This is a genomic window from Pseudomonas sp. NFPP25 (assembly GCF_900116505.1).
Lineage (GTDB): Bacteria > Pseudomonadota > Gammaproteobacteria > Pseudomonadales > Pseudomonadaceae > Aquipseudomonas > Aquipseudomonas protegens.
Genome location: NZ_FPBG01000002.1, coordinates 921217 through 976863, shown reverse-complemented (window position 1 = coordinate 976863; position 55647 = coordinate 921217). Strand labels below are relative to the sequence as shown.

Sequence of the window (55647 nt, the reverse complement as noted above, 5' to 3'; positions counted from 1 at the left end):
ACAATTGCGGCACAAAACGCGCGCGCTCGGCGATGCCACCGGAGATAATCGCCGGGATCGCCGCGGCGAAGGTCAGCAGGAAGAAGAACTTCACCAGGCCGTAGCCGTGATCGGCACTGATCACCGCCGCCGGTTGCAGGAAGCTCACGCCGTAGGAGATCCAATAGCCTATAAAGAAATAGGCCAGGGTCGAGACGGCGAAGTCGCTGAGGATCTTCGACAGCGCATTGACCTGGTTCTTCTGCCGGACGGTGCCGACTTCGAGGAAGGCAAAGCCGGCGTGCATGGCCAGGACCATGACCGCCCCGATCAGGATGAACAGGGTGTTGGAACCGTGGACCAGGGTGTCCACAGCGCTTTGCAGATTTTCCATGGAGTAGGCAGATCCGAAATCGGCCAGCCGTTCCCTGGCAGGGCGCCCCGCTCCTTGCACCAAGTTGGCTCCCGGGCGCGCCATTGCACGCATTCGGTGAACCGTTTTGGCGCGCCGGGGGCGGCACGACAAACCACGGGGTGAGGACTGACCTGAGGTTATGGTTTTCTTGGCCAGGGTTTACGCGGGCTACAGCGCGACCCTCGCTCGTTTTCGGCGCAGGCCCGGGGCCTGGCGCACCAGGACAAAGCAAAAGCTGTACCAGACAATTGCAGTGAACCTTCGCCCAGGGCTCACACTCATAGCTCACACAAGCAACTAACGGAGATGGAACCATGGCCAGCAAAACGGCAAAGACGGCTCAAGAAGTACTGATGGCGGATTTTCAGGCACTGGTCAGTGACACGGAGCGTCTGCTGGAACACACCGCGACCCTGGCCGGCGACCAGGCCGACGAGTTGCGCGAGCAGATTCACGACAGCCTGCTCAAGGCCCGGGAGACCCTGCAACTGACCGAAGACTCCCTGCGCCAGCGGGGCCAGGCAGCGGTCACCGCCGCCGAGGACTATGTGCAGAGCAACCCTTGGCAATCGGTGGGCATCGCCGCCGGCGTGGGCTTCCTGATCGGCCTCCTGGCGACGCGGCGCTGATATGGCTATCGGCGAATCCACTTCGTCCGGCAGCGGCCCGAGCGCGTCTTCGCGGCGCCTGGGGGCGGCGGTCCTGGGGCTGCTGCACAGCCATGTCGAGCTGTTCGGCATCGAGTTGCAGGAGCAGAAAGCACGCACCGTGAGCCTGCTGCTATTCGCCGGGCTGGCCCTGGTGTTCGCCCTGCTGTTGCTGGTGGGGCTGTCGGCACTGGTGCTGATCCTGTTGTGGGACAGCTATCGCCTGGCTGGAATCATCGGCCTGTGCGTGTTCTACACCCTGGCGGCGATCTTCTGCGGATTGCGCCTCAAGGCAGCGATCTTCGATGAATCCTCACCTTTCCACGCCACCCTCGAAGAGTTGGCCAATGATCGGGAGCGCCTCCTGCCATGAAACTGCCTGAAGTCCCGCAGAACACTTCACGCCGGGAAATGCGCAAGGTACTGATCCGCCTGCGCATGGAAATGCACCGCCAGGAAATCCGCCACGAGTCCCAGCAACTGCTGCAACCCCTGCAACGGGTCCGCGGCCTGGGGCAGAGCTGGCAGGAAGGCTTGGGCATCAAGCACGCCCCGCTCTGGGGCGTGGCAGTGGTGACGCTCCTGGGCTTCATCACCGGCAAGGGTGCCAAGAGCGGCGGTGCCGGCGGCCTCACACGCCTGGTTCGCCTGGGTACCACGCTGGTGCCGCTGATCAAGCTGGTGATGCAAGGCTCCTCGCGCAAATCCTGAGCGGCGCTATCTGGCTGCATTCTTGCTAAGCAACCCGGATCGGCCCCTTTACCCAGGGGCCGGTTCGTGGCCGCCTCCCCGTCAGCCACGGCCCTACTCCACCCAGACTCTTGTAAGGAGGCCCTGTGATCGACGGGCAACCGCTCGCCTGCTTCCAGCCCTTCATCGACACCGCCACCGGGCGTATCGCCGGGGTCGAAGCCCTGGGCCGCCTGCGCCAGGACAATGGCCAACTGGCGTCCGTGGGGCCGCTGTTCGCCGATCCTCGAACCCCCTCCAGCGCCCTGCGCCGCCTTGACCGGCTGATCCGCGACGACGCCCTGCGGCGCCTGCACGAGGCACCCGCGGACTGGTTCCTGAGCCTGAACATTTCCCCCCGATGGATCAGCCGCCTGCGCCCCGGGCAGCCCTTGCCCAGCCTCAAGCAATTGCAGCAGAACCGCGTAGACCCGCGGCGCATCGTGTTCGAGATCACTGAACTGGGGGGCAACAGCCAACGCCTCAGCGAAGTGGTGGCGCGCTACCGCCAGGCCGGGGCACGGATCGCCATCGACGACTTCGGCGCCGGCTACTCGCAACTGGACCGGGTGCTGGCCCTGCAACCGGACATCCTCAAGCTCGACATGCGCCTGTTCCAGGCCGCGGCCCGGGGTGGCCCCAGCAGCGACGTGGTCAAGGCCCTGGCGCAGATGGCGGAGAAGACCGGCTGCTGGATCATCGCCGAAGGTGTGGAAACCGAAGCCGAACTGGATTTCGCCCTGGAGTGCGGCTCGCGCTATGTACAGGGCTTCCTGTTTGCCCAGGCCGAGCAACAGTTTTACCCCAGCGATGCCTTCGTCCAGCCCTTCGCCCGCCTGCGCGAGCGCTACGTGCGGCACAAGCTGGCCGAACGCAACCGGCTGATGCGCATGCGCCTGCAACTGGCCGAACTGATGAACCTGCTGCAGGCCTGGGCCCAGGCCCAGGCGCCCATCAGCCAACTGCCCCGGGTCGAGGCCTTTCCCTGGCTACTGCGCTTCTATCAGTGCGACCGCCATGGCACCCAACTGACCCCGAACCTGGAATGGCGCCACAACAGCTGGCAGGCCGACAGCAGCTACGTTGGCCACAACTGGTCCTGGCGCCCGTACTTCTATCACCTGCTGGCCGAAGGCTGGGAGGAGCGACGCCTGACCCTGTCCAACACCTACCGCGACGCCACCAGCAACCAGTATTGCCTGACCGCCGGGCAGTTTTTCGACAACGGCCAGCGCCTGCTGCTGATCGACATCGACGCGGCCGGCCTGTAACCCTGTCCCGTTTGCCGGCGAACGCAGCGCCACGATGGATGCACGAACTGCGGGCCCTTTCGCCGGCAAGCCGCTCCTACAGGTGGGCCGCAGGCCATGCCATTTCCGTGCAGGAGCTGGCTTGCCAGCGAAGGCGTCGACACAAGCGCAGACCATGCGCCTCTTGCGGCCACGCCCGAGAAACCGGAAGCTCTGCCCTTCAGTTTTTTTCGGAGAGACCCGCCTTGGATTGGCAGACCCTGCTCAACCGCGAACGCCTCGGAAAGCCAGTGCACAGCCCGGAAGAACTCGGCCGTAGCCCTTTCCACAAAGACCACGACCGCATCATCTTCTCCGGTGCCTTCCGCCGCCTAGGGCGCAAGACCCAGGTGCACCCGGTGTCCAGCAACGACCATATCCACACCCGCCTGACCCACTCCCTGGAAGTCAGCTGTGTCGGTCGTTCCCTGGGCATGCGCGTCGGCGAGACCCTGCGCAGCGCCCTGCCCGATTGGTGTGAGCCCAGCGACCTGGGGATGGTGGTGCAATCGGCCTGCCTGGCCCACGACATCGGCAACCCGCCCTTCGGCCACTCCGGGGAAGACGCCATCCGCCACTGGTTCCAGCAAGCCGCCGGGCGGGGCTGGCTGGATGCGATGAGCGAGGCCGAACGCCAGGACTTCCTCAACTTCGAAGGCAACGCCCAGGGCTTCCGGGTGCTCACCCAGCTCGAATACCACCAGTTCGATGGCGGCACCCGGCTCACCTACGCCACCCTCGGCACCTACCTCAAGTACCCCTGGACCGCGCGCCATGCCGACTCCCTGGGCTACAAGAAGCATAAGTTCGGCTGCTACCAGAGCGAGCTGCCGCTGCTGGAACAGATCGCCCACAAGCTGGGCCTGCCCCAGCTGGAAGACCAGCGCTGGGCCCGGCACCCGCTGGTGTACCTGATGGAAGCGGCGGACGACATCTGCTACGCCCTGATCGACCTTGAGGACGGCCTGGAGATGGACCTGCTGGAGTACGCCGAAGTCGAGGCGCTGCTACTCGGCCTGGTGGGCGACGACCTGCCGGAAACCTATCGCCAGCTGGGCCCCAGCGATTCGCGCCGGCGACGCCTGGCGATCCTGCGGGGCAAGGCCATCGAGCACCTGACCAACGCCGCCGCCCGGGCCTTTGTCGAACAGCAGGACGCCCTGCTGGCCGGCACCCTGCACGGCGACCTGGTGGAGCACATGCATGGTCCGGCCAAGCGTTGCGTACTCAATGCCAAGGATGTGGCGCGACGCAAGATCTTCCAGGACAAGCGCAAGACCCTGCACGAGATCGGCGCCTACACCACCCTGGAGATCCTGCTGAACTCCTTCTGCGGCGCGGCGCTGGAACAGCACGGCGGCAAGACCCCCTCGTTCAAGAACCGGCGGATCCTCGATCTGCTGGGCAATAACGCGCCGGACCCGAACTGGCCGTTGCATACCTCGTTCCTGCGCATGATCGATTTCATCGCCGGCATGACCGACAGCTATGCCAGTGAGATGGCCCGGGAAATGACCGGGCGCTCCAGCCCGCAATAACCGTCATTCATCAAGTGCCCGGCCACTGTGCCAGGCACTTGATATGACCTGCGACATCCAATCTGCAACTAAGGGAATCCCCTAGCCAGAGTATCGCTATATAGTTTTCTATACGTTGATAATTTCGCCGGCGATACCACCAGAAACTATGGGTGCAGTGCAGAATTCTCACCACCAAGACATCTAAGGATATCCCCTAGCAACAACAGCCCGATCAAACAAGAACAACAATAGAGCAACTACTCAAACAGAAAGAGCAAGTAGCCGAAACACTTGGCGCTCGCAAGTTGATATACGAACTGACGATTACAGAATTAAACATCCAGTTAGCCATTCAACCAAACATCCTACCTTTGAATAATTCACCCGAGCGCCACACCCCTTGCCAATCAGGGCTGACAAGCAAATTCCGTTAGCCCTCTATGTATTTACAATTTACGTACAAATAGCCTTTTGGGTTTCGGATAGTCTCGATTTCACAGGCTATCCCCCCCGCTGACCACCCCCGGAAAAATTAATTTTGCGCTGCGCTGTAACGTTTCCACTGCAACTCACTCAACCCTTTTGTCATACCTGAATTTGCACTAACCCATCCGGCACTTACTCAGGAACTGTCACTTCCGAGCACTTGAGCACTGAACCTCAGATATAGATATCGAAGGTATTTAGCGTTCACAGGGCAGAACTAAAAGCGACGCCACTAGTTGAGCCTCATACCCGGCTTTCCGAGTGTCTGTCACTTCGTCTTATTACAGTAAGGATGCCAAGTGCCCTATTCATTACGCACTGACCGCTCCCTTCTCCCCCACACCAGCACTTGGTGCCTGGGACTGCTGCTGGGCCTGACGTACCTGACGCCGGCCCTGGCCGATAACCTGCAACCGGGCCAGGAAGCCCTGCGCCTGCAGCAACAACAGCAACGGGACCTGCAACAACTGCAACTGGAACAGCGCCAGCGGCAGATGCAGCGCGGCAGTTTCAGCAGCACCCCGGCGGCCCCCAGCCAACCTGCGCAGACTGCCAGCGACGAGCGCTGCTGGCCCCTGAGCGGCACCCGCATCGGCGGCGTCAGCCTGTTCGACAAGGCCCGGCTCAATGACTACATCAAGCCGTATGTCGCGCCGTGCATGGGGGCCAACCAGATCAACCAGCTGCTGGCGGCCATCACTCGCCTCTATGTAGAGGCCGGCTACATCGCCAGCCGCCCTTACCTGGCCAGCACTCCGGCGGCCGGGCACAGCCTGGATATCCTGGTAGAGGAAGGCTACGTCGAAGCCATCGAACTGGCCGACCAGAGCCTGCCGGTGTCCCTGCGCGGCGCTTTCCCGGGCATGCTCGGCAAGCCCCTGTACCTGCGGGACCTGGAGCAGGGCCTGGATCAACTGAACCGCCTGCGCTCCCTGGACCTGACCGCCGACATCGCCCCCGGCAGCCAGCCCGGGGCCTCGCGGATCATCCTGCGCTCGCGCAGCAGCGCCGCACGCTGGGGCCTGGGCCTGGGGGTGGACAACCTGGGCAGCGCCGGCACCGGGCGTGACAGGCAGTCGATCAACCTCAACCTCGACAGCCCGTTGCAGATCAACGATGCGCTGAACCTGAACTACAGCGACACCCTCAACCACGGCCCGCGCTACAGCCGCAGCAGCAGCCTGTTCTACTCGGTGCCCTACGGCTACTGGACCTACAGCCTGTTCGCCAGCCATGCCGAATACCGCGCGCCGCTCAAGCTGCCCCGCACCACCTTGTACAACAGCGGGCGTACCGACATGGTCAGCGGCCGCGCCGACCGGGTGCTGTGGCGCGACCAGAGCCACCAGCTCAGCGCCAACCTGCAACTGGCCTACAAGGACGTGGACAGCTACCTGCAGAAGGCCCACCTGCAGATCCAGAGCCCGACCCTGACCGTGGCCGAAGCCGGGCTCAACCTGTTCTGGCTCGACAGCGCAGTGTGGAACCTGGATGTCAATTACGCCCAGGGCCTGACCTGGTTCGGCGCCGACCGCGACTCGCAGCAGGTACAGCGCAACCTGCCCCAGGCGCAGTTCCGCAAGTACCGCGCCGGCCTCAGCCAGTGGCGCAACGGCCAGTTGGGCACCCAGCGCTGGCAGTGGCAGAGCCAGCTCTCGGCGCAGTACAGCCCGGACCCGCTGCCGGCCATCGAACAACTGCTGGGCACCGACGATTCGGCGGTGCGCGGCTATCGCATCAACAGTGCTTCCGGCGCCATTGGCGCGGTATGGCGCAACACCCTGCGCCTGCCGCTCGACAGCGACCTGCCGGTCAAGATCACCCCGCGCCTGGGCCTGGACAACGGCTGGATCAAGGCCGAGCACGGCGCCCGGAGCCGGCAGCTGAGCGGTGCCAGCTTGGGGCTCAACCTGAGCTGGAAAAAACTCCAGGTCGACCTGGACTACCAACGCAGCCTCAACACCCCAGAAGGTTTCCGAACGGAGCCGGAAGTCTGGCTGGCCAGGTTCAGCCTGCAGATTTGACCCGACCGCCGATTAGCCTGAATCAACCGACGAACCTGAGCATCACGCGCCGTTGCCCCCTTAGAAAGCAACGCCCGGCTCACCCCACTCAGAACGAGGTTCTCATGCCTGACAACACTCACAGGTTCCACCTTTCGCCCCAGGGCACATTGCGCTGGACCATCGCCGGCCTGCTGCTGGTCTCCCATCTGCCCCTGGCCCTGGCCGGCGGGATCACCGTGGCCGAGGGGCCCGGCGGCATCCCCCAACTGCAAAACCAGGGTGGCGTACCCATCGTCAACATCGTCGCGCCCAATGCCGGCGGCCTGTCCCACAACCAGTTCCTGGACTACAACGTCGGGCAACAGGGCGTGGTACTGAACAACGCCTTGCAGGCCGGGCAGTCGCAACTGGCCGGGCAACTGGCGGCCAACCAGCAGTTCCACGGCCAGGCGGCCAGCGTGATCCTCAACGAGGTGATCAGCCGCAATGCCTCGCAACTCAATGGTGCCCAGGAGATCTTCGGCCGCGCCGCCGACTTCGTGCTGGCCAACCCCAATGGCATCTCGGTCAATGGCGGCAGCTTCATCAACACCCCCAATGCCAGCCTGGTGGTGGGCCGCCCGGAACTCCAGGACGGCAAGCTGCAAGGGCTCAACACCCAGGATGCCCACGGCCAGTTGGCTATCCAGGGCGGTGGCCTGCGCAACGCAGAGGGTTCGATCAATCTGATCGCCCCGCGCATCGACAGCCAGGGTGCCCTCAAGGCCCGGGACCAGTTGAATGTCACCGTCGGTCGCAACCAGCTGGACTACCCCAGCGGCCAGGTGCGTAACGTCGACCCGGCAAGCCGCACCCAGGAGCAGCGCATCGACGCCAGCCTGTTCGGTGCCATGCAGGCCGGGCGGATCAATATCGTCAGCACCGCCGAAGGTGCCGGGGTGCGTGTCGGCGCCGTCCAGGTGGACGGCCGCGACGGGGTCAAGCTGAGTTCCGCCGGTGACCTGGACATCCGTGGCCAGGCCGTGGACAACAGCCTCGACGCGATCCGTGCCGGGGTCAGCAGCCAGGGCGACATCGAGCTGCACGGAGCCAAGGACCTGACCCTGGCCGCCACCGATGTCAGTGGCCGCAACGTCAAGCTCGACGCCGGGCGCAACCTGACCCTGAGCAGCATCGAAAGCCGCAAGCTCCAGGAAAAACGCCAGCAATGGGAAAACAGCACCATCGGCATCACCTGGGAAACCTACGACAGTACCCACACCGACAGCGACAGCCGCCAGCACGGTAACAAGGTCGTCGCCCGGCAGGATGCCGAGCTGAATTCCGGCGCCAGCACCCAGATCCAGGGCAGCAGCGTCGAGGCCGGCAATCGCCTGAGCGCCCAAAGCGGCGGCGACCTGCGCCTGACCGCTGCCACCGAGACCCACACCCAGCGTGACCAGGGCCAGCATCGCAAGCACCTGTGGAAGGAAAACTGGGACAACGCCAGCAGCGAGCAGCGCACCGTCACCAGCCAGCTCAAGAGCGGCAAGCAGCTGGAACTGACCAGCCAGCAGACACTGCAACTGCAGGGCGCCGAGCTGCACAGCCAGGGCGACATCCTGCTGAGCGCCAAGGACGTCGACATCACCAGCGCCAGCCGCCAGCAGAGCCAGAGCAACCAGCGCTACTCCGGCGACCTGGTGGGCGGTGGCTTCTTCGGCAAGAACGCCGACGGCGACCAGGGCAAGACCCAGAACCAGGGCAGCAAGGTCAACGCCGACGGCAAGCTGATCGTGCGCGCCGACAGCGTACGCATCAGCGGCAGCCAGGCCCGCGGCGGCACCGAGGCCAGCGTCATCAGTGACAAGGGCGCGCTGACCATCGACGGCGTGCGGGACACGTCCCACAGCAACAACCACAGCAAGGACAGCAAGTTCTTCGGCATTGCCAAGGACGAGAGCCGCCAGCAGAACAAGGGCAGCACCACGGTCGGCAGCCAGTTGCGCTCGGACAGCAACCTCAAGTTGCAGAGCGCCGAGGACCTGACCGTCAGCGGCTCCCAGGTCGCCGCAGCAGGGGCACTGGACGCCAGCGCCAAGGGCACGATCAAGGTCGCGGCCGCCGAAGACACCCAGCACGACAGCAGCAGCACCCAGAAGCGCGGCTTCGACGCCTACGCCAAGGAAAATGCACCGGGCACCGGCCAATACCGGGCCGGGGTGCGCTACCAGGATCAGCAGCGCAACGACAGCAGCGACAGCACCCGGCAACAGGCCTCCAGCCTCACCGGCGGCACCCTGGCGGTCACTGCCGGCGAAGATCTCAAGGTGCAAGGCAGCGACCTTGCGGCCACGGCCGGCGATGCCAGCCTGAGCGGCAAGCATGTGCAGTTGCTGGCCGCGGACAACACAACCGAGAAGCACAGCGACAGCACCACCACCGGCGGCGGCTTCTATTACACCGGCGGCCTGGACCGGGCCGGCAACGGCGTGGAAGTGGCGCACAACAGCAGCCAGGACAGCAGCAGCAAGAGCACCGCGCAAACCAGCAACATCGGCGCCAGCGGCAACCTGACCATCAACGCCGGCAACCGCCTGACCACCGAAGGGGCCCAGGTCAAGGCTGGCGGTACCTTGCAGGTCAACGCCGGCGAGGTGGTGAACAAGGCCGCCCGCAACAGCGAAACCAGCCACCACCAGGACAACAACTGGGCAGTGGATGTCGGCGCCAACGTCGAATACAAGGGCATCACCCGGCCGATCGAGAAGGCCATCCAGGGCGTGGCCCAACGCAAGTTCCATCAACCGGGAGTACTCGATGCCCTGGAACAGCCCAACGTCGGGCTGGACGTGGACGTCAGCCACCAGAACCGCCAGCTGGACAGCAGCAGCGGCACCGCGATGGTCAGCCAGTTGAGCGGTGGCCAGGTCGAGGTCAAGGTCAAAGGCCAACTGCAGGACCAGGGCACCCAGTACCGTGCCACTGATGGCGCGGTGAAAATCAGCGCCGACAGCCTGCTGGCCAGCGCCGCCAGCAACAGCACCAGCAGCAGCGAACAGGCCCTGGATGCCAAGGCCGGCGTGCGGGTCTACACCAATACCGGCGAGGACCTGAACATCCGCGGCAGCGGCGCCGGTGGCAGCAGTACCGTCACCAGCAGCAAGGACCAGGCCCAGGTCGGCAGCTACAACGCCAGCCAGGGCGTGGACATCCAGCTGGCCGGCGACGGGCGCTTCGAAGGCAGCCAGTTCAACGGCGGCCAGGGTGGCGTGACGCTCAAGAGCGGCGGTGAACTGGCGCTGAACCAGGCCAATGACCGCCAGAGCAGCAGCAACTCCAGCCTGCGTGGCGACGCCTCGCTGACCCTGGGCACCACCCCGGGCAGCAACGGCAGCAACCTCAACCTGGGTGCAGGTGTCCAGCTGGACCACAAGAGCCTGGAGCAGCAGGACAGCCAGGCGCGGGTTGCCAGCATCCAGGGCCAGGGCCCGGTGCAGCTCGACAGCGGCGCCAACCTGACGCTGCAAGGCACGCAGATCGGCAACGCGGCACGGCCTACCGGCGATATCCGCCTGGGCGCTGGCGGCAAACTGGACCTGCAAGCCGCCGTGGACACCCACACCAGCCAGGGCAGCAACCTGGGTGGCGGGCTCACCGCCGGTGCCAGTAAAACCAGCAGCGAGCAAAGCAGCGGCAAGAGCGCCAACCTCAGCGCCAACTTCAACATTGGCCGGGTCTCTGAAAACGACCAGAGCCAGCGCGGCGCGCAACTCTACAGCCAGGGCCAGGTCCTGCTGGGCAGCGCCGCCACCGGCGACGACGCGATTCACTTGCAGGGCACCCGGATCGATGCCGGCAAGGTCGTCCTGGATGCGGCCCAGGGCGGCATCTTCCAGGAGTCGGCGCACTCTACCCAGGCCCATGACAACTGGGGCCTGACCCTGGGCGCCGGTGGCAGCATGGGCAAGACCACCCTGGCCGATGCCAGCGAGCACGACTCGCCGAAAATCGACCACGGGATCAACGCCCGGGCCAAGATCGACGTCGACCAGCGCCAGAGCACCACCCAGCACAACAGCCTGATCAAGGCCGACCAGGTGGTCCTCAACAGCGCCGGCAACGTGCATCTGGCCGGGGCCAACATCGACGCGCAACGGGTCGACGGAGCCATCGGTGGCCGCCTCGACATCGAAAGCCGCCAGGACCGCCTGCGCAGCACCCAGGTCAATATCGACGCCAAGCTGGAGGTGGCGAAGAACCAGCCCGGGCTGGTGGACAAGCTGGCCAAGCCGGCCGGCCCGCTCAAGGACGACCTGAAGGCCAAGGCCGAGAAAGGCTTCGACAAGCACCGCGAGAAACTGGAGAACGCCGTGGACAAGGGCGTCGACAAACTCGGCTCGGCCAAGGACAGCGTGGTCGCCCAGGCCAGCAACGCCAAGGAGCGCCTGGGCGAGAAGCTCAGCCGCAGCGGCAGCTACGACGTCAACCCCGAGCCCCGTGGCGCCTTTGGCAACGGTGTGGACAAGGCCAAGAGCTACCTGGCCGACAAGGCCGACGCCGTGGGCAATGGCTTCTCCAGCCTCAAGGAACGCTTCTGGCCGAAAACCAGCGACAGCTACTCGGTCAGCGAGAAGAACACCACCGGCAGCAAGGTGGCCAACACCGCTGAAGGCGTACTGTTCGGCGACAAGAGCGGCAACACCTCCTACACCCCGACCTTGAACCTGGGCTTGAGCCATGCTGGCAAGGACAGTGTGGAGCAGGCCTCGGGCATCCTTGGCCAGCAAGGGGTGAACCTGCGGGTCAGCGGTGAAACCACGCTCACCGGTGCACGCATCGGTGCCAGCGAGGGCCGGGTCGACCTGGGGGGCTCCAAGGTCACCAGCAACGCCCTGGCCGGCTCGGACTACCGTGTCGACGCCGGGCTCAACCTGTCCAAGTCACCGGTCAACCTGGCCCTGGGCGCCGGTAGCGAGCTGACCCGCAAACAGGACGAGGCCACCAGCAAGGACCAGGTGTTCAACCTCGGCCCGCTGCGTGTCGGCGGCCACAGCAACAGCCAGCTGCTGCAAGCCGGTATCGATCAGAAAACGCCATGAGGTCATGGCCGCCCTCCTTCCTGGGAGGGCGGCCTGGGTGCCCCACCCTGTTGAACTTCCATTAGATGCCACCCGCCTGTAATCCCTCCCCTTATTCTGTGTAAGGCGCTTCCGAGATTGCGTCTAACCGCACTTTCGCCACTTTTCCCCTCCACCAGCTGGGCTAACGTTCGGGCTTTCCATTGGTCGGCTGGAGGCCTGTATGGGCTCGGTACTAATCATTGATGATCATCCCGTGGTGCGCATGGCCATTCGTATCCTGCTGGAGCACGAGGGGTATTCGATCGTTGGTGAAACCGATAACGGCGTCGATGCACTGCAAATGGTCCGTGATTGCGAACCGGACCTGGTCATCCTCGATATCTGCATTCCCAAGCTGGACGGGCTGGAGCTGCTGGAGCGCCTCGGCAACATGCCGAGGCGCTCGCGGATCCTGGTCCTGACCGCCCAGTCCGCTGCCCTGTTCGCCAACCGCTGCATGCGCGCCGGGGCTTGCGGCTACGTCTGCAAACAGGAGGACATGAGCGAGCTGCTCAGCGCCATCAAGGCGATCTGCAGCGGCTACAACTACTTCCCCAGCCTGGCCCTGCAGGTTGACCGCAACACCCTTGGCTCGCCGCTGGAGTTGGCGCAGTTCAACTCACTCAATGACCGGGAATTGATGGTCCTGCAGCTGTTCGCCATGGGCCAGACCAACAAGGAAATTGCCGCCGGCATGTTTCTCAGCAACAAGACCGTCAGCACCTACAAGAAACGCATCATGCAGAAACTGGCGACCACTTCGATGAGTGAACTGGTGGACATGGCCAAGCGTAACGCATTGATATGAACCGCCAGCCAGCCTCTTCCCCGATGCGCCGGGTACCCTGGCCATGACCCCGGCCCTGCTGCCTATGGGCGTCGTTGCCCTGCTGTTGCTGTCGATGGCGGCCGGGCTGGGCCTGGCCTGCCTGTACCGGCAACTGCGCCAACACCGGCAACAGGTCCAGGCGCTGCAACAGACGGTGGCAACCCTGAGCACCAGCCTGCAGCAGGCCGAGCGGGCCAACCGCCTGAAAGGCCAGTTCCTCGGCCACCTTGGCCATGAGATCCGCACACCACTGAACGCCTTCATCGGCCTCCTGGAGCTGGTGCTGCAACGCACCGAGGACGGCTCAGCCAACCGTGGTTCCCTGGAGCTGGCCCTGGGTGCCGCCAGTGACCTGCGGGAGCTGCTCGGCGACCTGCTGGACATCAGCCGGATCGAGTCCGGGCAACTGCAACTGAACCCGGCCTGGACCTGCCTGAGCCACAGCGCCGAGGCAGTGCTGGGGGTGTTCCAGGCCCTGGCCCGGCAGAAGAACCTGGACCTGAGCCTGGAATTCCAGGCCCCGCCCCCCGAACCCCAGGTACTGGTAGATGGCCTGCGTTTCAAGCAGATCCTGACCAACCTGTTGAGCAATGCCCTCAAGTTCACCCGACAGGGCAAGGTGCAGGTCAAGCTGCAATTGCTGCCGGCGGCGCGCCCCGGGCACTTCGACCTGCTGCTGCGGGTGCTGGACACCGGCATCGGCATTCCCCCACAGGAGCGCCAGCGCCTGTTGCAGCCCTTCGCCCAGGTGGAACCGACCAGCCAGTCGCCACGGGACAGCAGTGGCCTCGGCCTGCCCATCAGCCATCAGCTTTGCCTGCAGATGGGGGGCAGCCTGAGCCTGCACGGCCGCACGGGCCCCGGATGCGAAGTGCAGGTCAGGCTGACCTTGCCCGGCCGCACGGCCGTCGCCCCCAGGCCCGTCGCCGCCACGCCGGCTGCTGCCCAACTGCCGCTGGATGTGCTGCTGGCAGACGATCACCCTGCCAGCCTGACCTTGCTGCAAGGGCAACTGGAGCACCTCGGGCACCGGGTCACCTGCGCCGGGAACGGGTTGCAGGCCTATCAGCTATGGCACGAGGGCGACTTCGACCTGCTGATCGTCGACTGCAACATGCCCTTGATGAATGGCTACCAACTGGCCGAGGCCATACGCCGCAGCGAAGGCTCCGGGCCGGCGGTCAACCTGATCGGCTGCAGCGCCAGCAACGACCCGCAGACGCATCAGCGTGGCCTGGATGCCGGCATGCACGATTGCCTGTGCAAGCCCTTGGGGCTGGAGTTGCTGGGCTCACGCCTGGCGACGCTGCACCCCCTGCCAAGGCCTGACAGTTTCAGCATCGAGGCCTTGTTCACCCTGACCCATGGCAAGCCGCAGCTTGTCCGGAGCATGCTGGAAAAACTGTCGCAGTGTTGCCGTGAGGATCGCCACCTGCTGGGGAGGATCCCGCCCGACGATTTCACCGCCCTGCTGGAGCTGGCCCACAAGATCAGGGGCTCGGCGCTGATGGTCCGGGCCACCCCCTTGCAGAACTGCTGTGAAAACCTGGAGCGGGCTTGCCTGGAACGGGCCGGGGCTACCGTCATCAGCACCGCTGTGCGCGCCCTGGACCTGGCCCTGATACGCCTTGCCCAATCCCTGCACCGACACCTCGAAGGCCAGGCTCAATCGCAACCTGCGCTGCCCCGCGAAGCAACCCGGCCTGCCTCTTGCCAGGAAAATAGCAAAAGGCCAGTATTGCCTCGCCGTCAGCCACACCCATGAAACCCGTAGCGACGGTTTCCTCGACACCCTCGGCCCCCGGTAAAGCCAAGGCAGGCAATGCCAGCCTTAACTATGCTTGGGTCCTGAGCCATGCCTCGTGTGCCTTTGGAGTGAATTGGAATGCTGAGCACCCCTGCCTTAGCACAACGCCGCTTTCCTCTGCATATCCATATCAGTGCAATGTTCACCTTGCTGTTGCTCCTGACGGGTGTAGTGCTGGGCCTCTACAACTACCAGCAGACCACGCGGCTGATCCTCGACAGCAGCGAAAAGCTTTTCCAGCGCATCGAGCTGGATGTACGCAGCGACGTCAAGGCCACCTACGATCCCATGCGCCATCTGCTCAGCCTGCTGGCGGGCTCGCCGGCGGCCCAGGCGGCGAACCTGGAAGACCGGCTGACCCTGCTGCGGCCTTTCAGCCAGGCCCTGCTGGACAACCCGGACCTGGCTTCGCTGTACCTGGGCTACGCCAATGGCGATTTCTTCATGGTGCGGCCACTGCGCATTCCGCAGATCCGCGAAAGGCGCCAGGCCCCGCAGAACAGCGCCTACGAGGTGTGGAGCATCGAACGCGACTCGCGCACCGGCCAAGTCCATTCCCAATCGCTGTTCTATGACCCCGCGCTGGTATTGATCGACCGCCTGGAGCACCCCGACGAGCGCTACGACCCACGTAACCGCGACTGGTTCTCCAGCGCCCGGGGCGACGCCGACCAGATCACTACCCGCCCCTATGTGTTCTTTTCCACCCAGAACGTCGGCACCACCCTGGCCCGGCACAGCGGCAAGATGGCCGTGATCGCCGCCGACCTGACCCTGGAACAGCTGTCCTCGACCCTGGCCAAGCACCGCGTCACACCCTCCACCGAAGTTGCCCTGCTGGATGACCAGGGCAACGTCGTGGCCTACCCGGACAGCCAGAAGCTGCTGCCGGAACAACGCAGTGCGCGGCTGGTCAAGGCGAACGACCTGAGCCCGGCGCTCGCTGCCCTGATGCGTGGCCAGACCGAAGGCGGCCATCTGCAGGCCCAGGGGCGCAGCTGGATTGTCGCCAGCGGCCATATCGCCGAGGGTGGCCCCGGCGGCTTGCAGCTGGCGCTGCTGGTGCCCGAGGACGAACTTCTGGCCGACGCCTATCGCCTGCGCTGGCAAGGCGCGCTGATTACCCTCACCACCCTGCTGCTGTGCCTGCCCCTTGGTTGGCTGATCTCCCGGGTCCTGGTACGGCCGCTACACGCCCTGGTGCAGGAGGCCGACGCGATCCGCAGTTTCGATTTCGACTATCCGGTTTCCCGGCGTTCACCGGTGCTGGAGGTTGATCAACTGAGCATCTCGATGGCGCGGATGAAAGACACCCTGGCGAGCTTTTTCGAGATCAACGCCAGCCTGTCCGCCGAAACCCGTTTCGACCCGCTGCTGCAACGGGTGCTGTTCGAGACCGTAAAGATCGCCCAGGCCCAGGCCGGCCTGATCTACCTCTGTGAAAGCAAGGGCACGCGCCTGGAGCCCCATGGGCTGATCATCGATGGCCAGCCCCAGGACATGACGCAGTTCCCCATCGGCTCCCGGGAACTGGCGGACAGCCGGACTCCCGAGTGGCTGAGCCAACTGACCCACAACGACAGCGTGGTCACCACCCTGGGATTCGATCAGGCCGCGGACCTGCAGAGCGTGTTGCTGGCCCTCGACAGCCCCAGTGCGCACCTGGTGGGCATCCGCCTGCGCAACCGGCACAACGAAACCATAGGCATGCTCCTGCTGTTCCTGGTGGACAGCGGCGCCGAGGCCGACCTGGACAAACTCAGCCCGGACCGCATCGCCTTTATCCAGGCCGTGTCCGCCACCGCCGCCCTGTGCATCGAGAGCCAGCGCCTGCAGAACAAGCAGAAACAGTTGCTGGATGCCTTTATCCAGTTGCTGGCCGGGGCCATCGACGCCAAGAGCCCCTACACCGGCGGCCACTGCCAGCGGGTACCGGCCTTGACCCTGATGCTGGCCGAGGCGGCCGCCGCCAGCCAGGACCCGCGATTCGCTGCCTACCAGCCCGGCGAGGACGAGTGGGAAGCCTTGCACATCGCCGCCTGGCTGCACGACTGCGGCAAGGTCACCACCCCGGAATACGTGGTGGACAAAGCCACCAAGCTGGAAACCCTGAACAACCGCATCCACGAAATCCGCACCCGCTTCGAGGTGCTCAAGCGCGACGCCTGGATCGACTACTGGCGCGCCCTGGCCCTGGGCGGCGACGAACAGCCTCTTGCCGCCGAGCGCGAGGCCCGGCTGCTGGCCCTGGACGATGACTTCACCTTTGTCGCCCGCTGCAACATGGGCACCGAATTCATGGCCGAGGCCGATCAGCAGCGCCTGCAGCGCATCGCCCAACGCACCTGGAGCCGGACCCTGGACGATCGCCTGGGGGTTTCCTGGGAGGAGAACCAGCGCCAGGAACGCACCCCGGCGCCGAGCCTGCCGGTGCTGGAACCGCTACTGGCGGACAAGCCCGAACACCTGCTGGAGCGCAGCGCCACGGAAGTCATGGCGGCGGACAACCCCTGGGGCTTCAAACTGCAGGTGCCCAGCCACAAGTACAACCGTGGTGAGCTGTACAACCTGAGCATTGCCCGGGGCACGCTGACGGCCGAAGAACGCTATGTGATCAATCACCACATCGTGCAGACCATCATCATGCTCGAGCACCTGCCCTTCCCCAGCCACTTGCAGAACGTGGCGGAGATCGCCGGCGGCCACCACGAGAAGATGGACGGCACCGGCTACCCCAAGCAGCTCAAGCGCGAACAGATGAGCCTGCCCGCGCGGATGATGGCCATCGCCGACATCTTCGAGGCCCTGACGGCGGCAGACCGCCCCTACAAAAGGGGCAAGACCCTGAGCGAGGCGCTGAACATCATGGCCATGATGTGCCGCGATGCCCATATCGATCCCGAGCTGTTCGAACTGTTCATCCAGCAGCGGATCTACCAGCGCTACGCGGAGCGTTTCCTGACGCCCCAACAGGTCGACCCGGTGGACCAGGATTCACTGCTCAAGAAGGCGGGCTTGAGCACCTGAGGGCTTCAGCAGTCGCTCAGGCGCAGAAAGATCGCCGCCAGTTGCTCGATTCCCGCCTGGTCGGCAACACCGAAGCGCGCCAGCTTCGGGCTGTCCAGGTCGAGCACGCCGATCAACCTGCCGTCCTTGACCAGCGGCACCACCAGCTCGCTGTTGGAGGCGCTGTCACAGGCAATGTGCCCGGCAAAGGCGTGCACATCTTCCACCCGCTGGGTCTGCAGAGTCGCCGCCGCGGTACCGCAGACGCCGCGGCCAAACGGAATCCGCACGCAGGCGATCTGCCCCTGGAACGGCCCGAGCACCAGCTCCTGGTTGCGGTTGAGGTAGAACCCCGCCCAGTTCAGATCCTCCAGCTGGCTATAGAGGAAGGCTGAGAACTGCGCGGCGTTGGCGATGAAATCACGCTCATCGGCCAGCAGCGACTCCAACTGCGCGCACAGCAGTCCGTAACCGTCCAGGCCTTGGCCGGCGCTTTGCAAATCGATCATGCTTTTTGCTCCAACAACTGCAGGCCCACCCAATAGCGGGCAAATTGATAGGCACAACGGCCATTGCGGTTGCCCCGGCCGGTGGCCCAGCGTACCGCGAGGATGTCCAGTTCTTCGTCACGCTGCCAGTCGAGGCCGGCCTTGCGCGCCAGTTCGCCGATCCAGTGCTCCACCACGTTGAGGAAGTGCTCCTGGGTGAAGGGATAGAACGACAGCCACAGGCCGAAACGGTCCGACAGGGCGATCTTGTCTTCCACGGCTTCACTGGGATGCAGCTCGCCGTCGACGCGCTTCCAGTTCTCGTTGTCGCTTTCCTTTTCCGGCACCAGGTGCCGGCGGTTCGAGGTGGCGTACAGCAGCACGTTCTCCGGGGCCTGCTCCAGGGAGCCGTCGAGCACGCTCTTGAGCACCCGGTAATCGCCCTCGCCGGCCTCGAACGAGAGGTCGTCGCAGAACAGCACGAAACGCTGGGGCAGCTTGACCAGCTGTTCCACCACCCGCGGCAGGTCCGCCAGGTGGTCACGCTCGATCTCGATCAGCCGCAGGCCGCCCTTGGCGTGCTCGGCCAGCAGGGCACGTACCAGGGAAGACTTGCCAGTGCCACGCGAACCCCAGAGCAGGGCATGGTTGGCTGGCAGGCCGTCAAGGAACTGCTGGGTGTTGCGCGCCAGTTGCTCACGCTGCTTGTCGACCCCGATCAGGTCGCTCAGGCGCATATCCAGGCTGACTTCCAGCGGCAGCAGGAAACCGCTGCGCCCTTCACGCTGCCAGCGGGCCGCCAGGCACTGATTCCAGTCGATGGGCTGGCGCAGGGTGGGCAACAAGGGTTCAATCCGCGCCAGAACCGCATCGGCACGTTCAAGAAATGCATTCAATCGAGCATCCACGACTTTTCCTCAGGCACGTTCAAGGTAATGATGCGGCACACAGAGCAAACGCAATCCCGATCAAGGGGTCTATCGCTTTATCAGCTGCTGCCCGGCCAGCCCGGCAACCAAAAATGATCAGCTATGCTTGCGCAGCGAAGGGAAACGAAAGTGGTTCAACCCCCCATGGATATCAAGTTCACCAACCGCCTGTCCTATAAACAGGCCCGGCTCACCGTGCTGGTGGGTTTCATTCTGGGGACCGCGCTCAGTCTGCTGCAAATCGGCATCGATTATGCCAGCGAAGACGCCTCCATCAATCGTGAAATCCAATCGCTGCTGGAAATCAGCCACAATCCGGCCTCGCGCATCGCCTACAACATCGACGCCGAGCTGGCCCAGGAGTTGACTCTGGGCCTGCTGCGCTCCCCGGCGATCATTCGCGCGCAATTGATCGACAACAACAATACCCTGCTGGCCAACGTCGAACGGCCACCGCAACAGAGCCGCTATCGGGCCATCAGCGACTTCCTGTTCGGCGCCGATCGCCAGTTCGAGGATCGCCTGTATCTGAGCCACCTGCCGGAGGAGTCCCTCGGCACCCTGCACCTGGATGTGGATACCTACGCCTTCGGCAGCCGTTTCCTGCGGCGTGCCGAAGTCACCCTGATCAACGGGTTCGCCCGCAGCCTGATCCTCACCGGGATTCTCCTGGCGCTGTTCTACGTGATGCTGACCAAGCCCCTGGTGCGGGTGATCCGCGAGCTCAGCAGCCGCGACCCGCGCAGCCCGAAACAGGCCAAGCTGGACTTTCCCCATGGCCACGAGAACGACGAAGTCGGGGTGCTGGTCAAGGTGGCCAACCAGCAGTTCGACATCATGGCCACCGAGATCCAGCAGCGACGCAACGCCGAAAACCGCCTGACCGAATACCTCGGGCAGCTGGAGAACATCGTCTCGGCCCGCACCACCGAGCTCAAGGCCAGCAATGCCCGGCTCAGCCAGTCCAACGAGGAACTGGAGATCGCCCGGCGCACTGCCCTGGACATGGCCCAGGCCCGGGCGGCGTTTCTGGCCAACATGAGTCACGAGATTCGCACCCCGCTCAATGGCCTGCTGGGGATGATCGCGCTGTCCCTGGACAGCCCACTGAACCCCGAGCAGCGCCAGCAGCTGTCGATTGCCCACGACTCCGGCAAGGTGCTGGTGGAATTGCTCAACGATATTCTCGACATGTCCAAGTTCGACGCCGGGCAACTGGAGCTGGAGCGCATTCCCTTCGATCTCGGGGTACTGGTGGAGGACACCGCCAACCTGCTGTCGCAAAACGCCGCGGCCAGCGTGGAGCTGGCCTGCCTGATCGCCCCGGACTTCCCCGCCCTGGTACTGGGGGACCCGACCCGAGTGCGGCAGATCGTCAGCAACCTGCTGTCCAACGCCCTCAAGTTCACCCGTTTCGGCCGCGTCGATGTGCGCCTGAGCACCCTGGGCGACGGGGTGCGCATCGAGATCTGCGACACCGGCATCGGCATCGCCCAGGAAGCCCAGGTGCGCATCTTCCAGCCCTATACCCAGGCCGGCGCCGGCATCACTCGCCAATACGGAGGCACCGGCCTGGGCCTGGCCCTGACCTACAACCTCTGCGAAGCCATGGACGGCCGCCTGAGCATCAGTTCGGAAGTCGGCTTCGGCAGCCAGTTCTGCGCCGACCTGCCTCTGCCCTGTCACACTCCGGCCGCCCCGCCGCCGGCGCTGGCCGGGAAGATCATCGCCATCACCGAGGCCGGCAGCGGCCTCGCCGAGCTGCTGGCCAGCCTGCTGCCCAGTTGGGGCCTGAGCTATCAGCGCTGTGATATCGAGGATTCCCTGGCCGGCCTCGACCCCGACCTGCTGATCACCGACTGCCCGGAATGCCTGTTCGGCCTGCGCCCGGCGATCCGCGCGCCAATCCTGCTGGTGACCGCCTATGGCAGCTTCCTGCCCAGCGAAGAGGCCAACGCCCTGGCACCGCTGCAACAGCAGGCCCGGCCCCTGGCGCGCAATGCGTTGTATCAGACCCTGCGACGCTCGTTGCTGGGGGAAACCATCACCCTCAACGATGCTCAGCTGGAAATGCCGGTGCAACGGCGCCGGGCGGACATTCTGCTGGTGGAGGACAACCCGGTGAACCAACTGGTGGCCAAGGGCATGCTGAGCAAGCTCGGCTGCGCGGTGACCGTGGCCGCCCATGGCGCCGAAGCCCTCAACCAGTTGGAGCTGCATCGTTTCGATCTGGTGCTGATGGACTGCAACATGCCGGTCATGGATGGCTACGAAGCCAGCCGGCAGATCCGGCGCAGCGGGCGCTGGCCGGATCTGCCGATCATCGCCCTGACTGCCAACGCCATGCCCGAGGAGCGTGAACGCTGCCGCGCCGCCGGCATGAGCGACTACCTGGCCAAACCGTTTCGTCGCGAAGAATTGATCGCCCTGCTCGACCTCTGGGTGCCGACTACGACAAAGCTTTGATCTGCTGCAGCAGTTGATCCAGGCCCTCGCGCAGCTGATCGAGGTTGTCCAGATCGATCCCGCTGTCGCACAGCAGCGCCGCCTTCAGCGGCGGCACCTGCTCACGCAGCGCCAGGCCGCGCTCGCTCAAGCTCAAGTGCACCTCGCGCTCGTCGCGCCCGGACCGCTGGCGCTGCACCAGTTGCAACTGCTCCAGACGCTTGAGCAACGGGGTCAGGGTCCCGGAATCCAGGGCCAGGCGCTCGCCCAGGGCCTTGACCGTCGGCAGGGACGGAGGCGTTGCCTGCCATTCCCACAGCACCAGCATCACCAGGTACTGCGGGTAGGTCAGGCCCAGGCGGTCGAGCATCGGCTTGTAGCCACGGACCACCGCCCGCGAGGCGGCGTACAGCTTGAAGCACAGCTGGGAATCGAGTTTCAGTGAATCCACGGACAGGTCGTTCATTTGAGCAGGGCTTCGATCTCGCGGCTCAGGTCCTGGGGTTTGGTTGCCGGAGCGAAACGCTTGACCAGCTTGCCGTCCTGGCCGATCAGGAACTTGGTGAAGTTCCACTTGATGCCTTGGGAGCCGAGCACGCCGGGTGCGCGCTTTTTCAACTGCGCGAACAGTGGATGGGCCCCGGCGCCATTGACCTCGACCTTCTTGAACAGCGGGAAACTCACACCGTAGTTGAGCTCGCAGAACTCGGAGATCGCCCCTTCGTTGCCTGGTTCCTGCTTGCCGAACTGGTTGCAGGGAAAGCCCAATACCACCAGCCCCTGGTCCTTGTAGGTCTGCCACAGCTCTTCGAGCCCCTTGTATTGCGGGGTGAAGCCGCACTTGCTGGCAGTGTTGACCACCAGCACGGCCTTGCCGGCGAAGTCCGCCAGGGTCTTTTGTTCACCCTTGATGGTGGTGCAGGGAATGGTCAGCAGTGAGTCGGTCATGACGGCAACTCCATGTGTGGAAGTAAGAGGCAGCAAAATAGCGCTCAATTAAATTGCATGCAATTTAATTGAACAAAAGGCGATTCCGAAGAATCGCCAACCGGTCAGCGCGGCACCAGGTCTAGGCACACCGAGTTGATGCAGTAACGCAGGCCGGTGGGCGGCGGGCCGTCCGGGAACACGTGGCCCAGGTGCGCGTCGCACTTGGCGCAGACCACTTCGGTACGGATCATGCCGTGGCTCATGTCACGGATCTCCACCATGGCGCTGTCGGCAATGGGCTCGTAGAAACTCGGCCAGCCACACCCGGAATCAAACTTGGCCTTGGAATCGAACAGCGGCTCATTGCAGCAGATGCAGTGATAGACCCCATCGGTCTTGGTGCCGTTGTACTTGCCCGAGAAGGGCCGTTCGGTGCCCTTGAGCCGGCAGACGTTGTACTGCTCCGGGTCGAGCATCGACCGCCATTCTTCCAGGGTTTTTTCCAGCTTTTCCATGGTCCTTCCTCTGCAACGGAAAAAGCCCGATCTGTGTCTTTTCCACGGATCGGGCGGCACGTATGATTGCGCCTCGTCAGACGCCAGTCTGGCAGCCGCGTTACACCCATTCAAACGGATTTTGCCGCAGCCGGTGCGGGTTACAGGCCGGTGTGACACGGCAGGATTCCCAGTACGGTAGTTCATCCTCCGCCTGGATCGTTCATTTTCGGGAACACATCGCCATGCAGGTCAGCAAATCGAACAAGCTCGCCAACGTCTGTTATGACATTCGCGGCCCAGTGCTCAAGCACGCCAAACGTCTGGAAGAGGAAGGCCACCGCATCCTCAAGCTGAATATCGGCAACCCGGCGCCCTTTGGTTTCGAAGCGCCGGACGAAATTCTCCAGGACGTGATCCGCAACCTGCCCACTGCCCAGGGCTACAGCGACTCCAAGGGCCTGTTCAGTGCCCGCAAGGCGGTGATGCAGTACTACCAGCAGAAGCAGGTGGAAGGCATCGGTATCGAAGACATCTACCTGGGCAACGGTGTTTCCGAGCTGATCGTGATGGCCATGCAGGCCCTGCTCAACAACGGCGACGAAGTGCTGGTACCGGCCCCCGACTACCCGCTGTGGACCGCCGCGGTGAGCCTGGCCGGCGGCAACCCGGTGCACTACCTGTGCGACGAGCAGGCCAACTGGTGGCCGGACCTGGCCGACATCAAGGCCAAGATCACCCCGAACACCAAGGCCCTGGTGATCATCAACCCGAACAACCCCACCGGCGCCGTCTACCCCAGGGAAGTACTGCTGGGCATGCTGGAGCTGGCCCGCCAGCACAACCTGGTGGTGTTCTCGGACGAGATCTACGACAAGATCCTCTACGATGACGCCGTGCACATCTGCACCGCCTCGCTGGCCCCGGACCTGCTGTGCCTGACCTTCAACGGCCTGTCCAAGTCCTATCGGGTAGCCGGTTTCCGTTCCGGCTGGGTGGCCATTTCCGGTCCCAAGCAGCACGCCCAGAGCTACATCGAAGGCATCGACATGCTGGCCAACATGCGCCTGTGCGCCAACGTGCCCAGCCAGCACGCCATCCAGACCGCCCTGGGCGGCTACCAGAGCATCAACGATCTGGTGCTGCCCCCAGGCCGCCTGCTGGAACAGCGCAACCGCACCTGGGAACTGCTCAACGACATTCCCGGGGTCAGTTGCGTCAAGCCCATGGGCGCGCTGTATGCCTTCCCGCGGATCGACCCGAAGATCTGCCCGATCCACAACGACGAGAAGTTCGTCCTCGACCTGCTGCTCTCGGAAAAGCTCCTGGTGGTGCAAGGCACGGCCTTCAACTGGCCATGGCCGGATCACTTCCGCGTCGTGACCCTGCCGCGGGTGGATGACCTGGAGCAGGCCATTGGTCGGATCGGCAGCTTCCTCAAGTCCTACCGCCAGTAACGGAAAAATCGCAGTGCGATCCTTCTCTGGTCGCACTGCGATTAATTCAGCAACACATCTTCACTGCCCTGCTCCACTCCCCTTCTATAAGCTTGCACTTTCCGTCCTGCCCACTGTCACACCTCTGCACCGCAGCCGGGTGGCGGCCGCCCTGGCGTTGGCTCATGGCATTGAACTACAAGCGTCTAGACCCGGCCTGTGCGACACAGTTTGAAATAGAAGCCGTATTGAATAGGCGGTTGCCGCACCTTATATACCCCGCAGTACGCTACATCTTTAGCTTGAGGAGATTTCTACAACCATGATGCGAATCCTGCTGTTTTTGGCCACTAACCTTGCGGTCGTGCTGATTGCCAGCATCACCCTGAGCCTTTTCGGCTTCAACGGGTTCATGGCGGCCAATGGGGTTGATCTGAACCTCAATCAGCTGCTGATTTTCTGTGCGGTCTTCGGTTTTGCCGGTTCGCTGTTCTCGCTGTTCATCTCCAAGTGGATGGCGAAGATGAGCACCAGCACGCAGATCATCACCCAACCTCGCACCCGCCATGAGCAATGGTTGCTGCAGACCGTCGAGCAACTGTCCCGCGAAGCGGGCATCAAGATGCCCGAAGTGGGTATTTTCCCAGCCTATGAGGCCAACGCCTTTGCCACCGGCTGGAACAAGAATGATGCGCTGGTAGCCGTCAGCCAGGGCCTTCTGGAACGTTTTTCGCCCGATGAAGTGAAAGCCGTGCTGGCCCACGAGATCGGCCACGTCGCCAACGGTGACATGGTGACCCTGGCACTGATCCAGGGTGTGGTGAACACTTTCGTGATGTTCTTCGCACGGATCATCGGCAACTTCGTCGACAAGGTGATCTTCAAGAACGAAGAAGGCCAGGGCATCGCCTACTACGTGGCGACCATCTTCGCCGAACTGGTTCTGGGTATCCTGGCCAGCGCCATCGTCATGTGGTTCTCGCGCAAACGCGAATACCGCGCCGACGAAGCCGGCGCCCGCCTGGCCGGCACCAACGCGATGATCGGCGCGCTGCAGCGCCTGCGTTCGGAACAGGGCCTGCCGGTGCACATGCCCGACACCCTGAATGCCTTCGGCATCAACGGTGGCATCAAGCAGGGCCTGGCTCGCATGTTCATGAGCCACCCTCCGCTGGAAGAGCGTATCGAGGCCCTGCGTCGTCGCGGCTGATCCACTGCAAGGCAATACCCAAAAGGGCGACGCAAGTCGCCCTTTTGCTTGGCCGCCAAAAACCTATCTCGCGGTACCCTGCTTGCTCAGGCGATAGACCCTCTCCACCAGCCGGGTCACGCCACCCTGGAGAAACTTCCAGCTCTCGCCAAGAATGTCGCGCTCCGTTTCTACCTGCAGTTGCCAGACGCCCCCCAGACGTTGCCGGACCTCATCGTCGAGCACCGCAAATGGCGGGCCGTCCAACTGCTCTTGGGCGTAATCCATGGTGATCAGCAGCCCCTTGCTGCCATTCGGCAACAGGCCATTAAGGTGAGCGGCATAGCGCTGTCGCATGGGCGAGGGCAAGGCAATCATGGCTGCACGGTCATACAGGGCCGTGCAATCAGCGGTGTCCTCGGCGGTCAGGGCAAAGAAATCGCCGCACCAGAGCTCAATGGGCCCGTGGGCGTAGACCTTGAACACCCCGTGCTGGCTGATCTGCGGCTGCAACTGGTGCTCACGAAAGAAATCCTCCACCGCCTTTTCCGCCAGTTCGATGCCCAGCACCTCGAACCCTTGGTCGGCAAGCCAGATCAGGTCCAGGCTCTTGCCGCACAAGGGCACCAGCACGCGGCTTTGCGCCGCCAGGCCCAAGGCCGGCCAGTACTGCTGCAGGTAAGGGTTGACCTCTGCCAGGTGAAAGCCGATCTGATCGCGCTCCCAGCGCTTTTGCCAAAAGTCCGCTTGCATGAGAAGTCCTTAAAATTCGATCAAAAAGCGCTAAAACTTATATTAGATTTAGATCATTGATCTGATTGAAGATGGCGCATCTTAACCTTCAGGAGCCTCTTCATGCTTCCCAGCCTGTTCATCTCCCACGGCTCTCCCATGCTGGCGCTGGAACCCGGCGCCAGCGGCCCGGCCCTGGCTCGCCTGGCAGCCGAGCTGCCCCGGCCCAGGGCGATCCTGGTGGTCTCGGCCCACTGGGAAAGCTCCGATCTGCGAGTCAGTTGCAACCCGCACCCGGAAACCTGGCACGACTTTGGCGGCTTCCCCGCCGCGCTGTTTGCCGTGCAATACCCGGCCCCGGGCGATCCGGAACTGGCAGCCCAGGTAGTGGAGCTGCTCCAGGCCGAAGGCCTGCCCGCCCAACTGGACAGCCAGCGCCCCTTCGACCACGGCACCTGGGTACCTCTGTCGCTGATGTACCCGCAGGCGGACATCCCGGTGGTCCAGCTGTCGCTGCCCAGCCGCCTGGGCCCGGCCCTGCAGACCCGTATCGGCCATGCCCTCGCGGGCCTGCGGGAACAGGGCGTGTTGCTGATCGGCTCCGGCAGCATCACCCACAACCTGCGGGACCTGGACTGGCACGCTGGCCCGGAAAGCGTCGAACCCTGGGCCAAGGCCTTTCGCGACTGGATGATCGACAAGCTGGCGGCCGATGACCAGGCGGCCCTGCACGACTACCGCCAGCAGGCACCGAATGCCGTGCGCAGCCACCCCAGTGATGAACACCTGCTGCCGCTGTATTTCGCCCGGGGCGCCGGTGGCGAATTCAGCGTGGCCCACCAGGGCTTCACCCTGGGCGCCCTGGGCATGGACATCTACCGATTTGGCTGATGGCCGCCAGCGCCAAGGCAAATGACAGGCAAAAAAAATCCCCGAACCAGTCGGGGATTTTTTTTGCCTGATCAATCAGCCCAGGGGCCGATCAATCTTCGCGATAGCGACGCAGCTTCAGCTGCTTGCCGGCAACGCGAGTGTCCTTGAGCTTGGTCAGCAGGCGGTCCAGACCGTCCTCCGGCAGCTCGACCAGGCTGAAGCTGTCACGCACCTGGATGCGGCCGATAGCTTCACGGGCCAGGCCGCCTTCATTGAGGATCGCGCCCAGAAGGTTCTTGGCAGCGATGCCGTCACGGGCACCCAGCGCGGTACGGCAGCGTGCACGACCTTCGCCCAGAGGCATTGGCGCGCGACGCTCACGGTCACCACGATCAGGACGGTCACCGGAACGCTCAGGACGATCGCCACGTGGGGCGCTGTTGGGCACCAGTGGACGCTCTTTCTCGATCGCGGCCAGGTTCAGCGCTTGACCGTTGGTAGCCTTGCGCAGCAGGGCTGCGGCCAGGGCACGCGGGCTGCAACCGATGTCGGCGGTCAGGCGATCAAGCAGATCACCGTGGGTCGCTTCAGCATCAGCCACCAGCGGCGACAGGCTGTTGGTCAGCTTCTTGATGCGGGCATCGAGAACGGCTTGGGCGTCCGGCAGGCGAACTTCGGCAACCTTCTGACCGGTTACACGCTCGATCACTTGCAGCATGCGGCGCTCACGTGGAGTCACCAGCAGCAGCGCGCGGCCTTCGCGACCGGCACGGCCGGTACGGCCGATACGGTGCACGTAGGATTCCGGGTCGTACGGCATGTCCACGTTGAATACGTGGGTGATGCGCGGTACGTCCAGACCACGGGCGGCTACGTCGGTCGCCACAACGATGTCCAGGCGGCCATCCTTGAGGGAGTCGATCACGCGCTCACGCTGGTTCTGGGCGATGTCGCCGTTCAGCGCAGCGGCTTTGTAGCCTTTGGCTTCCAGGGCACTGGCCAGGTCCAGGGTCGCTTGCTTGGTGCGCACGAACATGATCAGGGCGTCGAAATCTTCAACTTCCAGCAGGCTCAGAACGGCAGAGGTCTTCTGGTCGGCGTGAACCAGCAGGTGAGCCTGCTCGATCGCGGTGACGGTCTGGGTCTTGCTCTGGATCTTGACGTGTTTCGGGTCTTTCAGGTGACGCTCGGCGATGGCCCGGATCGACTGCGGCAGGGTGGCCGAGAACAGTACGGTCTGGCGGGTCTCCGGCATGGCCTTGAAGATCACTTCCAGGTCATCCATGAAGCCCAGCTTGAGCATCTCGTCGGCTTCGTCGAGAACCAGGTGGTTCACGGTGGCCAGGACTTTTTCGTCGCGACGCAGGTGGTCGCACAGACGGCCCGGAGTGGCGACAACGATCTGTGCGCCATTACGGATTGCTTTCAGTTGTGGGCCCATCGGCGCACCGCCGTAGACGGCCACAACAGTCACGCCCGGCATTTGCTTGGCGTAGGTTTCGAAAGCGGTTGCTACTTGCAGCGCCAACTCACGGGTTGGGGCCAGGATCAGAGCTTGCGGCTCGCGCTTGGACGGATCAATGCGGTGCAGGATAGGCAGGGCAAAGGCAGCGGTCTTACCGGTACCGGTTTGCGCCTGACCAATCATATCGTGACCGGCAAGGATGATCGGGATCGACTGCTGCTGAATAGCCGAAGGCTCTTCATAGCCGGTAGCGACTACTGCAGCGACAATATTGGGATGAAGTTCAAGAGCGGCGAAGCCGCCGATTTCCTGGGTCATGGGTCTGCCTCTAAGTGCATCCGCAAAGACCCATGCTCCAAAGCTGCGCATGCCGTGTAAGACTCAAGAGTCACCCTGGCAGCTTTGTCGGCGGGGATTTGCGAAAACGATTGGATGAATGGATCGTCAAGGATAGTCCGCGCAGCGGACAAGCAGCCGAAGCTGACTTCGGGGAATTGCATTACCTAAACGTGGCCCGGCTAAAGGCCGGCGCGCACTATACCGGAATTACTCAAAAAAGGGAGTTTTTTTTATCGGAAAAATCCGCTGAACACCCGATTGTCATGGGCTTTGCGCAGACTTCGGCGGCGCGCTATTTTGCTCAGGCCCGGCGCTGTTGGTCATCGCGCTTAAACGGTTCACCTTTGTGCACGAAACCGCCCGCGCCAACCTCCCCTCTTTCTTCCCAGGACAGCGCTCATGAATCAGCCCAGTGCCAGCCGTGTCAGCCGTGAACTACGTGGTCACCTGTTCCTTATCGGCCTGGACCGGGTGGCCAAGCGCAATGCCTTCGACCTCGAGCTGCTCAACCAGTTGAGCCTGGCCTACGGCGAGTTCGAAGCCAGCAGCGAGGCGCGAGTAGCGGTGGTGTTCGGCCACGGCGAGCACTTCACCGCAGGCCTGGACCTGGCCAATGTCGGCGCCGCCCTGGCCCAGGGCTGGCAAGCACCAGCCGGTGGCTGCGACCCCTGGGGCGTGTTCAGCGGCCCACGGGTGAACAAGCCGGTGATCGTCGCCGTACAAGGCTACTGCCTGACCATCGGCATCGAGCTGATGCTGGCCTCCGACATCAATCTCTGCGCCAGCAATACCCGCTTCGCGCAAATGGAGGTGCAACGCGGAATCTTCCCTTTCGGCGGCGCGACCCTGCGCCTGCATCAACTGGCCGGCTGGGGCAATGCCATGCGCTGGTTGCTGACCGGGGACGAATTCGATGCCCATGAAGCCCTGCGCCTGGGCCTGGTGCAGGAGGTCATGGCCAGCGAAGACCTGCTGCCCCGGGCCATCGAACTGGCCGAACGGATTGCCCGCCAGGCACCGCTGGGGGTGCAGGCGACCCTGATGTCGGCACGCCAGGCCAGGCTCGAAGGGGAAACGGCGGCCGCCCAGGGGCTGGCGCCGCTGGTGCACAAACTGATGAACAGTGAGGACGCCAAAGAGGGCGTGCGGGCGATGATCGAAAAACGGCCCGGGGTGTTCAAGGGCTGCTGAACAGGGGCCGGCAGATCGGCTTCGCCGGCCAGCCGGCGCCAGCAAGGGCTTATGTGGCCGGGCGGATCGCCTTGATCAAGGGTTGCAGGGAGTAGCCCAAGCGTGGGGCCAGGGCTTGGGCCCGGGCATTCAGGCCTGGCAGGTCCAGCTCCTGGTCGAGGTCGGACGGCACGATCAGAATCACGTTGCCCTCCTTCACCGGCAACTCCCAGTAATGGCGGTGATAGAGCCCGCGCAACAGGGCGGCGCCCAGGGGCTTGCCATCATCGGTGGCCCACTGGTTGATCACCAGCCAGCCGCCGGGGTTGAGGCGCTTCTGGCAGTTCTCCAGAAACCCCCAGGCCAGATGCCCGACGCCGGGGCCGACGTCGGTGTACAGGTCGACGAAGATCAGGTCGGCGGATTCAGCACTGTCCAGCAGCTCCAGGGCATCGCCAACTCTTATATATAGACGCGGATCGTCGTCCAGCCCCAGGTACTCGATAGCCAGGCGCGGCACGTCCGGTCGCAGTTCGATGGCTTCCACATCTTCCAGGGGCAGGAACTTCAGGCAGGCCTGGGTCAGGGTGCCGGCGCCCAGCCCGAGAAACAACGCGCTCTCCGGCGCCTCATGGCACAGGGCACCGATCAGCATGGCCCGGGTGTAGTCGTACTCCAGCCAACTGGGGTCCGCCGTGAACACACAGCTTTGCTCGATGGCATCGCCAAATTCGAGAAAACGATAGTCCGCCACTTCCAGGACCCGGATCATGCCGAATTCGTCATGCACTTCGGCGAGCAGGCGCTCGACGCGCTCCTCAGTCATTTCATCTCCTAGCCGCGCGGGCACAGAACCTTGCCGGCGCGATAAACCAACCGCTCGGCAGCGAGCGGGAAAGGCGCGATTGTCGGCCAAGCGAGAGGAGCAGGTCACGCACTAATTTGCTGCTAACATGCCCCTCCCACCGTTAAAGCACTCGAGTCCGCGATGAGCCAACCCTGGAGCCCCGACAGCTGGCGCGCCCTGCCGATCCAGCAACAACCCCACTACCCCGATGCCGCGCACCTGCTGCAGGTCGAGCAAAGCCTGGCCAGTTATCCACCGCTGGTGTTTGCCGGTGAAGCCCGGGAGTTGCGTCGCCAGTTTGCCGAAGTCACCCAGGGCCGGGCATTCCTGTTGCAGGGTGGCGATTGTGCCGAGAGCTTCGCCGAATTCTCCGCGGCGAAGATTCGCGACACCTTCAAGGTGCTGCTGCAGATGGCCATCGTCATGACCTTTGCCGCCGGCTGCCCGGTGGTCAAGGTCGGGCGCATGGCCGGCCAGTTCGCCAAGCCGCGCTCGGCCAACGACGAAACCATCAATGGCGTGACCTTGCCGGCCTACCGGGGCGACATCGTCAACGGCATCGGTTTCGATGAAAAAAGCCGGGTGCCGGACCCCGACCGCCTGCTGCAGTCCTACCACCAGGCCACCGCCACCCTCAACCTGCTGCGAGCCTTCGCCCAGGGCGGTTTCGCCGACCTGCACCAGGTGCACAAGTGGAACCTGGATTTCATCGCCAACTCGGCCCTGGCCGAGAAGTACAGCCAACTGGCAGACCGCATCGACGAAACCCTGGCCTTCATGCGTGCCTGCGGCCTGGACAGCGCGCCGCAACTGCGCGAAACCAGCTTCTTCACCGCCCACGAAGCGTTGCTGCTCAACTATGAAGAAGCCTTCGTGCGCCGCGACAGCCTGACCAACGACTACTACGACTGCTCGGCGCACATGCTGTGGATCGGCGATCGCACCCGGCAACTGGACGGCGCCCACGTGGAGTTCCTGCGCGGGGTGAACAACCCGATCGGGGTCAAGGTCGGCCCGAGCATGAACACCGACGAACTGATCCGCCTGATCGATATCCTCAACCCGGAAAACGATCCCGGCCGCCTCAACCTGATCGTGCGCATGGGCGCCAACAAGGTCGGCGATCACCTGCCACAGCTGATTCGCGCGGTGGAAAGCGAAGGCAAGCAGGTGCTGTGGAGCTCGGACCCGATGCACGGCAACACCATCAAGGCCAGCAGCGGCTACAAGACCCGGGATTTCGCGCAGATCCTCACCGAGGTCAAGCAGTTCTTCCAGGTCCACCAGGCCGAAGGCAGCTATGCCGGTGGCATCCATATCGAGATGACCGGGCAGAACGTCACCGAATGCATCGGCGGTGCCCGGCCGATTACCGAGGATGGTTTGTCGGACCGTTACCACACCCATTGCGACCCGCGGATGAATGCCGACCAGTCACTGGAACTGGCCTTCCTGATTGCCGAGACCTTGAAACAGGTCAAGCGCTAAGAGCGCTTTCGCCGGCTAGCCCGCTCCTGCAAGGGCTGTGTAGGAGCGGGCTGGCCCGCGAAGCTCTTCACCCCAGCACCTCACGCAGGCGTCGCGCGCCATCACGCTGGCAATTGAGCTGAATCTGTTCCCACCCCAGCCAGTCGGCCATCTTTCGCAATTGCAGGGCCAATGCCCGGACACCCTCGTCGTCCAGACCGAATGGCTCCTCATGCACCGCGTGCACCGCCAGACGCCCCTGGGCCCGCTCCGCCCGCAGGTCGACCCGGGCGGCAATCCGCTCGTTGTGCAGGAACGGCAGCACGTAATAGCCATAGACCCGCTTGTGCTCAGGCGTGTAGATCTCCAGGCGGTAGCGGAAATCGAACAGCCGCTCGGTACGGCTACGCTCCCAGATCAGGGAATCGAAAGGTGACAACAGCGCGCTGGCTTCGACCTTGCGCGGCACCCGCGCCCCGGGCAGGCAATAGGCACTTTGCTTCCAGCCCTGGACCTCACAGCCCAGCAGTTCGCCGGACTCGCACAACTCGGCAAGCCGCGCGCGACTATCGCCGGGATCGAGGCGAAAGTAGTCCCGCAGGTCCTTTTCCGTGGCGACCCCCAGTGCCCCGGCCGCCTGCAGCAGCAACCGGCGCTGGGCCTGGGCTTCCTCCAACGGCATCTGCTGGAGGATCGCCGCCGGGATCACCCGTTCCGGCAAGTCATACAGACGCTCGAAACCGCGGCGGCCGGACACTGTCACCTCACCGGCAGCGAACAGCCATTCCAGGGCATGCTTTTCTTCGCTCCAGTCCCACCAGGGGCCGGCCCGCTCTTCGCGGGTGGAGAGGCTGCCGGCCCCCAGCGCGCCCTGCTGCTCCACGGCCGCCAGCACCCGGCGCAGAGTGGCCTGGCGTTCCTGGCCGAAACGCGCCAGTTGCGAGTAGATACCCTGCCCCTGGCGTGCGCGCTGCATGCGCCAGCGCATCAAGGGGTACATGGACATCGGCAGCAGCGAGGCCTCATGCCCCCAGTACTCGAACAAGGTGCGCTGGCGCCCCTGGCTCCAGGCGGCCTGATCGAGCAGCTGCTGTGGATAACTGCCAAGACGGGAAAACAGCGGCAAGTAATGGGCGCGCACCAGGGCGTTGACCGAATCGATCTGCAACAGGCCCAGGCGCTCGATCTGCTGATTGAGTCGGGAGGCCTTGATCGATGCCGGCGGCTGGCGCCCGCCGAAGCCTTGGGCGGCCAGCGCCAGTCGGCGGGCCTGCTTGAGCGAGAAAGAAGGTAGTGCGGGCATGAGCGTCTCCTGGTCTGCCCGCACGCTAGCGCACCCTGGACCGGCTTGTGTAGTGGCCACCGGGTTATTTGTGCATCGGGTCGTCCCAGAACGGGCGGACCGCTTCATGCTCCACATCCGCCCGGCTCAACCCCAGGTCATGCAGGGCCGAATCGCTCAGGCCGGCAAGCATCCGGCGCTCCTGCGCCAACTCGTGCCAGCGGACCACCTGGCGCCATAGTGCACGTAACGACAACGCCTGAATTGGTAGTTTGTGAACCAGCAGATAACCCTTTTGCGCTTTCATGATCCTGTCCTCCAGTGGGGATGAGCACAGTCTCTTCCCCGAACAAGGATCAATCCAACGAATGTTTCTTATGCAATACATCTCAGGGTTTGATGCCTTGGTTCCCCACCGGTGTTTCCAGGGACCGCTTTCAGATCCGGTAATCCCCCGGCCAGCCGCCCAGTGGGTCGCGACCGAAACCATCGAGGCTGGCCGCCGCCGACTCTTCACAGGCCAGCAGGCTGTAGCCGCCAAGATCATCGGGCAACGGCAGAGCCGAAGGGGGAGTCAGGACAATGGACGGGTGCAGTTGCCCGAGCAACTCTTGCACCGTGCTGCTGACCGCGGGCCGGGCGCCGTTGATGGCCAGCACCGCCGCCTGCGGGGTCAGGGCTTCGGCAAGGACGGTGTAGCCATGGTTGCTGCAACTGACCGGCAACCGGTGTTCCTGGCGCTGTTCCTCGATGACGCGGGCCGGCTGCTCCTCCACCGACAGGACCACCCCGCAACAGCCGGTTGCAGCAATGATCCGCGCGTCCGGGTAGTGGTTTCGCAGGCTGGTGTAGGTGGACTGCTTGCCGGTGAGCACGATCAGGCCATCGCGCCCATGAAACTGCCGCACCAGCTCTGCCGAGGATTCCTCACTGACCCGCAGCCAATCCTTTACGCCAAGCACGGCCGCCAACTCGCCAATCACTGCACTGGCCTCCTGATAACGGTCGTGACGCACCGACACCGTGGTGGGTATGCCCATCAAGGCAAAGGGCGCGGCGCGGCGGATTGCATGCAGACAAAAGCCGTAATAGGGCAGCAGGCACAGGACTTCCTGGCCATAGCCCTGGCCGGCCCCCTGGTCATCCAGGCTCTCCCTGGCGCGAATCAGCCCCCAGCGAAACAGCGACAGGAGCTCGCCATGCAACACATCGCGCCACTTTTCCAGAGCCATCCTGGGTTCCGGCAAGCGCCTGGCCAGGGCCTCGAAGTCATCACGCTCGAATAACAATTCCTGCAACTGCGCCAGGGGCTCCAGGTTCTGGAAATAGGGCTGGTTCATGTTGCGCTCCAGGCCTGGCGCTGCAGCACCGCGTCCTTGCCGGTGCAATAGTGCTGGCGGATGCCATCCAGAAAGCTCCAGGCCAGTGACGGCAGCATGGCCGCACGCGCCACCGAGTCACGGCCCACGTCGCCCCGCGCCAGCAGGTACTCGATGTTGAGCGACGGCCGCTGATCGTGGCCCAGCTCGTCATCCAGTTCGTCATGGGCTGCCATGGCCCCCAGCAACGCTGCGCAGCGCGGGTTGTTGGCGGACACCTGCGAGTAGAAACGCAGGTGACGATCATCGCCACGGCATTCGCTCAGGCTTTTTTGCAGGTAGGTCGAACCGATCAGGTAGCCCTTCCAGTCATGCCGTGCCAGGTCGCTGAGATAACCGACAAAGGCAGTGGTGGTCGGCAAGGGTCGCATCGCTTCCGGGCGCCGGACTCCCAGTTCGCGCAGCCTGGGCTTGAGGATGTCGCAGTGGGTCAGCTCATCCTGCAGGTGCTGCAACAGGTTCTCGCGGATCCGCGCATCCGCACAGGCGGCAATGGCCGGGCTGACATGTCGGGTAGCCGAGGCCAGGTAATGATAGTTCTCCAGCATGTAGCCGATGATCAGCTCATCCGCGCAGCCCCCGGTCATCTGTTGCCACAGGCCGTGGCCGTCCACCGATACCAGCCAGTCGGTGGTCATCTGTTCGATGGCCGCCACACTCTCGGCGCTGGAGCTCTGCCCATTGAGCAACTGCTCATGCACCTGGGTGATCAGTGCGCCAAAAGGCGCCGGGCTCATGACCAGTTGCGTCATTCGCGGCCCCAGGGCATAGCAGGACGCAACGACGGTATCGGCAGGGTTGTCATCGCCGGAACGCTCACCGTTGACCAGGCTCATCACACTGGACGGCCAGACCGGCAGGCCCTGGAAAATTTCCACGTCCAGGGGCGAATCAGCGGCGTGCAACAGTTGGTCCAGCCCCTCCTCGGCCACCAGTTGGGCCGCGGTGACAATGGAGCTGGCACATCCCTGCTCCAGCGCAGTCAGCCAGCGGTAGATCATTTCGCTGAGGCTGCAGACTGCATTGAGCACCGTGGCCACCACCGGCGCGGGGTAGCAGTCCTGAGTGCGCACGGCCTTCTTCCAGTTATCCGAATGCCCATACTGGATGTCGGTGGAAAAATGCCCCAGCACCTTGTCTGTCGCCTTGCGGCTCAACAGGTTGTGGCCCACCAGCAACTCATGCCAACCCAGCACCGCCTCCTGCTCCACCGAGGAGTGCTCCATGAAACCGGAGCAGGCCGCCGACACCAGCTCGCCCATGGCCGCGATCTGCCGGGACAGGTGAATCCACTCCAGGGTTGCGGGCAAAGGCCGGGCCAGCCTGACCATGTCGCCGGAACAGCCGATCAACTCCAGGGCCTCATTGAAGAACTGCGCATGATCCCACTCCTCCAGCGCATGCCTGGACAGCATCAGGGAGATCGGCGACAACCCTATGCCCGGGCTGACCGAGGGGCACATCCTCGAGGCCGCGGCAGCCAGGTAGTGCCGGGTTTCCAGGATATAAGCGTAGAGCGCAGCTTGATCACCCTCTCTTATCTTTCGCCAGATGGGGTGACCATAAACAAACTCTTCCGCAGCGGTATATTGCTCGTTCAGCAGAAAAATAACTTCTTCCGCATTGAACTGGGCGCCCAGCGCCGACAAGTTGAGACTCTGGGCAATGCGTTCGACAATAAAAGCATTATCACTAAGTGTAGAGATAGGCGCTTCCAGACTTCCCAGCAGCAGTACCGAGTGACTGCCGATAGTGCTGCGCGCTAAAAATGGAGGGCTACGCAACGGTTCAGATATATCGATATGAGTAGTTCGAGTAGTGAGGTCCATTTCTGATCCTGCCCTCCAAAGCGTTAGCGTCATTTACTCGACGATGGCTGCCCTAAGTTGCTTCGCCGCCTTCTCCGTACGTTCCACCAGGCCCACCAGCGCCTTGAGGTCTTCCGGCGCCAGCTTGCCGGCTTTGAGCTTGGTCTTGAGCTGTGTCAGCTCGGCAGTGGTTGGCTCAGTGTGTTCCGCTTTCACGTTCATGAAAGGACCCTCCAAAGTTGGTCGCAATCCCAGTACAGACCATCTGTACATGGCAAGCGCAACACTAGTAGCGGATGTTTCTTTAGGCAAACCCAAACAACGACAAAGTTGACCATTAATCGGCCCAGGGCATATTCATTGATTTTTATCGCGCAGCGAAATTAGCAAACGACAACTTATAGCCAACACTCCAGACCTTTTTTTGAAAACTTATAGCCAGCACCGATAAGGCTTATCGCCAATAACACAGCACAACTAAAGCCAAAGACAAAACCAATAAAAGCCACGAGCATTAATTGCTGGATCGAACATCATTTATCCGCAGTACTACTTGAACTGAAGGAGCACTATCGACACTCTGTTATCCAGCTATCCCTATTGCGATTGCCCAGCGCTACTGATCAGGAGGAAGCGTCATGAGAGACATGTTGAGCGTGGACTGGTCGCGTATCCCGGCCCCCCAGGACGATGGCGCAGCCCGTCACTTGCAAGGCCTGCACTTGCCCGGGCTGCGGTTGCCCTCCACCTCGGGCGAAGGGGTCGACCTGTCGACGCTGCCCGGCATAACGGTGCTCTATGTCTACCCGCGCATGGGACGACCGGATTTGCCGCTGCTGGAGGGCTGGGACATGACCCCCGGCGCCCGCGGCTGTACCCCGCAGTCCTGCGGCTTTCGCGACCTGGCCGAGGAACTCGCGGCCGCCGGGGCGGCGAACCTGTTCGGCCTCTCGAGCCAGGACAGCGACTATCAACGTGAAGCCGTCGAGCGGCTGCACCTGCCCTTTGCCCTGCTCTCCGATGCACAGGGGCAATTGGCTGAAGCCCTGGGGCTGCCGATGTTCGAATTGAACGCCACCCGCTTCCTGAAACGCCTGACTCTGATTCTCAAGGCCGGGCAGATCGAAAAGGTGTTCTACCCGGTGTTTCCACCGGACCAGAACGCCCGGCAGGTGCTGGCCTGGCTGCAAGCGCAACGCCAGGGATGACGCCATGGCCTTTCGAGGAATAAGATCAGGCCCAGGAATGCTTCCTGCCCCATGCATCTCAGGATTTGATCAATGTCCCAGTTCCCCAGCATCGACACCGAAGTGCTGCGCACCTTCGTCGCCATCGCCGATGAAGGCGGTTTTACCCGGGCTGGAGAACGGGTCAACCGCACCCAATCGGCGGTGAGCATGCAGATGAAGCGCCTGGAAGAGGACGTGCTGCAACGCCAGCTGTTCCAGCGCGACGGACGCCAGGTCAAGCTGACCGCCGAGGGCCAGGTACTGCTGGGCTATGCCCGGCGCATCCTGAAACTGCATAGCGAAGTGTTCAATACCCTGCGCGAACCACACATGGTGGGGCTGGTGCGCATCGGCACGCCGGATGACTATGTGATGCGTTTTCTACCGGGGATTCTGTCGCGCTTCGCCCAGAGCTACCCGCTGATCCAGATCGAAGTGCATTGCGAATCGTCCAAGCAACTGCTGCAACGCCAGGACCTGGACCTGACCATCGTCACCCGAGAGCCGGGCAACGAGATCGGCCAACTCCTGCGCAAGGAGCGCTTCGTCTGGGCCGTGGCCCAGTGCTTCACGCCCCATGAACAGACGCCACTGCCGCTGGCGATGTTCAACAGCGACTGCTTTTGCCGGCTGTGGGCCTGCAACGCCCTGGATGCCATCGGCCTCGACTATCGCATTGCCTACAACAGCTCCAGCCTGTCGGCAATCATGGCGGTGGTCAGCGCCGGGCTGGCGATCACCGCGCAGCTGGAAAGCCTGATCACGCCGGACCTGCGCATCCTCGGCGAGAACGAAGGGCTGCCGGAGCTGCCCGAGGCCAGCATCATGCTGCTGCGCAACCTCAACCAGCCCTCGCCCATCACCGAATGCCTGGCCGAACACATCGTCGAAGGCTTCAAACTTTAAACGCCAGCATCACCGCACACACCACCAGGAAGCCGCAGAACAGGCCGCGCAACAGCCGCTCGGGCAAGGCGTGGGCGACCTTCACCCCCCAACTGATGCTCAGCAAGCCACCGGCTGCCAGCGGCAGACCGATCGCCCAGTCCACCTGATGGTGAAAGCCATAGGTCACCAGGGTGACCCCGGTGCTGGGTAGCGCCAGCGCCAGGGACAAACCCTGTGCTACCACCTGGGTGGTGCCGAAGACACTGGTCAGTACCGGCGTGGCAACCACTGCGCCCCCCACCCCGAACAGCCCGCCCATGGCCCCGGAAGCGGCGCCCAATACCCCGAGCCAAGGCCAGGGGTAACGCATCTCGCTGCTGGCCGGGGCACTGGCCATGAACATGCGCAGCAGGTTGTAGGCCGACAGCACCAGAAGAAAGGCGACAAAGCCGATGCGCATCTTCTGTGCATCGATGCCCACCGCCCAGATCGAGCCCAGCCAGGCGAAACTGAACCCCATCAGGGCCAGGGGCAAGGCGTGGCGCGCCTCTATGCGGTTGCGCTGGTGATAGCGCCACAGCGCGAGTAGCACATTGGGTACAACCATGACCAGCGCCGTGCCCTGGGCAATCTGCTGGTCCAGGCCAAACAGCACGCCGAGCACCGGAATCGCGATTAAGCCACCGCCAATACCGAACAGCCCGCCCACCGTACCCAGCGCCGCGCCCAACAACAGATACATCATCAACTCGATCACAACCGCTCTCCTCACCTGAGAGCTGCATGCTACGCAGTCGGCCCTGGCACGGAAACGCATAGCAACGCACAATGGCTTTGCCGTTTTCGCATAAGCGAGCTGATCATGAATCCCAATACACTGACCGAACAACTGGGGCTGTTTCTTGATGTGCTGGAGGCGGGCAGCTTTTCCGCCGCGGCACGCCGCCATCCGCTGACGCCCTCCGCCGTGGCCCGGCGCATCGACAGCCTGGAAAACGCCGTGGGCACCACTCTGTTCATGCGTACCACCCACGCCGTGGTCGCCACCGCCGCCGGCCAGGCCTTTGCCGAACGGGCCCGGCGTATCGTTGCCGAGCTGCAACTGGCTCGGGCCGAGGCAGTTTCCCTGAGCCATGCCCCGGAGGGCCTGATCCGCATCGACGCCCCCGCTGCCTTCGGGCGCCGCCACCTGGCGCCGGCCATTGCCGATTTCCTGGTGCTCTACCCCGGGCTGGATGTGCAGTTGCACCTGATCGACAGCTTTGTCGACATGCAGGGCTCCCACTTGGGCAAGGTCGACCTGGTGCTGCGCGCCGGCCAGCGCGTGGACACGCGGATGGTCGCCACCTCCCTGGCCAGCTTCGTGCGTATCGCCTGTGCCAGCCCCTCCTACCTGAAAAGCCGCGGCACCCCCAGCCACCCCGCCGAACTCAGCCAGCACGACGGCCTCGACTGGGATGGCCTGGCGCCGCTGTTCGCCTGGCGCTTCGAGCTTGACGGCCAGGTGCAGAGCCATCGTCCGCAGCGTATACGCCTTGGTGCCAACAACGCTGAAGCCCTGCTTTCCGGGGCCTTGGCCGGGCTGGGCATTGCCCACCTGCCCACCTGGCTGGTGAGTGAATACCTGCTGCGCGGCGAACTGGTGCCGCTGTTCTGCGAAGGCGGCCTGCCCAAGCCGGAAACCGCCGGCATCTACGCCTTGCGCATGGAACAGCACCCCAATGCCCGTAGCCGCCTGCTGCTGGAGTACCTGAAAAGCCGCTTCAGCCCGGTTCCGCCCTGGGACCTGGCATTGCAAAGCGCGATGGGCTGAGACCTGAGGAAAATTATCTGGCGCATTAAAGACTCGCCCGCTAGATTCATGACCATCAATGATCAAGGCCGCCAACATGACCACCGAACGCTCCCCCCTGGACTCCTGCGATCAACTGCTGCTGGACAACCAGGTGTGCTTTGCCCTGCACTCCACCTCGCTGATGCTGACCAAGGTCTACAAGCCTCTGCTGCAGAAGCTGGGGCTGACCTACCCGCAGTACCTGGCGATGCTGGTGCTCTGGGAACGGGACGGGCTGACGGTCGGCGAGATCAGCCAGCGCCTGCTGACCGACCCCGGCTCCCTGACCCCGCTGCTCAAGCGCCTGGAGGCCGAAGGTCTGCTCAGCCGCACCCGCAGTCGGGAAGATGAACGGGTGGTGATTGTCCAACTGACGGAACAGGGCCGGGTGCTGCGCGAGCAAGCCCGGGACATTCCCCAGTGCATCCTCGGGGCCAGCGGCCGGAGCGTGGAGCAATTGCGTCAGTTGCAGGAAGATTTGCAGGTGTTGCGCGGGCATCTGCAGGACAGTCTTTGACGCTTTGCTGGCAAGCCAGCCCCCTATGGCTGAGGCTAGCTTCTCAACCGAAAAAATATTTTTTTCAGAATCAATGAGTTGCCCATGACTCAAGGCTAATGGAGGGGTTTTCAGCAAAATTTATCTTGCGCACTAAATATTAGCGAGATACATTTATTTCGCACTTACTTAGCGCGCAAATAATTAGCGCGAAAATCACCTACCACGAGGCTTCCACCATGCAAACTCTCTACACCGCCGTTGCAACCGCCACCGGTGGCCGTGATGGCCGCGCTGTTTCCAATGACCAGATCCTCGACGTCAAACTGGCCACCCCCAAGGAACTCGGTGGTGCCGGTGGCCAGGCGACCAACCCTGAACAGCTGTTCGCAGCCGGTTACTCGGCCTGCTTTATCGGTGCCCTGAAGTTCGTCGCCAGCCAGAGCAAGCGCAAGATCCCGGACGACGCTTCGATCACCGCCCATGTCGGCATCGGCCAGATCCCCGGCGGCTTCGGCCTGGATATCGACCTGCATGTGAGCCTGCCCGGCCTGGCCGAGGACGAAGCGCAAAGCCTGGTGGATGCCGCGCATCAGGTCTGCCCCTACTCCAATGCCACCCGTGGCAATGTGGATGTGCGCCTGCACGTTACGGTCTGAAACGGCAAATTCCAGGCATAAAAAAGCCCGACTCAAGGTCGGGCTTTTTCGTCTACAGGGGCGAGCCAGGTTTAAACCTTGGCGCGGCCTTTGTAGGAACCGCCTTCGCGGGTATCGATCTCGATCATGTCGCCGATTTCGATGAAGTCCGCAACGCTCAGCTCGGTACCGTTTTTCAGCTTGGCAGGCTTCATCACCTTGCCCGAAGTGTCGCCGCGCGCGGAACCTTCGGTGTAGTCAACCTGGCGCACGATGGTGGTCGGCAGGTCAACGGAAACCAGACGGTCTTCGAAGAACACAGCTTCGCAAACGTCGGTCATGCCTTCTTCGATGAACGGCAGAACCGCTTCGATGTCTTCGGCGTTCAGCTCGTACATGGTGTAGTCAGTGGTGTCCATGAACGTGTAGGTGTCGCCGCTGATGAACGACAGGGTCGCTTCTTTGCGATCCAGGATCACGTCGTCCAGTTTGTCGTCCGCACCGTAAACGGTTTCGGTCTTGTAACCGGTCAGCAGGTTCTTCAGCTTGGTCTTCATGATCGCGCTGTTACGACCGGACTTGGTGAATTCAGCTTTCTGAACCAGCCAAGGATCGTTGTCGATACGGATCACGGTACCGGGTTTGAGTTCTTTACCAGTTTTCATTGCGAATATCCGAATTTGGATGGGATTTACAAAAATCTAGGCCGCGTATCATATCCAATTTAGGTAAAACTGCACCAGCGCCGCAGCAAGATCGGGCTGGGAGCCTTGTTCCAGACACCATTGCTCGGCGTGCGCGGCGACTTCCGGCCAGTATTGCAGCAGGTTTTTCCAGGGTTCGGCCATCGATGCTTCGCTGTTCCAGGCCTGCCACAGGGCCAGCACTGCAGCCTTGGCCCCCGGGGAAAGGGTGCGGGTATAGAGGCCGAGAAAAGCTTCGAGCTTGTCCAGGTGGATGTCTTCATCCTGGCGATAGATGTGCCAGAGCATCGGACGCCCGGCCCATTGCGCCCGAACGAAGGAGTCCTCCCCGCGCACCGCGTTGAAGTCGCAGCACCAGAGCAGCCGGTCGTAATCCTCCTGGCGCACGAAGGGCAACACCTGAACGGTCAGCGACTGGCGTACCTGGGGACAGCCCGGCGCCAGCGGTTCCTCTCCCAGCCAGCGCTGCACATCGGCCAGCACGCGGCCCTCGGGCACCAGCAGATGAGTCGGCTGCCCGTCGTCGGCCAGGGCCTGCAACCAACTGGCAACCCCGGCATTTTCGTAGGCGAACAGCGAGATCAAGCGACTGCCGGCAACAGGCGATACGCCCAGGGATTTCAGGAAATCCAGCCGGGCCTGGGGCCTGCCCTGGAAATCCCGGCGCTGCTCGAGCAGCCCGGCCTCGCGCAGCAAGCCGCCGGTATCGGCCTGGAATCCGGGAAAGAAGAAGTACTTCTGCACCCCGCGAAACTTCACGGAAGGCAGGCCATGGCACCCGCCGACCCAGTCCTCGGCGCTCAGGTAGTCCAGGTTCAGCCACAGTGGCGCACGCGCACGGTCGGCCATGGCGTCCATGTAGGCGTGGGGCAACTGGCAGGCGAAAGCCGCGATCACCACATCGGCCGCCGCCTCGTCCGGCCACTGGGCCGGCCAGTGCCGCACCTGGACGCCATCCTGAATCTGGCTGGCCTTTTGGCTATCGATCTGCGGGCAGATCTTTTCGAAAGCGCGCAAATCATCGACCCACAGGCGCACCACACATTGATGCTCGGCCACCAGTTGCCGGGCCAGGCGCCAGGTCACGCCGATGTCGCCGTAGTTGTCGACCACGCTGCAGAAAATATCCCAGGAGGCTTTCATTCCACTCCCCGATTGGCAAAGGCGCCGATTGTCCGCATAAATGCTCCTGCGCAGAAGAGCCAACCGCGATTATCTTCGTGCGACAATCGGCCCTTGCCCAACACCGCCCGCCAGGAGGCAGCCATGTCCCATCGTCCCACCGCACGTCGCTCCTTGCGCATCAGTTTCAACTTCCTGGCGCTCACCGCCAGCATTGCCCTGGGCCTGTGGCTGGGTTTCCTGGCGATCGCCCTGACCTGCTGGCTGGCCTCGCACTACCTTTTCAGCCAGCAATTGGCTCCGGTCGCACAAGCGGTGCAGCAGTTGGCAAAACCACCGGTGGCCGCGCCACCTGAGCCACAAAACCGAATGTTCGAGCAGTACCAGGAAAACCTGCGCAAGAACGAGGAACTGCAATCCCTGGACAACGCCCGCAGCAACCTGCGCAACCTGTCCAACCCCAAATGCCAGTTCTGGTTGCAGCAGGACCAGACCGCGCCGAGCGAAAAAAGCCGGGCCAACGTCCTGCAATTTTGTAATTGACCATGAATAAACAGTCCGTCTGCCAACTGATTCTGCAACAGCTCCGGGACGACCTGGAGGTCGCGGTGCGAGCGGCACAAACCGCTTACGAAACCGCCACCCACGAAGAAAATATCGCCGAGAACAAGTACGACACCCTGGGGCTGGAAGCTTCCTACCTGGCCGCCGGCCAGGCTCGACGGGTCGAGGAAATCCGCCAGGCCCTGGGCCTCTGGCAGAACCTGAGCCTGCGCCCTCATGACCCGCAGAAGGGGATTCAGATCGGTGCGCTGTTGGGGCTGGAAGATGAAAACGGCCACGAACAGTGGCTGTTTCTCGGCCCGGATGGCGCGGGCCTGAAGGTCTACGTGGTGGGGCAACTGGTGACCGTCATCACCCCCCGCTCGCCCCTGGGCAACAGCCTGCTGGGCAAGTTCGAGGACGATGAGGTGGAGATCGTGGTGGCGGGCGCCCGGCAACAGTTCACTGTCACCGAGGTCCGCTAGGCAGGCTGGGGATCAGTGGACCGGCAATTCGACGCCGTCGAACAGCTCTTCCAGTTCCTGCTTGTTATGGCAGGCAATGGCCTTGGCCATGACTTCGCGGGTCAGGTGCGGGGCGAACTTCTCGATGAAATCGCACATGAAGCCACGCAGGAAAGTGCCGCGACGGAAACCGATCTTGGTGATGCTCGATTCGAACAGTTCACTGGCATCCAGCACCACCAGGTCGCTGTCGAGCTTGGTGTCGACCGCCATCTTGGCCACGATGCCCACGCCCAGGCCCAGGCGCACATAGGTCTTGATCACGTCGGCGTCGGCAGCGGTGAATACCACCTTGGGCGTCAGGCCGCGATGGCTGAAGGCTTCGTCCAACTTGGAACGACCGGTAAAACCGAACACGTAAGTGACGATCGGGTACTCGGCCAGGGTTTCCAAGGTCAACTTCGGCAGCTTGGTCAGCGGGTGGCCCTGAGGCACTACCACGCAGCGGTTCCAGCGATAGCACGGCATCATCACCAGGTCACCGAACAACTCCAGGGCCTCGGTAGCGATGGCGAAATCCACAGTGCCGTCAGCGGCCATTTCGGCAATCTGCATCGGCGAACCCTGATGCATGTGCAAGGCCACATCCGGGTACTGCTTGATAAAGCTGCTGATCACCGGTGGCAAGGCGTAGCGCGCCTGGGTGTGAGTAGTGGCGATGGACAGGGTGCCCTTCTTCTCGTTGGAGAACTCCTGGGCGATCTGCTTGATGCTTTCGACCTTGCGCAGGATCTCGCCGGCGGTGGTGATGATGCGCTCGCCGGCCGGGGTCACGCGGGTCAGATGCTTGCCACTGCGGGCAAAGACCTCGACCCCGAGTTCGTCCTCGAGCAGACGGATCTGCTTGCTGATACCCGGTTGCGATGTGTAAAGGCTTTGCGCGGTAGCGGAGACGTTGAGGTCGTGGTGCGCCACTTCCCAGATGTAGCGCAATTGTTGAAGCTTCATATCAATCCCTCAAAGCAGGTAGACGCCACGGGTATCAGCGACGGTATATAACTATATTAATGGTCAGGAGAATAAATCTAGAACTTTTATTCAGAATTTTCCATTCCATCCTCAGGTATCGCCCTGACGTCGACGCTGCACCAGAGGCACCAGGTAAACCGGGACTTTGGCCAGTTGCAGAACTCGCGTTGCGGTACGCCCCAAAGGCGTTTGCGCCCCCACCCCATGGCTGTGACTTCCTACGATCAGCAAATCCACAGAGAGTTTCCCCGCCTGCTCCAGAATCACCTGGGACGGGTCCCCCTGAAGCACCCGCACCGACTGGATCAAGGTCAGGTCCTGCATCCCCTCCCCCAGCTCCTCGCGAAAACTGTCCAGCACCCGTTGCTCTATATTGGCCATCACTGTATTCAGGCCCTGGCGGTGAAACTCATTCAACGACTGCTCATCCAGGTAGCTCTGCAACACTGATTCGGCGAACAGGCCCATGGGCTCCACGGCGTGCACTACATGTAAGTCGGCATTGAACGTTCGAGCCAGCTCCAGGGCATGTTGCATCACAAAGGGCGCATACAGACCGAGGTCAGTGGCATACAGCATCGAACGAATCATATGACCTCCTCAACTGCCAAGATGGCGGAGATTGATTCAGCTTAGCAGTGCCTGGAACTGTGGGAGGTCCGAGGAAAAACCACGGATTTTAGGACTCAAGCCTTGGTTTCGTTGCTTACGCCGTGCGGCACGTGACCGGTGGCGACCACTTCGCGAGCCAGCTCGCAGTGACCGGCCTGGTCGTCGAAGAACACGTCGGCTGCAAAGGCTTCGAGGAAGGCGGCTTTTTCCAGCCCGCCAAGGAACAGCGATTCGTCCAGGCGGATGTTCCACTCGCGCAAAGTGCGGATTACCCGCTCATGGGCCGGCGCGGAACGGGCTGTCACCAAGGCGGTACGGATCGGACTGGCCTCATCGGAAAACTCTCCCTGCAGCAGGTTGAGTGCCGCCAGGAACCCCTTGAACGGCCCGCCCGGCAACGGTTCTCGTGCCGACTGCCGCTCACTGGCCTGGAATGCCTCCAGGCCGCCGGACTGGTAGATACGCTCCGAGTCATCGGAAAACAGCACCGCATCACCGTCGAACGCGATGCGCAGTTCGCCATTTTCAGCGCGCCGGGTGCCGCCGGACAGAATGGTTGCCGCAGCAAAGCCGGCCTCTAGTGCACTGCGCACATCATCGGCATGGGTGGAGAGAAACAGGTCGCTGCCAAAGGCCGCCAGATAGGGATAAGGGCTGCGGCCGCCGACGAAGGCTGCTCGGGAAATGCCCAGGCCGTAGTGCTCGATCGAGTTGAACACACGCAACCCGGTGTCGGCACTGTTGCGCGAGACCAGCACCACCTCGACCCGGGCTCGGCCCAGGCTGGCATTCAGGCTGAGGAGTTTCTTGACCAGAGGGAAGGCATCACCGGGCTCGAGGACTTCCTCTTCATGTTCGATCTGGTACTGCCGATAGGCCTCGACCCCCTGGGCCAGATAGACCTTGTGGCTGTCGCCCAGGTCGAACAGCGCCCGCGACGAGATCGCCACCACCAGCTTGCCATCCAGGCCCTTTGCCATATTTCATCCCCTTAAAGGTAATAAGCCCAACTCAGGCGTGGTGCCGGTCGATGAAACTCAAGGCCTGGTACAACGCCTGGATCTTCGGCAGCTCACAACCTGCGGCCCGCGCTGCCGCCAAGGGTGCAGCATAGATAGCTGCCAGTTCCAGAGGACGCTGGTGCAGGAAATCATGGTACATGCTGGGCCAGTAATCCGGCATGTGCTCGGTGGACTTGAACAGTTGCTGCGCATAGGCCGCGGGGATGGCATGCCCGCAAGCCGCCGCCCCCTGCAGCACTTCCTGCATCAGGTCCTGGATCAGCTCGCGGCTGGCGGGGTCGGCCATCAGTGGCGTGGTACTGGCTCGGAGCAGAACCGACAGGCCGTTATACGGGACATTCCACACCAGCTTCTGCCAGCGCGCCTGCTGCAGGTTGCCCATGGCCTGAGAGTCGAGCCCCGCCTCGCGAAACAGCGCGGCGCCCTCCTCGACAATCGCCTGGCTCAGGGTCGCATCGGCACTGGCCGGGCCACTGTGGTAACCCAGGTTTACCGCGCCAAGCGCCTGGTGCTCGATCTGCCCGGGCCCGGCGCGGTGCACACAGATAAAGCACAAGCCGCCCAGAAGATGTAGCGAATCGGGAAGCACCGCGCGCAGGTCGTCTTCGACATCCAGCCCATTCTGCAGTACCAGAACCTTGGCATCGGTGGCCGCGGCCTGAATGATCGCCGGCGCCAGATCAAGGTTGCTGGTGGTCTTGGCGCCCACCAGCAGCCAGTCGCAAGGCGGCATCTGTTCGGCATTGGCGTAGGCCTGCGCCGGCTTCAACGTCAGCTTGCCGTGCTGGCTGCTGTTGACTTGCAGCCCATGCTCGAGCACTGCCGGATATTCGCTGCGCAATAAAAAGTGCACGTCGAAACCGGCACGTGCCAGCATCACCCCGTAAAAACCTCCGATCGCTCCGGTCCCGATAATGCCTACACGCGGTTTACGGCCTGCACCCATCAAGGCAACTCCTCTGGTATTCGATTAAGCGCCTGACGCAGGCTCTCGCTGAGATCCTGCTGCGTCAGGCGCGACTGTAGCGCTCCATGAAACTCACCGTCGCGGACCACGAACAAAGCCGGCAAGTGGAACACCTGATAGCGCTGAACCGCACCGCCATTATCGCCCGCATCGACCCAGCAAAGACGGTCGATGGGTAGCTCCAACTCCGGCAGCCGCGCCCGGGCCCAACGGCAACTGGAACAGCCGACACTGGTGAAAACAACCAGGGAAACGCCGCCCAGGCCCAGTAATTGCTGGTCGATATCGAAATCGGTCAGTTCCAATTCGAGCACTATACTGGGGGAAACAATGTCAAATGGACGACACTCGGAGTCTGCGGTCATGGGACGTTTTCTGCCTCATCCTGATGATGTTCCGGTTGAACTGACCTTGCGCAAGCACGCCTGTATTTCACGCCAGCGGTTGCACACTATCAGCCTCGGTGGCATGGCGTGCAATTACCACCGTGCCTGGCGCCGCGGTACCGCGCTGGAGGTGTACATGCCAACGTTGGGGGATAACGCCCGTTACAACGGCTATGTCGCCTGGTGCCTGAAACGCAAGCGTGGCTACCTGGTGGGCATCGCTTTCGTCGACGAACAAACGCTGTTCGGCGCGCGCATGGGTGAGCAGGTGTGCCAGATCGCCCGCTACTGTCGCCTGCATGAACCTCAGAGCGAACAGCAATGCATTGAGGCGCTGGCGCTGGATTGGGTCGAGCAGCACGCAGAAGACTATTCCGAAGACCGTGTGCACCAGGCTTTTGTGCAGCCATAGCCCAATAAAACCGCCACCTGCCCATTGTAGAGTCACCGGCTAACGCGCTAAGGTTCCGCTCCCCGACGCGCTCAAATCCGCTGTGCTCCGCCGCGCGGGGATCGCTGGCGGCCGGCACCCGTGACCTGACGAGTAACACGATGGCTGATTTACCGATCAACGACCTTAACGTCGCCTCCAACGAGACCCTGATCACCCCTGATCAACTCAAACGAGACATCCCGCTGAGCGACACCGCCTTGCGCACCGTGACCAAGGGTCGCGAAGTGATCCGCAATATCCTCGACGGCACTGATCACCGCCTGTTCATCGTCATTGGGCCCTGCTCGATCCACGACATCAAGGCAGCCCACGAATACGCCGAGCGGCTCAAGGCACTGGCGGCTGAAGTCTCCGACACCCTGTACCTGGTGATGCGCGTTTATTTCGAGAAACCGCGGACCACCGTCGGCTGGAAAGGCCTGATCAACGACCCTTACCTGGACGACTCGTTCAAGATCCAGGACGGCCTGCACATTGGTCGCCAGTTGCTGCTGGACCTGGCTGAAATGGGCCTGCCTACTGCCACTGAAGCCCTGGACCCGATCTCCCCGCAATACTTGCAGGACCTGATCAGCTGGTCGGCCATTGGTGCACGTACCACCGAATCCCAGACTCACCGCGAAATGGCTTCGGGCCTGTCCTCGGCCGTGGGCTTCAAGAACGGCACCGACGGTGGCCTTACTGTGGCAATCAACGCCTTGCAGTCGGTTTCCAGCCCTCACCGTTTCCTGGGGATCAACCCCCAGGGCGGCGTGTCGATCGTCACCACCAAAGGCAACGCCTACGGCCACGTGGTACTGCGCGGCGGCAACGGCAAGCCCAACTATGACTCGGTCAGCGTCGCCGTCTGCGAGCAGGCCCTGAGCAAGGCCAAGATCAAGCCGAACATCATGATCGACTGTAGCCACGCCAACTCCAACAAGGACCCGGCACTGCAGCCGCTGGTCATGGAAAACGTGGCTAACCAGATCCTCGAGGGCAACCAGTCGATCATCGGCCTGATGGTGGAAAGTCACTTGAACTGGGGTTGCCAGGCGATTCCGAAGAACCTGTCGGAACTGCAGTACGGCGTATCGATCACCGATGCCTGCATCGACTGGGAAAGTACCGAGAAGACCCTGCGCGGCATGCACGCCAAGCTCAAGGACGTCTTGCCGAAACGCGATCGCAGCTGATCCTTTCCTGCAGACACAAAAACGCCGGGCCAAGCCCGGCGTTTTTCATCGTCGCCCCGGTCAGAGCTTTGCTGCGTGACGCTGATGACGCTCCATATAGCGCTCTACGTACGAGCAGGACGGAATCACTGTGTAGCCCATGCGTTCGGCGTACTCCAGCGCCTGCTCGGTCAGCGCCGCGGCGATACCGCGCCCACGCAGTGCGTTGGGCACGAAAGTGCGATAGATATCCAGGGTCTGCTTACCCAGGTCCATATAGGTCAGGTAGGCACGATGACCGTCCACATTGGTCTCGAACTGATGACCAGCCTGGTCATGGTGGATGGACAACGCCTCGCTCATCACTACTCCTTGCGGGTCTGGAATGCTGACCCCTACCTTACCGATGTTTTTCCGGCGAAGGAACAACTTACGCCACCTCGTGCCTGTCGGCCGCCCGTAGAAGCTCTCGCTCTTGCGCCATCAGCACGTTACAAAATATAGGCGCCATTGGCACAAATGCTCAAGCCACACTCGTCACAGATCGGCGCAAAACCTTGTTGAGGCTGAGTACGAGCCTTAGTCGGGATCGATACCTAAACGTCTTGAGACGGTACATCGCCGGATGCTGAAACATAAGACGAGCGACGCCTCTTAAAGTCACCCACAAGATGCTTAAACATAGGTTCAGGGCTGAACAAATTCTGAAGAAAAGTGCAGTCGACACAATATAGACCGACTTTAGCCTAGGCTCTGAAACAGCGCCCGGAAACTCCGATAACGATGCTGGCAAACAAGCAGCATTCGGCCCCGGTGCTTCGCCGCTGAATATTTTTTATACAACCCGCTAAAAAGTTGCTCGAAAAAGAAACAGCGCCTAGAATTTTTTTTGCTTCTTGCGCTACGTCAGTTTACTTACTACAAGTAATGGGTAGTATGTACGCCGGCTATTTCCTCACTCTGAGGTGATAGCTACTAATAGAAAGTCCTTGAAGGGGAACACGATGAACAACGTTCTGAAATTCTCTGCTCTGGCTCTGGCCGCAGTTCTGGCTACCGGTTGCAGCAGCGTATCCAAAGAAACCGAAGCTCGTCTGACTGCTACTGAAGACGCAGCAGCTCGTGCTCAGGCTCGTGCAGACGAAGCCTATCGTAAAGCTGATGAAGCTCTGGCTGCTGCTCAAAAAGCACAACAGACTGCTGACGAAGCTAACGAGCGCGCTCTGCGTATGCTGGAAAAAGCTAGCCGCAAGTAATAGTCCCTCGGGATTGTTATCGAGCCGATCCATTTTTTGGATCGGCTTTTTTATTGCCCGGAGTTCTTCACCGGCAATAAAAAACCCGCCGCTACCAGCAGGTATCGGCGGGTTGCACTTAAGCGCTTACTGCTGCAAATCGTAGGTCGCGTTGGACATTGTTGTCACAGGCGCTGTCGTCGGCACGGCGATCTCCACCGGCAAGCCATCTTCGGCTGCCACTACATCCCGCACCACATCCCAGTTCATGCGCAGGTTGTTAGCCAGGTCCTCACGCTTGAGCAAGGCATTGATCACTGCGGTGTGCTTGTCGACCACCGAAGGATTGCCTTTGTCATCCAACGGCGTATGAGCTTCCAGGTAGACTTTCCCGCCGCTGATACCGAACTTGTACGGATCGTTGATGATGCGCACCGAAGTTCCCACCGGCACCATGCCGGCCATTTCCAGCACGTTGTTGTTGAGCATGCGGAAACAGCCGTGGCTGGTGCGCATGCCGATACCGAACTTCTTGTTCGAACCGTGAATCAGGTAACCCGGTGTGCCAAGGGTGAACTTGAATGGCCCCAAGGGGTTGTCCGGCCCGGCAGGTACCACGTTCGGCAAGGGGTCACCGTCGGCGGCATGCTCGGCCTTGATCGACGCCGGGGGCGTCCAGGTCGGATTCGGGGTTTTCGCGGTAATGCTGGTGTGCGCGATCGGTGACCCCCAGCCTTCACGACCAATACCCAGCGGGAAGGTGTAGACCACGTTCCGACCCTTGGGGTAGTAGTACAGTCGATACTCGGCCAGGTTGATCACGATGCCTTCGCGCGGCCCGGGCGGCAGAATGAAACGCGTAGGCAGGATCACCTCGGTGCCCGCCCCCGGCAGCCAGGGATCGACCCCCGGGTTGGCCGCGACCATTTCCAGGTAACCCAGGTCGTAGGTCGTGCCCAGGTCGGCGAAGGTATCCTCGTACTTGGCCTTGATCACCTGTACCTGGCCGACGATGTCTTCACCCGGCGGCGGTAGAGGCAATTCCAATGCGGCAACAGGACCGGCCACACACAAGGCGGCGAGTGTCAGGCAGCGGGTGACGACAGGGAGGCGGGGCAACATCCGGATAATCCTTCGCATGAACAACGAATGAAAGAAACACGATTGTACACCCCGTCCTCCGGCTACGGCAGCCAGGCCGGGGAGACAAGCGCAGACACATGAATTCCCTGTCGAAACGGCCTGCTGGCGACCGCCTACAACTCGAAACGCAGCTCAGGCCAGATTGGCGGAGTGCCACGTTTTTGCGACTCCAGAATCGCCCGGCACAACGGGCAGAGTCGCTGGTCCTGGAAAATCGTCCGATCCACGCTCGACCAGCGCGGTTGCGCGGGCAACAAAGTGCCGCACAAGGTGCGGTCGGCAGAGCCGCCCAACTCCAGTTGACGCGTCACCAGATGCACCCGAACTTCCTGGCAGGCGAACAGGTCAAGCTGCTCATCAGGCTCGATCAGTTGATAGGCAAACAGGGACCAGGCGGGACGCGGCATCGGGGGCTCCAAATCGGGGGCGCCACATTAGCCGAAACACTGTCACTAGAAAAGCGTCAAAGCAGCGGTTTTAGCGTCGGCCAGACATTTTCCAGCAACTTGCCCTGGGCCGCTGCCGCAGGGTGCAGACCGTCTGCCTGCATCAGCTCGGGATGCCCCCCGACCCCGTCAAGAAAAAACGGCACCAAGGCTACCTTTTTCTCGCTGGCCAACTGGCTGTAGACCTGGGAAAAGGCCTGGGTATAGCGCACGCCATAGTTGGGCGGCAATTGCATGCCTAAAAGCAGCACCTTGGCACCCTGGGCCTGGGAGCTGTCGATCATCGAAGCAAGATTTTGTTGCAATTGCCTGGGCGGCTGGCCTCGCAAGCCATCGTTACCCCCCAACTCGAGAATCACCACTTCAGGCTTATGCTCTGCAAGCAGCGCCGGCAGCCGCGCCTGGCCCCCGGCACTGGTGTCACCACTGACCGAGGCATTGACTACCCTGTCGGTAAAACCCTGGTCCTTGAGCCTCTTTTCCAGCAGGGCTACCCAGCCCTGACGGGTATCCAGGCCGAAAGCCGCACTGATACTATCGCCAACGATCAGGACCGTACCCGCCGCTGCGTTCTGGGCCATGCACATCAAGGCCAGGCCGGCACTCAAAAACCATACACGCATCGGATTCTCCATGGGCGCAAGCATTCTCACTGCGCGGAACCTTAGCAAAGTGGTTCCCAGCGCGGAAGGTGAACTGACCATCCTGCATGAACTCAGCCTCGAGCTGAACCAGGGCGACAGCCTGGCCATCGTCGGCGCCTCCGGCTCCGGCAAATCGACCCTGCTTGGCTTGCTTGCGGGGCTCGACCTGCCCAGCAGCGGCGAAGTCACCCTCGCCGGCCAGGCCCTGAGCCAGCTGGACGAGGATCAGCGGGCCCGTATCCGGGCCGAGCATGTAGGATTTGTCTTTCAGTCCTTCCAATTGCTCGACAGCCTCAATGCCCTGGAAAACGTCATGCTGCCCCTGGAGCTCGACGGCCGTCGCGATGCCCGCGAGCGGGCCACCGAACTGCTGCAGCGGGTTGGCCTTGGCCAGCGCCTTAGCCACTCGCCACGCCAGCTTTCCGGTGGCGAACAACAGCGCGTTGCCATTGCCCGGGCCTTCGCTGCCGAACCCGATGTGCTGTTTGCCGATGAACCCACCGGCAACCTCGACAGCCATACCGGTGAACGCATCAGCGACCTGCTGTTCGAACTCAACAAGGAAAGCGGCACCACCCTGGTGCTGGTGACCCATGATGAACGCCTGGCCCATCGTTGCCGGCGCCTGATCCGTCTTGAAGCGGGCCTGCTGGTCGCCCCTCTGGAGCCCTGATGGCACGTCTGCCGCTGCCGCGCCTGTTCAGCCTCGCTGTCCGCCAACTGTTGCGCGATGCCCGTGCCGGAGAGTTGCGGGTACTGTTCTTCGCCTTGCTGGTAGCGGTTGCGGCCAGCACGGCCATCGGCTACTTCGGTGCACGCTTGAACGGCGCCATGCTGTTACGCGCCACCGAGTTCCTCGGCGCCGATCTGCTGCTGGAAGGCAGTTCCCCAGCACGCCCGGAACAGCTCGACAGCGGCCTGAAACTGGGGCTGGATCATGCGCGGATAGTCGAGTTCTCCAGCGTCATTGCCACCGACAATGCGATCCAGCTCTCCAGCATCAAGGCCGTCGACGAAGCCTACCCCCTGAGGGGGCAGCTCAAGAGTGCCCCAGCCCCCTATGGGGTCGAGGAGCCCGGCGGCGGTCCCGCGCCCGGAGACGCCTGGGTCGAACCGCGCTTGCTGACTGCGCTGGACCTCAAGATCGGCGACAGCATCGACGTCGGCATGAAAACCTTGCGCCTGGCCAGGGTACTGACCTACGAGCCTGACCGGGCCGGCAACTTCTACAGCCTGACGCCCCGGGTCCTGATCAACCTGCAAGATCTGCAAGCCACCGGCGTGGTCCAGCCTGGCAGCCGGGTCAGCTTCAAGGAACTGTGGCGCGGACCGGCTCCGGCGCTTGAGGCCTATCGTCAACAGATCAAGCCGGCGCTGGCCGCCAACCAGCGGCTGCAGGATGCCCGCGATGGCAACCAGCAGATCGGTGGAGCCCTGGGCAAGGCCGAACGTTATCTGAACATGGCCAGCCTGGTAGCGGTGCTGCTGTCAGGGGTTGCAGTAGCCTTGTCGGCCAATCGCTTCGCCGCGCGACGCTTTGATGCCAGTG

At 62.7% G+C, this 55647-nt stretch carries 54 protein-coding genes and 1 pseudogene (2 of these 55 cut by a window edge); 29 read left to right on the top strand and 26 right to left on the bottom strand.

All coding sequences use genetic code 11. The features are described from left to right. On the bottom strand, positions 1–373 hold the 5' portion of the coding sequence (locus BM382_RS11555) for an ammonium transporter (protein WP_072442875.1). It extends 836 nt beyond the left edge of the window; 373 of the gene's 1209 nt are visible here — the first part of the coding sequence; its start codon is at positions 371–373; its stop codon lies beyond the left edge, outside the window. Between the two features lie 335 nt (positions 374–708). Between BM382_RS11555 and BM382_RS11550 the strand changes: the two genes are divergently transcribed. The 10 genes from BM382_RS11550 to BM382_RS11505 all read left to right on the top strand — a co-directional run bounded on the left by BM382_RS11550 (position 709) and on the right by BM382_RS11505 (position 17836). Beyond that, the gene (locus tag BM382_RS11550; RefSeq protein WP_011062506.1) at positions 709–1023 is read left to right on the top strand and encodes an ElaB/YgaM/YqjD family protein; all 315 of its coding nucleotides are present in this window, start codon (positions 709–711) and stop codon (positions 1021–1023) included. Position 1024: 1 nt separating this feature from the next. Then, a complete protein-coding gene (locus tag BM382_RS11545; RefSeq protein ID WP_011062507.1) occupies positions 1025–1414 on the top strand; it encodes a phage holin family protein in 390 nt (129 codons plus the stop codon). Beyond that, the gene (locus BM382_RS11540; protein ID WP_011062508.1) at positions 1411–1752 is read left to right on the top strand and encodes a hypothetical protein; all 342 of its coding nucleotides are present in this window, start codon (positions 1411–1413) and stop codon (positions 1750–1752) included. The genes BM382_RS11545 and BM382_RS11540 overlap by 4 nt, the downstream gene beginning before the upstream one ends. 125 nt (positions 1753–1877) lie before the next feature. Further along, positions 1878–3041: an EAL domain-containing protein gene (locus tag BM382_RS11535; RefSeq protein ID WP_053153063.1), complete on the top strand. Its 1164-nt coding sequence runs from the start codon at positions 1878–1880 to the stop codon at positions 3039–3041. Positions 3042–3265: 224 nt separating this feature from the next. After that, positions 3266–4597 carry a deoxyguanosinetriphosphate triphosphohydrolase gene (locus BM382_RS11530; RefSeq protein WP_011062510.1) on the top strand — a complete coding sequence of 444 codons (1332 nt, stop codon included), beginning with the start codon at positions 3266–3268 and terminating at the stop codon, positions 4595–4597. 824 nt (positions 4598–5421) lie between these two features. After that, positions 5422–7089, top strand: coding sequence for a ShlB/FhaC/HecB family hemolysin secretion/activation protein (locus tag BM382_RS11525; protein WP_239690409.1), 1668 nt, complete (start codon positions 5422–5424; stop codon positions 7087–7089). Between the two features lie 104 nt (positions 7090–7193). Beyond that, complete coding sequence (locus BM382_RS11520; RefSeq protein WP_072442871.1) at positions 7194–12152, top strand: hemagglutinin repeat-containing protein; 4959 nt, start codon at positions 7194–7196, stop codon at positions 12150–12152. Positions 12153–12354: 202 nt separating this feature from the next. Next, entirely contained in the window at positions 12355–12981 is a 627-nt protein-coding gene (locus BM382_RS11515) for a response regulator transcription factor (protein ID WP_019096116.1), read from the top strand. 43 nt (positions 12982–13024) lie between these two features. Then, positions 13025–14767, top strand: a complete 1743-nt coding sequence (locus BM382_RS11510; protein WP_072442868.1) for a response regulator — start codon at positions 13025–13027, stop codon at positions 14765–14767. Positions 14768–14887: 120 nt separating this feature from the next. Further along, a complete protein-coding gene (locus tag BM382_RS11505) occupies positions 14888–17836 on the top strand; it encodes an HD domain-containing phosphohydrolase (RefSeq protein WP_072442866.1) in 2949 nt (982 codons plus the stop codon). A gap of 5 nt (positions 17837–17841) precedes the next feature. On the opposite strand, the gene BM382_RS11500 is transcribed toward BM382_RS11505, so the two are convergent. Together BM382_RS11500 and BM382_RS11495 are read right to left on the bottom strand one after the other, a co-directional pair. Continuing rightward, a complete protein-coding gene (locus BM382_RS11500) occupies positions 17842–18324 on the bottom strand; it encodes a GAF domain-containing protein (protein WP_011062515.1) in 483 nt (160 codons plus the stop codon). Next, complete coding sequence (locus BM382_RS11495; RefSeq protein ID WP_019092871.1) at positions 18321–19211, bottom strand: ATP-binding protein; 891 nt, start codon at positions 19209–19211, stop codon at positions 18321–18323. The genes BM382_RS11500 and BM382_RS11495 overlap by 4 nt, the downstream gene beginning before the upstream one ends. Before the next feature lie 165 nt (positions 19212–19376). On the opposite strand from BM382_RS11495, the gene BM382_RS11490 reads away from it, so the two are divergent. Further along, positions 19377–21698, top strand: coding sequence for a hybrid sensor histidine kinase/response regulator (locus tag BM382_RS11490; protein WP_011062517.1), 2322 nt, complete (start codon positions 19377–19379; stop codon positions 21696–21698). Here BM382_RS11490 and BM382_RS11485 read toward each other — a convergent pair. The 3 genes from BM382_RS11485 to msrB all read right to left on the bottom strand — a co-directional run bounded on the left by BM382_RS11485 (position 21682) and on the right by msrB (position 23122). Then, the gene (locus BM382_RS11485) at positions 21682–22143 is read right to left on the bottom strand and encodes a MarR family winged helix-turn-helix transcriptional regulator (RefSeq protein ID WP_011062518.1); all 462 of its coding nucleotides are present in this window, start codon (positions 22141–22143) and stop codon (positions 21682–21684) included. The two genes, BM382_RS11490 and BM382_RS11485, sit on opposite strands and share 17 nt — an antisense overlap. Then, positions 22140–22625 carry a glutathione peroxidase gene (locus tag BM382_RS11480; RefSeq protein WP_011062519.1) on the bottom strand — a complete coding sequence of 162 codons (486 nt, stop codon included), beginning with the start codon at positions 22623–22625 and terminating at the stop codon, positions 22140–22142. The genes BM382_RS11485 and BM382_RS11480 overlap by 4 nt, the downstream gene beginning before the upstream one ends. A gap of 104 nt (positions 22626–22729) precedes the next feature. Beyond that, entirely contained in the window at positions 22730–23122 is a 393-nt protein-coding gene (gene msrB / locus BM382_RS11475) for a peptide-methionine (R)-S-oxide reductase MsrB (protein WP_011062520.1), read from the bottom strand. Positions 23123–23346: 224 nt separating this feature from the next. Here msrB and BM382_RS11470 point away from each other — a divergent pair, with 224 nt between their 5' ends. Next, on the top strand, positions 23347–24558 hold the full coding sequence (locus tag BM382_RS11470) for a pyridoxal phosphate-dependent aminotransferase (RefSeq protein ID WP_011062521.1): 1212 nt from the start codon (positions 23347–23349) through the stop codon (positions 24556–24558). A 301-nt stretch (positions 24559–24859) separates the two neighbouring features. After that, positions 24860–25747 (top strand): protease HtpX, encoded by an 888-nt coding sequence (gene htpX, locus BM382_RS11465; protein ID WP_015636531.1) that lies wholly within the window; start codon positions 24860–24862, stop codon positions 25745–25747. Between the two features lie 63 nt (positions 25748–25810). Here the strand turns inward: htpX and BM382_RS11460 are convergent, their stop codons facing one another. Continuing rightward, positions 25811–26479 carry a thiopurine S-methyltransferase gene (locus BM382_RS11460; protein WP_072442864.1) on the bottom strand — a complete coding sequence of 223 codons (669 nt, stop codon included), beginning with the start codon at positions 26477–26479 and terminating at the stop codon, positions 25811–25813. A 102-nt stretch (positions 26480–26581) separates the two neighbouring features. Between BM382_RS11460 and BM382_RS11455 the strand changes: the two genes are divergently transcribed. Continuing rightward, positions 26582–27349: a DODA-type extradiol aromatic ring-opening family dioxygenase gene (locus BM382_RS11455; protein WP_053159698.1), complete on the top strand. Its 768-nt coding sequence runs from the start codon at positions 26582–26584 to the stop codon at positions 27347–27349. A 91-nt stretch (positions 27350–27440) separates the two neighbouring features. Here the strand turns inward: BM382_RS11455 and BM382_RS11450 are convergent. Continuing rightward, a pseudogene (locus tag BM382_RS11450) lies at positions 27441–29148 on the bottom strand (DEAD/DEAH box helicase). Between the two features lie 386 nt (positions 29149–29534). On the opposite strand from BM382_RS11450, the gene BM382_RS11440 reads away from it, so the two are divergent. Next, the gene (locus tag BM382_RS11440; RefSeq protein ID WP_053153080.1) at positions 29535–30326 is read left to right on the top strand and encodes a crotonase/enoyl-CoA hydratase family protein; all 792 of its coding nucleotides are present in this window, start codon (positions 29535–29537) and stop codon (positions 30324–30326) included. Between the two features lie 49 nt (positions 30327–30375). Here BM382_RS11440 and BM382_RS11435 read toward each other — a convergent pair whose 3' ends face one another. Next, positions 30376–31131, bottom strand: a complete 756-nt coding sequence (locus tag BM382_RS11435) for a spermidine synthase (RefSeq protein ID WP_011062527.1) — start codon at positions 31129–31131, stop codon at positions 30376–30378. Positions 31132–31293: 162 nt separating this feature from the next. Here BM382_RS11435 and BM382_RS11430 point away from each other — a divergent pair, with 162 nt between their 5' ends. After that, positions 31294–32640, top strand: a complete 1347-nt coding sequence (locus BM382_RS11430) for a class II 3-deoxy-7-phosphoheptulonate synthase (protein WP_011062528.1) — start codon at positions 31294–31296, stop codon at positions 32638–32640. Between the two features lie 67 nt (positions 32641–32707). On the opposite strand, the gene BM382_RS11425 is transcribed toward BM382_RS11430, so the two are convergent. The 4 genes from BM382_RS11425 to BM382_RS11410 all read right to left on the bottom strand — a co-directional run bounded on the left by BM382_RS11425 (position 32708) and on the right by BM382_RS11410 (position 36695). Then, positions 32708–33922, bottom strand: a complete 1215-nt coding sequence (locus BM382_RS11425; protein ID WP_072442862.1) for a winged helix-turn-helix domain-containing protein — start codon at positions 33920–33922, stop codon at positions 32708–32710. A 64-nt stretch (positions 33923–33986) separates the two neighbouring features. After that, entirely contained in the window at positions 33987–34208 is a 222-nt protein-coding gene (locus BM382_RS11420; RefSeq protein WP_041119391.1) for a DUF1127 domain-containing protein, read from the bottom strand. 130 nt (positions 34209–34338) lie between these two features. Beyond that, positions 34339–35241 carry a hypothetical protein gene (locus tag BM382_RS11415; protein WP_053153090.1) on the bottom strand — a complete coding sequence of 301 codons (903 nt, stop codon included), beginning with the start codon at positions 35239–35241 and terminating at the stop codon, positions 34339–34341. Beyond that, entirely contained in the window at positions 35238–36695 is a 1458-nt protein-coding gene (locus BM382_RS11410) for a thiaminase II/PqqC family protein (protein ID WP_170866321.1), read from the bottom strand. The genes BM382_RS11415 and BM382_RS11410 overlap by 4 nt, the downstream gene beginning before the upstream one ends. Before the next feature lie 108 nt (positions 36696–36803). Between BM382_RS11410 and BM382_RS11405 the strand changes: the two genes are divergently transcribed. After that, positions 36804–37046, top strand: coding sequence for a hypothetical protein (locus tag BM382_RS11405; protein WP_072442860.1), 243 nt, complete (start codon positions 36804–36806; stop codon positions 37044–37046). A gap of 96 nt (positions 37047–37142) precedes the next feature. Here the strand turns inward: BM382_RS11405 and BM382_RS31880 are convergent, their stop codons facing one another. Beyond that, complete coding sequence (locus BM382_RS31880; RefSeq protein ID WP_015636538.1) at positions 37143–37310, bottom strand: hypothetical protein; 168 nt, start codon at positions 37308–37310, stop codon at positions 37143–37145. Positions 37311–37726: 416 nt separating this feature from the next. Here BM382_RS31880 and BM382_RS11400 point away from each other — a divergent pair, with 416 nt between their 5' ends. Next, positions 37727–38296: a peroxiredoxin gene (locus BM382_RS11400; RefSeq protein ID WP_072442858.1), complete on the top strand. Its 570-nt coding sequence runs from the start codon at positions 37727–37729 to the stop codon at positions 38294–38296. A gap of 72 nt (positions 38297–38368) precedes the next feature. Further along, positions 38369–39223 (top strand): LysR substrate-binding domain-containing protein, encoded by an 855-nt coding sequence (locus BM382_RS11395; RefSeq protein WP_011062533.1) that lies wholly within the window; start codon positions 38369–38371, stop codon positions 39221–39223. Here BM382_RS11395 and BM382_RS11390 read toward each other — a convergent pair. After that, positions 39213–39962, bottom strand: coding sequence for a sulfite exporter TauE/SafE family protein (locus BM382_RS11390; RefSeq protein WP_011062534.1), 750 nt, complete (start codon positions 39960–39962; stop codon positions 39213–39215). The genes BM382_RS11395 and BM382_RS11390 overlap by 11 nt on opposite strands. A gap of 105 nt (positions 39963–40067) precedes the next feature. Here BM382_RS11390 and BM382_RS11385 point away from each other — a divergent pair, with 105 nt between their 5' ends. The 3 genes from BM382_RS11385 to BM382_RS11375 all read left to right on the top strand — a co-directional run bounded on the left by BM382_RS11385 (position 40068) and on the right by BM382_RS11375 (position 42194). Then, positions 40068–41018, top strand: coding sequence for a LysR family transcriptional regulator (locus tag BM382_RS11385; RefSeq protein WP_072442856.1), 951 nt, complete (start codon positions 40068–40070; stop codon positions 41016–41018). A gap of 76 nt (positions 41019–41094) precedes the next feature. Continuing rightward, entirely contained in the window at positions 41095–41556 is a 462-nt protein-coding gene (locus BM382_RS11380) for a MarR family winged helix-turn-helix transcriptional regulator (protein WP_011062536.1), read from the top strand. A 218-nt stretch (positions 41557–41774) separates the two neighbouring features. Further along, positions 41775–42194 (top strand): organic hydroperoxide resistance protein, encoded by a 420-nt coding sequence (locus BM382_RS11375; protein ID WP_065365476.1) that lies wholly within the window; start codon positions 41775–41777, stop codon positions 42192–42194. Positions 42195–42265: 71 nt separating this feature from the next. Here BM382_RS11375 and BM382_RS11370 read toward each other — a convergent pair whose 3' ends face one another. Both BM382_RS11370 and earP read right to left on the bottom strand, forming a co-directional pair. Beyond that, positions 42266–42838, bottom strand: a complete 573-nt coding sequence (locus BM382_RS11370; protein WP_007931398.1) for an elongation factor P — start codon at positions 42836–42838, stop codon at positions 42266–42268. 48 nt (positions 42839–42886) lie between these two features. Beyond that, positions 42887–44020 (bottom strand): elongation factor P maturation arginine rhamnosyltransferase EarP, encoded by a 1134-nt coding sequence (gene earP / locus BM382_RS11365; protein ID WP_011062538.1) that lies wholly within the window; start codon positions 44018–44020, stop codon positions 42887–42889. Positions 44021–44143: 123 nt separating this feature from the next. Here earP and BM382_RS11360 point away from each other — a divergent pair, with 123 nt between their 5' ends. Together BM382_RS11360 and BM382_RS11355 are read left to right on the top strand one after the other, a co-directional pair. After that, complete coding sequence (locus BM382_RS11360; protein ID WP_011062539.1) at positions 44144–44542, top strand: hypothetical protein; 399 nt, start codon at positions 44144–44146, stop codon at positions 44540–44542. Positions 44543–44544: 2 nt separating this feature from the next. Next, positions 44545–45027 carry a GreA/GreB family elongation factor gene (locus BM382_RS11355; protein ID WP_015636543.1) on the top strand — a complete coding sequence of 161 codons (483 nt, stop codon included), beginning with the start codon at positions 44545–44547 and terminating at the stop codon, positions 45025–45027. Between the two features lie 12 nt (positions 45028–45039). Here BM382_RS11355 and cysB read toward each other — a convergent pair whose 3' ends face one another. The 5 genes from cysB to BM382_RS11330 all read right to left on the bottom strand — a co-directional run bounded on the left by cysB (position 45040) and on the right by BM382_RS11330 (position 49001). Beyond that, the gene (gene cysB, locus BM382_RS11350) at positions 45040–46014 is read right to left on the bottom strand and encodes an HTH-type transcriptional regulator CysB (protein ID WP_011062541.1); all 975 of its coding nucleotides are present in this window, start codon (positions 46012–46014) and stop codon (positions 45040–45042) included. Between the two features lie 111 nt (positions 46015–46125). Further along, positions 46126–46626 (bottom strand): universal stress protein, encoded by a 501-nt coding sequence (locus BM382_RS11345; protein WP_011062542.1) that lies wholly within the window; start codon positions 46624–46626, stop codon positions 46126–46128. 95 nt (positions 46627–46721) lie between these two features. After that, positions 46722–47627: a 5'-nucleotidase gene (locus BM382_RS11340; RefSeq protein ID WP_015636544.1), complete on the bottom strand. Its 906-nt coding sequence runs from the start codon at positions 47625–47627 to the stop codon at positions 46722–46724. A 31-nt stretch (positions 47628–47658) separates the two neighbouring features. Next, positions 47659–48615, bottom strand: coding sequence for a putative 2-dehydropantoate 2-reductase (locus tag BM382_RS11335; RefSeq protein WP_065365473.1), 957 nt, complete (start codon positions 48613–48615; stop codon positions 47659–47661). After that, positions 48615–49001, bottom strand: coding sequence for a thioredoxin family protein (locus BM382_RS11330; RefSeq protein ID WP_011062545.1), 387 nt, complete (start codon positions 48999–49001; stop codon positions 48615–48617). The genes BM382_RS11335 and BM382_RS11330 overlap by 1 nt, the downstream gene beginning before the upstream one ends. On the opposite strand from BM382_RS11330, the gene BM382_RS11325 reads away from it, so the two are divergent. Both BM382_RS11325 and BM382_RS11320 read left to right on the top strand, forming a co-directional pair. After that, positions 49000–49434, top strand: coding sequence for a PilZ domain-containing protein (locus BM382_RS11325; RefSeq protein WP_011062546.1), 435 nt, complete (start codon positions 49000–49002; stop codon positions 49432–49434). The two genes, BM382_RS11330 and BM382_RS11325, sit on opposite strands and share 2 nt — an antisense overlap. Positions 49435–49574: 140 nt before the next feature. Beyond that, positions 49575–50651: a 3-deoxy-7-phosphoheptulonate synthase gene (locus BM382_RS11320; protein ID WP_011062547.1), complete on the top strand. Its 1077-nt coding sequence runs from the start codon at positions 49575–49577 to the stop codon at positions 50649–50651. A gap of 60 nt (positions 50652–50711) precedes the next feature. Here the strand turns inward: BM382_RS11320 and BM382_RS11315 are convergent, their stop codons facing one another. After that, positions 50712–50993, bottom strand: a complete 282-nt coding sequence (locus BM382_RS11315) for a GNAT family N-acetyltransferase (protein ID WP_011062548.1) — start codon at positions 50991–50993, stop codon at positions 50712–50714. A gap of 641 nt (positions 50994–51634) precedes the next feature. Here BM382_RS11315 and oprI point away from each other — a divergent pair. Further along, positions 51635–51886, top strand: coding sequence for an outer membrane lipoprotei OprI (gene oprI, locus BM382_RS11310; protein WP_003448337.1), 252 nt, complete (start codon positions 51635–51637; stop codon positions 51884–51886). A 126-nt stretch (positions 51887–52012) separates the two neighbouring features. Here oprI and BM382_RS11305 read toward each other — a convergent pair whose 3' ends face one another. From BM382_RS11305 to BM382_RS11295, 3 genes are all read right to left on the bottom strand, one after another. Beyond that, complete coding sequence (locus BM382_RS11305) at positions 52013–52987, bottom strand: L,D-transpeptidase family protein (protein ID WP_015636545.1); 975 nt, start codon at positions 52985–52987, stop codon at positions 52013–52015. A gap of 134 nt (positions 52988–53121) precedes the next feature. Further along, positions 53122–53415, bottom strand: a complete 294-nt coding sequence (locus BM382_RS11300) for a hypothetical protein (protein ID WP_007931378.1) — start codon at positions 53413–53415, stop codon at positions 53122–53124. A gap of 56 nt (positions 53416–53471) precedes the next feature. Continuing rightward, positions 53472–54077, bottom strand: coding sequence for an arylesterase (locus BM382_RS11295; protein WP_041752456.1), 606 nt, complete (start codon positions 54075–54077; stop codon positions 53472–53474). A gap of 10 nt (positions 54078–54087) precedes the next feature. Here BM382_RS11295 and BM382_RS11290 point away from each other — a divergent pair, with 10 nt between their 5' ends. Continuing rightward, positions 54088–54771, top strand: a complete 684-nt coding sequence (locus BM382_RS11290; protein WP_011062551.1) for an ABC transporter ATP-binding protein — start codon at positions 54088–54090, stop codon at positions 54769–54771. Continuing rightward, a protein-coding gene (locus tag BM382_RS11285; RefSeq protein WP_053159707.1) for an ABC transporter permease crosses the window boundary here: on the top strand, positions 54771–55647 show its 5' portion. It continues 1628 nt past the right edge of the window; the window shows 877 of its 2505 coding nt (coding positions 1–877); its start codon is at positions 54771–54773; its stop codon lies off the right edge, out of view. Before BM382_RS11290 ends, BM382_RS11285 begins: the two co-directional genes overlap by 1 nt.

What these genes read in the sequence shown, in the direction of transcription:
- earP (WP_011062538.1), bottom strand. Translation starts at nt 44,020, where the DNA reads ATGAAAGCCTCCTGGGATATTTTCTGCAGCGTGGTCGACAACTACGGC.
- BM382_RS11500 (WP_011062515.1), bottom strand. Translation starts at nt 18,324, where the DNA reads ATGATCGATTTGCAAAGCGCCGGCCAAGGCCTGGACGGTTACGGACTG.
- BM382_RS11320 (WP_011062547.1), top strand. Translation starts at nt 49,575, where the DNA reads ATGGCTGATTTACCGATCAACGACCTTAACGTCGCCTCCAACGAGACC.
- BM382_RS11345 (WP_011062542.1), bottom strand. Translation starts at nt 46,626, where the DNA reads ATGATTCGTTCGATGCTGTATGCCACTGACCTCGGTCTGTATGCGCCC.
- BM382_RS11395 (WP_011062533.1), top strand. Translation starts at nt 38,369, where the DNA reads ATGTCCCAGTTCCCCAGCATCGACACCGAAGTGCTGCGCACCTTCGTC.
- BM382_RS11305 (WP_015636545.1), bottom strand. Translation starts at nt 52,987, where the DNA reads ATGTTGCCCCGCCTCCCTGTCGTCACCCGCTGCCTGACACTCGCCGCC.
- BM382_RS11510 (WP_072442868.1), top strand. Translation starts at nt 13,025, where the DNA reads ATGACCCCGGCCCTGCTGCCTATGGGCGTCGTTGCCCTGCTGTTGCTG.
- oprI (WP_003448337.1), top strand. Translation starts at nt 51,635, where the DNA reads ATGAACAACGTTCTGAAATTCTCTGCTCTGGCTCTGGCCGCAGTTCTG.
- BM382_RS11480 (WP_011062519.1), bottom strand. Translation starts at nt 22,625, where the DNA reads ATGACCGACTCACTGCTGACCATTCCCTGCACCACCATCAAGGGTGAA.
- BM382_RS11400 (WP_072442858.1), top strand. Translation starts at nt 37,727, where the DNA reads ATGAGAGACATGTTGAGCGTGGACTGGTCGCGTATCCCGGCCCCCCAG.
- BM382_RS11335 (WP_065365473.1), bottom strand. Translation starts at nt 48,615, where the DNA reads ATGGGTGCAGGCCGTAAACCGCGTGTAGGCATTATCGGGACCGGAGCG.
- BM382_RS11315 (WP_011062548.1), bottom strand. Translation starts at nt 50,993, where the DNA reads ATGAGCGAGGCGTTGTCCATCCACCATGACCAGGCTGGTCATCAGTTC.
- BM382_RS11370 (WP_007931398.1), bottom strand. Translation starts at nt 42,838, where the DNA reads ATGAAAACTGGTAAAGAACTCAAACCCGGTACCGTGATCCGTATCGAC.
- BM382_RS11545 (WP_011062507.1), top strand. Translation starts at nt 1,025, where the DNA reads ATGGCTATCGGCGAATCCACTTCGTCCGGCAGCGGCCCGAGCGCGTCT.
- BM382_RS11515 (WP_019096116.1), top strand. Translation starts at nt 12,355, where the DNA reads ATGGGCTCGGTACTAATCATTGATGATCATCCCGTGGTGCGCATGGCC.
- BM382_RS11435 (WP_011062527.1), bottom strand. Translation starts at nt 31,131, where the DNA reads ATGACTGAGGAGCGCGTCGAGCGCCTGCTCGCCGAAGTGCATGACGAA.
- BM382_RS11425 (WP_072442862.1), bottom strand. Translation starts at nt 33,922, where the DNA reads ATGCCCGCACTACCTTCTTTCTCGCTCAAGCAGGCCCGCCGACTGGCG.
- BM382_RS11430 (WP_011062528.1), top strand. Translation starts at nt 31,294, where the DNA reads ATGAGCCAACCCTGGAGCCCCGACAGCTGGCGCGCCCTGCCGATCCAG.
- BM382_RS11295 (WP_041752456.1), bottom strand. Translation starts at nt 54,077, where the DNA reads ATGCGTGTATGGTTTTTGAGTGCCGGCCTGGCCTTGATGTGCATGGCC.
- BM382_RS11410 (WP_170866321.1), bottom strand. Translation starts at nt 36,695, where the DNA reads ATGCTGTCCAGGCATGCGCTGGAGGAGTGGGATCATGCGCAGTTCTTC.
- BM382_RS31880 (WP_015636538.1), bottom strand. Translation starts at nt 37,310, where the DNA reads ATGAACGTGAAAGCGGAACACACTGAGCCAACCACTGCCGAGCTGACA.
- BM382_RS11330 (WP_011062545.1), bottom strand. Translation starts at nt 49,001, where the DNA reads ATGACCGCAGACTCCGAGTGTCGTCCATTTGACATTGTTTCCCCCAGT.
- BM382_RS11325 (WP_011062546.1), top strand. Translation starts at nt 49,000, where the DNA reads ATGGGACGTTTTCTGCCTCATCCTGATGATGTTCCGGTTGAACTGACC.
- BM382_RS11520 (WP_072442871.1), top strand. Translation starts at nt 7,194, where the DNA reads ATGCCTGACAACACTCACAGGTTCCACCTTTCGCCCCAGGGCACATTG.
- htpX (WP_015636531.1), top strand. Translation starts at nt 24,860, where the DNA reads ATGATGCGAATCCTGCTGTTTTTGGCCACTAACCTTGCGGTCGTGCTG.
- BM382_RS11505 (WP_072442866.1), top strand. Translation starts at nt 14,888, where the DNA reads ATGCTGAGCACCCCTGCCTTAGCACAACGCCGCTTTCCTCTGCATATC.
- BM382_RS11420 (WP_041119391.1), bottom strand. Translation starts at nt 34,208, where the DNA reads ATGAAAGCGCAAAAGGGTTATCTGCTGGTTCACAAACTACCAATTCAG.
- BM382_RS11440 (WP_053153080.1), top strand. Translation starts at nt 29,535, where the DNA reads ATGAATCAGCCCAGTGCCAGCCGTGTCAGCCGTGAACTACGTGGTCAC.
- BM382_RS11490 (WP_011062517.1), top strand. Translation starts at nt 19,377, where the DNA reads ATGGATATCAAGTTCACCAACCGCCTGTCCTATAAACAGGCCCGGCTC.
- BM382_RS11355 (WP_015636543.1), top strand. Translation starts at nt 44,545, where the DNA reads ATGAATAAACAGTCCGTCTGCCAACTGATTCTGCAACAGCTCCGGGAC.
- BM382_RS11540 (WP_011062508.1), top strand. Translation starts at nt 1,411, where the DNA reads ATGAAACTGCCTGAAGTCCCGCAGAACACTTCACGCCGGGAAATGCGC.
- BM382_RS11360 (WP_011062539.1), top strand. Translation starts at nt 44,144, where the DNA reads ATGTCCCATCGTCCCACCGCACGTCGCTCCTTGCGCATCAGTTTCAAC.
- BM382_RS11375 (WP_065365476.1), top strand. Translation starts at nt 41,775, where the DNA reads ATGCAAACTCTCTACACCGCCGTTGCAACCGCCACCGGTGGCCGTGAT.
- BM382_RS11485 (WP_011062518.1), bottom strand. Translation starts at nt 22,143, where the DNA reads ATGAACGACCTGTCCGTGGATTCACTGAAACTCGATTCCCAGCTGTGC.
- msrB (WP_011062520.1), bottom strand. Translation starts at nt 23,122, where the DNA reads ATGGAAAAGCTGGAAAAAACCCTGGAAGAATGGCGGTCGATGCTCGAC.
- BM382_RS11470 (WP_011062521.1), top strand. Translation starts at nt 23,347, where the DNA reads ATGCAGGTCAGCAAATCGAACAAGCTCGCCAACGTCTGTTATGACATT.
- BM382_RS11380 (WP_011062536.1), top strand. Translation starts at nt 41,095, where the DNA reads ATGACCACCGAACGCTCCCCCCTGGACTCCTGCGATCAACTGCTGCTG.
- BM382_RS11460 (WP_072442864.1), bottom strand. Translation starts at nt 26,479, where the DNA reads ATGCAAGCGGACTTTTGGCAAAAGCGCTGGGAGCGCGATCAGATCGGC.
- cysB (WP_011062541.1), bottom strand. Translation starts at nt 46,014, where the DNA reads ATGAAGCTTCAACAATTGCGCTACATCTGGGAAGTGGCGCACCACGAC.
- BM382_RS11290 (WP_011062551.1), top strand. Translation starts at nt 54,088, where the DNA reads ATGGGCGCAAGCATTCTCACTGCGCGGAACCTTAGCAAAGTGGTTCCC.
- BM382_RS11455 (WP_053159698.1), top strand. Translation starts at nt 26,582, where the DNA reads ATGCTTCCCAGCCTGTTCATCTCCCACGGCTCTCCCATGCTGGCGCTG.
- BM382_RS11550 (WP_011062506.1), top strand. Translation starts at nt 709, where the DNA reads ATGGCCAGCAAAACGGCAAAGACGGCTCAAGAAGTACTGATGGCGGAT.
- BM382_RS11385 (WP_072442856.1), top strand. Translation starts at nt 40,068, where the DNA reads ATGAATCCCAATACACTGACCGAACAACTGGGGCTGTTTCTTGATGTG.
- BM382_RS11415 (WP_053153090.1), bottom strand. Translation starts at nt 35,241, where the DNA reads ATGAACCAGCCCTATTTCCAGAACCTGGAGCCCCTGGCGCAGTTGCAG.
- BM382_RS11340 (WP_015636544.1), bottom strand. Translation starts at nt 47,627, where the DNA reads ATGGCAAAGGGCCTGGATGGCAAGCTGGTGGTGGCGATCTCGTCGCGG.
- BM382_RS11300 (WP_007931378.1), bottom strand. Translation starts at nt 53,415, where the DNA reads ATGCCGCGTCCCGCCTGGTCCCTGTTTGCCTATCAACTGATCGAGCCT.